The sequence below is a fragment of the Enterococcus sp. DIV2384 genome (assembly GCF_050534975.1).
Lineage (GTDB): Bacteria > Bacillota > Bacilli > Lactobacillales > Enterococcaceae > Enterococcus > Enterococcus faecalis.
Genome location: NZ_CP172905.1, coordinates 2,264,117 through 2,321,354, shown reverse-complemented (window position 1 = coordinate 2,321,354; position 57,238 = coordinate 2,264,117). Strand labels below are relative to the sequence as shown.

64 protein-coding genes, 1 tRNA gene and 2 riboswitches (2 of these 67 cut by a window edge) are annotated in these 57,238 nt (G+C 38.5%); of the genes, 56 read left to right on the top strand and 9 right to left on the bottom strand.

Annotated elements, in window-relative coordinates:
- The 21 genes from IGK54_RS11125 to IGK54_RS11025 all read left to right on the top strand — a co-directional run.
- On the top strand, positions 1-427 hold the 3' end of the coding sequence (locus IGK54_RS11125) for a beta-ketoacyl-ACP synthase III (protein ID WP_016617180.1). It extends 539 nt beyond the left edge of the window; only the last 427 of its 966 coding nucleotides appear in the window; its start codon lies off the left edge, out of view; its stop codon occupies positions 425-427.
- 52 nt (positions 428-479) lie between these two features.
- Positions 480-707, top strand: coding sequence for an acyl carrier protein (locus IGK54_RS11120; RefSeq protein ID WP_002356278.1), 228 nt, complete (start codon positions 480-482; stop codon positions 705-707).
- Positions 708-843: 136 nt separating this feature from the next.
- Positions 844-1,800, top strand: a complete 957-nt coding sequence (gene fabK / locus IGK54_RS11115) for an enoyl-[acyl-carrier-protein] reductase FabK (RefSeq protein WP_002356279.1) — start codon at positions 844-846, stop codon at positions 1,798-1,800.
- Positions 1,801-1,832: 32 nt separating this feature from the next.
- Positions 1,833-2,762: an ACP S-malonyltransferase gene (gene fabD, locus IGK54_RS11110; protein WP_002419393.1), complete on the top strand. Its 930-nt coding sequence runs from the start codon at positions 1,833-1,835 to the stop codon at positions 2,760-2,762.
- A gap of 3 nt (positions 2,763-2,765) precedes the next feature.
- A complete protein-coding gene (gene fabG / locus IGK54_RS11105) occupies positions 2,766-3,503 on the top strand; it encodes a 3-oxoacyl-[acyl-carrier-protein] reductase (RefSeq protein ID WP_104659967.1) in 738 nt (245 codons plus the stop codon).
- A gap of 18 nt (positions 3,504-3,521) precedes the next feature.
- On the top strand, positions 3,522-4,757 hold the full coding sequence (fabF, locus tag IGK54_RS11100; protein WP_002356284.1) for a beta-ketoacyl-ACP synthase II: 1,236 nt from the start codon (positions 3,522-3,524) through the stop codon (positions 4,755-4,757).
- A gap of 1 nt (position 4,758) precedes the next feature.
- Positions 4,759-5,247: an acetyl-CoA carboxylase biotin carboxyl carrier protein gene (accB, locus tag IGK54_RS11095; protein ID WP_085406703.1), complete on the top strand. Its 489-nt coding sequence runs from the start codon at positions 4,759-4,761 to the stop codon at positions 5,245-5,247.
- Positions 5,248-5,250: 3 nt separating this feature from the next.
- On the top strand, positions 5,251-5,676 hold the full coding sequence (gene fabZ / locus IGK54_RS11090; protein ID WP_002356286.1) for a 3-hydroxyacyl-ACP dehydratase FabZ: 426 nt from the start codon (positions 5,251-5,253) through the stop codon (positions 5,674-5,676).
- 7 nt (positions 5,677-5,683) lie between these two features.
- Positions 5,684-7,054, top strand: coding sequence for an acetyl-CoA carboxylase biotin carboxylase subunit (locus tag IGK54_RS11085; RefSeq protein WP_142957345.1), 1,371 nt, complete (start codon positions 5,684-5,686; stop codon positions 7,052-7,054).
- A gap of 55 nt (positions 7,055-7,109) precedes the next feature.
- The gene (gene accD, locus IGK54_RS11080) at positions 7,110-7,976 is read left to right on the top strand and encodes an acetyl-CoA carboxylase, carboxyltransferase subunit beta (RefSeq protein WP_002356293.1); all 867 of its coding nucleotides are present in this window, start codon (positions 7,110-7,112) and stop codon (positions 7,974-7,976) included.
- 1 nt (position 7,977) lies between these two features.
- Positions 7,978-8,766 (top strand): acetyl-CoA carboxylase carboxyl transferase subunit alpha, encoded by a 789-nt coding sequence (locus IGK54_RS11075; protein ID WP_002362363.1) that lies wholly within the window; start codon positions 7,978-7,980, stop codon positions 8,764-8,766.
- A gap of 222 nt (positions 8,767-8,988) precedes the next feature.
- On the top strand, positions 8,989-9,516 hold the full coding sequence (locus IGK54_RS11070) for a YqeG family HAD IIIA-type phosphatase (protein ID WP_002356296.1): 528 nt from the start codon (positions 8,989-8,991) through the stop codon (positions 9,514-9,516).
- Complete coding sequence (gene yqeH, locus IGK54_RS11065) at positions 9,513-10,622, top strand: ribosome biogenesis GTPase YqeH (protein ID WP_002381381.1); 1,110 nt, start codon at positions 9,513-9,515, stop codon at positions 10,620-10,622. The genes IGK54_RS11070 and yqeH overlap by 4 nt, the downstream gene beginning before the upstream one ends.
- A 23-nt stretch (positions 10,623-10,645) precedes the next feature.
- Complete coding sequence (yhbY, locus tag IGK54_RS11060) at positions 10,646-10,957, top strand: ribosome assembly RNA-binding protein YhbY (RefSeq protein ID WP_002356298.1); 312 nt, start codon at positions 10,646-10,648, stop codon at positions 10,955-10,957.
- Positions 10,958-10,974: 17 nt separating this feature from the next.
- A complete protein-coding gene (locus tag IGK54_RS11055; RefSeq protein WP_002407954.1) occupies positions 10,975-11,634 on the top strand; it encodes a nicotinate-nucleotide adenylyltransferase in 660 nt (219 codons plus the stop codon).
- A complete protein-coding gene (yqeK, locus tag IGK54_RS11050) occupies positions 11,612-12,202 on the top strand; it encodes a bis(5'-nucleosyl)-tetraphosphatase (symmetrical) YqeK (protein ID WP_142957347.1) in 591 nt (196 codons plus the stop codon). Before IGK54_RS11055 ends, yqeK begins: the two co-directional genes overlap by 23 nt.
- Before the next feature lie 46 nt (positions 12,203-12,248).
- Positions 12,249-12,587 carry a ribosome silencing factor gene (rsfS, locus tag IGK54_RS11045; RefSeq protein ID WP_033072556.1) on the top strand — a complete coding sequence of 113 codons (339 nt, stop codon included), beginning with the start codon at positions 12,249-12,251 and terminating at the stop codon, positions 12,585-12,587.
- A gap of 1 nt (position 12,588) precedes the next feature.
- Entirely contained in the window at positions 12,589-13,329 is a 741-nt protein-coding gene (locus tag IGK54_RS11040) for a class I SAM-dependent DNA methyltransferase (RefSeq protein ID WP_002356302.1), read from the top strand.
- Between the two features lie 80 nt (positions 13,330-13,409).
- Positions 13,410-14,597 (top strand): nucleotidyltransferase, encoded by a 1,188-nt coding sequence (locus tag IGK54_RS11035; RefSeq protein ID WP_185938107.1) that lies wholly within the window; start codon positions 13,410-13,412, stop codon positions 14,595-14,597.
- An 86-nt stretch (positions 14,598-14,683) separates the two neighbouring features.
- On the top strand, positions 14,684-15,403 hold the full coding sequence (locus IGK54_RS11030) for a YebC/PmpR family DNA-binding transcriptional regulator (RefSeq protein ID WP_002407953.1): 720 nt from the start codon (positions 14,684-14,686) through the stop codon (positions 15,401-15,403).
- A 578-nt stretch (positions 15,404-15,981) separates the two neighbouring features.
- Positions 15,982-16,812, top strand: coding sequence for a DUF6287 domain-containing protein (locus IGK54_RS11025; protein ID WP_173962102.1), 831 nt, complete (start codon positions 15,982-15,984; stop codon positions 16,810-16,812).
- Positions 16,813-17,091: 279 nt separating this feature from the next.
- Here IGK54_RS11025 and IGK54_RS11020 read toward each other — a convergent pair whose 3' ends face one another.
- Together IGK54_RS11020 and IGK54_RS11015 are read right to left on the bottom strand one after the other, a co-directional pair.
- The gene (locus IGK54_RS11020; protein WP_010713118.1) at positions 17,092-18,036 is read right to left on the bottom strand and encodes an endo-beta-N-acetylglucosaminidase; all 945 of its coding nucleotides are present in this window, start codon (positions 18,034-18,036) and stop codon (positions 17,092-17,094) included.
- 157 nt (positions 18,037-18,193) lie between these two features.
- Positions 18,194-18,775, bottom strand: a complete 582-nt coding sequence (locus tag IGK54_RS11015; RefSeq protein ID WP_002359392.1) for a YdcF family protein — start codon at positions 18,773-18,775, stop codon at positions 18,194-18,196.
- Between the two features lie 121 nt (positions 18,776-18,896).
- Between IGK54_RS11015 and IGK54_RS11010 the strand changes: the two genes are divergently transcribed.
- From IGK54_RS11010 to IGK54_RS10970, 9 genes are all read left to right on the top strand, one after another.
- Entirely contained in the window at positions 18,897-19,760 is an 864-nt protein-coding gene (locus tag IGK54_RS11010) for an aminoglycoside 6-adenylyltransferase (protein ID WP_002356309.1), read from the top strand.
- Positions 19,761-19,906: 146 nt separating this feature from the next.
- Positions 19,907-21,352 (top strand): L,D-transpeptidase family protein, encoded by a 1,446-nt coding sequence (locus IGK54_RS11005; protein WP_002370561.1) that lies wholly within the window; start codon positions 19,907-19,909, stop codon positions 21,350-21,352.
- 165 nt (positions 21,353-21,517) lie between these two features.
- Positions 21,518-21,697 carry a 2-hydroxymuconate tautomerase gene (locus IGK54_RS11000; RefSeq protein ID WP_002356318.1) on the top strand — a complete coding sequence of 60 codons (180 nt, stop codon included), beginning with the start codon at positions 21,518-21,520 and terminating at the stop codon, positions 21,695-21,697.
- A gap of 396 nt (positions 21,698-22,093) precedes the next feature.
- Positions 22,094-24,031 (top strand): threonine--tRNA ligase, encoded by a 1,938-nt coding sequence (gene thrS / locus IGK54_RS10995; protein ID WP_002359397.1) that lies wholly within the window; start codon positions 22,094-22,096, stop codon positions 24,029-24,031.
- A gap of 164 nt (positions 24,032-24,195) precedes the next feature.
- A complete protein-coding gene (locus IGK54_RS10990; RefSeq protein WP_002359399.1) occupies positions 24,196-26,331 on the top strand; it encodes a peptidoglycan D,D-transpeptidase FtsI family protein in 2,136 nt (711 codons plus the stop codon).
- Between the two features lie 125 nt (positions 26,332-26,456).
- Complete coding sequence (gene rpmG / locus IGK54_RS10985; RefSeq protein ID WP_002356321.1) at positions 26,457-26,606, top strand: 50S ribosomal protein L33; 150 nt, start codon at positions 26,457-26,459, stop codon at positions 26,604-26,606.
- 95 nt (positions 26,607-26,701) lie between these two features.
- Positions 26,702-26,791 (top strand) — tRNA-Ser (locus tag IGK54_RS10980).
- An 89-nt stretch (positions 26,792-26,880) separates the two neighbouring features.
- Entirely contained in the window at positions 26,881-27,132 is a 252-nt protein-coding gene (locus tag IGK54_RS10975; RefSeq protein ID WP_010713122.1) for a hypothetical protein, read from the top strand.
- Between the two features lie 255 nt (positions 27,133-27,387).
- A complete protein-coding gene (locus IGK54_RS10970; protein ID WP_430602983.1) occupies positions 27,388-28,452 on the top strand; it encodes an FUSC family protein in 1,065 nt (354 codons plus the stop codon).
- A gap of 259 nt (positions 28,453-28,711) precedes the next feature.
- On the opposite strand, the gene IGK54_RS10965 is transcribed toward IGK54_RS10970, so the two are convergent.
- The 3 genes from IGK54_RS10965 to IGK54_RS10955 form a co-directional block, all read right to left on the bottom strand.
- A complete protein-coding gene (locus tag IGK54_RS10965; RefSeq protein WP_375804880.1) occupies positions 28,712-29,845 on the bottom strand; it encodes a DUF4950 domain-containing protein in 1,134 nt (377 codons plus the stop codon).
- The gene (locus tag IGK54_RS10960) at positions 29,797-31,362 is read right to left on the bottom strand and encodes a hypothetical protein (protein WP_430602981.1); all 1,566 of its coding nucleotides are present in this window, start codon (positions 31,360-31,362) and stop codon (positions 29,797-29,799) included. The genes IGK54_RS10965 and IGK54_RS10960 overlap by 49 nt, the downstream gene beginning before the upstream one ends.
- Before the next feature lie 90 nt (positions 31,363-31,452).
- A complete protein-coding gene (locus tag IGK54_RS10955; RefSeq protein WP_002379789.1) occupies positions 31,453-32,028 on the bottom strand; it encodes a DUF805 domain-containing protein in 576 nt (191 codons plus the stop codon).
- 165 nt (positions 32,029-32,193) lie between these two features.
- On the opposite strand from IGK54_RS10955, the gene IGK54_RS10950 reads away from it, so the two are divergent.
- The 8 genes from IGK54_RS10950 (at position 32,194) to IGK54_RS10915 (ending at position 38,261) form a co-directional block, all read left to right on the top strand.
- Positions 32,194-32,964 (top strand): alpha/beta fold hydrolase, encoded by a 771-nt coding sequence (locus IGK54_RS10950; RefSeq protein WP_002356329.1) that lies wholly within the window; start codon positions 32,194-32,196, stop codon positions 32,962-32,964.
- 87 nt (positions 32,965-33,051) lie between these two features.
- Positions 33,052-33,594, top strand: a complete 543-nt coding sequence (locus tag IGK54_RS10945; protein ID WP_002394065.1) for a 5-formyltetrahydrofolate cyclo-ligase — start codon at positions 33,052-33,054, stop codon at positions 33,592-33,594.
- Between the two features lie 10 nt (positions 33,595-33,604).
- Positions 33,605-34,315: a rhomboid family intramembrane serine protease gene (locus tag IGK54_RS10940; protein ID WP_002362481.1), complete on the top strand. Its 711-nt coding sequence runs from the start codon at positions 33,605-33,607 to the stop codon at positions 34,313-34,315.
- A 17-nt stretch (positions 34,316-34,332) separates the two neighbouring features.
- Complete coding sequence (locus IGK54_RS10935; protein WP_002356332.1) at positions 34,333-34,551, top strand: YqgQ family protein; 219 nt, start codon at positions 34,333-34,335, stop codon at positions 34,549-34,551.
- Positions 34,552-35,523, top strand: a complete 972-nt coding sequence (locus IGK54_RS10930; protein ID WP_002356333.1) for an ROK family glucokinase — start codon at positions 34,552-34,554, stop codon at positions 35,521-35,523.
- Between the two features lie 15 nt (positions 35,524-35,538).
- Positions 35,539-35,937: a rhodanese-like domain-containing protein gene (locus IGK54_RS10925; RefSeq protein WP_002356334.1), complete on the top strand. Its 399-nt coding sequence runs from the start codon at positions 35,539-35,541 to the stop codon at positions 35,935-35,937.
- A 121-nt stretch (positions 35,938-36,058) separates the two neighbouring features.
- On the top strand, positions 36,059-36,409 hold the full coding sequence (locus IGK54_RS10920) for a DUF488 domain-containing protein (RefSeq protein WP_002365077.1): 351 nt from the start codon (positions 36,059-36,061) through the stop codon (positions 36,407-36,409).
- 13 nt (positions 36,410-36,422) lie between these two features.
- Entirely contained in the window at positions 36,423-38,261 is a 1,839-nt protein-coding gene (locus IGK54_RS10915) for an FAD/NAD(P)-binding protein (protein ID WP_430602980.1), read from the top strand.
- A 162-nt stretch (positions 38,262-38,423) separates the two neighbouring features.
- Here the strand turns inward: IGK54_RS10915 and IGK54_RS10910 are convergent, their stop codons facing one another.
- Positions 38,424-38,591 (bottom strand): DUF3042 family protein, encoded by a 168-nt coding sequence (locus IGK54_RS10910; protein ID WP_002356337.1) that lies wholly within the window; start codon positions 38,589-38,591, stop codon positions 38,424-38,426.
- 267 nt (positions 38,592-38,858) lie between these two features.
- Between IGK54_RS10910 and galE the strand changes: the two genes are divergently transcribed.
- From galE to thiD, 8 genes are all read left to right on the top strand, one after another.
- Positions 38,859-39,851 carry a UDP-glucose 4-epimerase GalE gene (gene galE, locus IGK54_RS10905; RefSeq protein ID WP_010821078.1) on the top strand — a complete coding sequence of 331 codons (993 nt, stop codon included), beginning with the start codon at positions 38,859-38,861 and terminating at the stop codon, positions 39,849-39,851.
- Positions 39,832-41,082: a UDP-glucose--hexose-1-phosphate uridylyltransferase gene (locus IGK54_RS10900; RefSeq protein WP_430602978.1), complete on the top strand. Its 1,251-nt coding sequence runs from the start codon at positions 39,832-39,834 to the stop codon at positions 41,080-41,082. Before galE ends, IGK54_RS10900 begins: the two co-directional genes overlap by 20 nt.
- A 71-nt stretch (positions 41,083-41,153) precedes the next feature.
- Positions 41,154-42,914 carry a DNA polymerase III subunit gamma/tau gene (dnaX, locus tag IGK54_RS10895; protein ID WP_002395639.1) on the top strand — a complete coding sequence of 587 codons (1,761 nt, stop codon included), beginning with the start codon at positions 41,154-41,156 and terminating at the stop codon, positions 42,912-42,914.
- Positions 42,915-42,934: 20 nt separating this feature from the next.
- Complete coding sequence (locus tag IGK54_RS10890) at positions 42,935-43,249, top strand: YbaB/EbfC family nucleoid-associated protein (RefSeq protein ID WP_002382484.1); 315 nt, start codon at positions 42,935-42,937, stop codon at positions 43,247-43,249.
- 147 nt (positions 43,250-43,396) lie between these two features.
- A riboswitch (TPP riboswitch) is annotated at positions 43,397-43,485 on the top strand.
- A gap of 140 nt (positions 43,486-43,625) precedes the next feature.
- A complete protein-coding gene (thiW, locus tag IGK54_RS10885) occupies positions 43,626-44,114 on the top strand; it encodes an energy coupling factor transporter S component ThiW (RefSeq protein ID WP_002356342.1) in 489 nt (162 codons plus the stop codon).
- Positions 44,098-44,916, top strand: coding sequence for a hydroxyethylthiazole kinase (locus IGK54_RS10880; protein ID WP_002372341.1), 819 nt, complete (start codon positions 44,098-44,100; stop codon positions 44,914-44,916). Before thiW ends, IGK54_RS10880 begins: the two co-directional genes overlap by 17 nt.
- Positions 44,913-45,548, top strand: a complete 636-nt coding sequence (gene thiE / locus IGK54_RS10875; RefSeq protein WP_010824853.1) for a thiamine phosphate synthase — start codon at positions 44,913-44,915, stop codon at positions 45,546-45,548. The genes IGK54_RS10880 and thiE overlap by 4 nt, the downstream gene beginning before the upstream one ends.
- Positions 45,545-46,375: a bifunctional hydroxymethylpyrimidine kinase/phosphomethylpyrimidine kinase gene (gene thiD / locus IGK54_RS10870; RefSeq protein ID WP_002419287.1), complete on the top strand. Its 831-nt coding sequence runs from the start codon at positions 45,545-45,547 to the stop codon at positions 46,373-46,375. Before thiE ends, thiD begins: the two co-directional genes overlap by 4 nt.
- Before the next feature lie 92 nt (positions 46,376-46,467).
- On the opposite strand, the gene IGK54_RS10865 is transcribed toward thiD, so the two are convergent.
- A complete protein-coding gene (locus IGK54_RS10865) occupies positions 46,468-46,824 on the bottom strand; it encodes a winged helix-turn-helix transcriptional regulator (RefSeq protein ID WP_002356348.1) in 357 nt (118 codons plus the stop codon).
- A gap of 144 nt (positions 46,825-46,968) precedes the next feature.
- On the opposite strand from IGK54_RS10865, the gene IGK54_RS10860 reads away from it, so the two are divergent.
- A complete protein-coding gene (locus IGK54_RS10860) occupies positions 46,969-48,159 on the top strand; it encodes an MFS transporter (protein ID WP_002408818.1) in 1,191 nt (396 codons plus the stop codon).
- Positions 48,160-48,209: 50 nt separating this feature from the next.
- On the opposite strand, the gene IGK54_RS10855 is transcribed toward IGK54_RS10860, so the two are convergent.
- Both IGK54_RS10855 and IGK54_RS10850 read right to left on the bottom strand, forming a co-directional pair.
- Positions 48,210-49,571, bottom strand: coding sequence for an MFS transporter (locus IGK54_RS10855; RefSeq protein ID WP_142957365.1), 1,362 nt, complete (start codon positions 49,569-49,571; stop codon positions 48,210-48,212).
- Positions 49,572-49,735: 164 nt separating this feature from the next.
- Positions 49,736-50,521, bottom strand: a complete 786-nt coding sequence (locus tag IGK54_RS10850) for a TraX family protein (RefSeq protein ID WP_002356353.1) — start codon at positions 50,519-50,521, stop codon at positions 49,736-49,738.
- Positions 50,522-50,699: 178 nt separating this feature from the next.
- Positions 50,700-50,790, top strand: a riboswitch (TPP riboswitch).
- 104 nt (positions 50,791-50,894) lie between these two features.
- Here IGK54_RS10850 and IGK54_RS10845 point away from each other — a divergent pair.
- From IGK54_RS10845 to IGK54_RS10805, 9 genes are all read left to right on the top strand, one after another.
- Positions 50,895-51,458: an ECF transporter S component gene (locus tag IGK54_RS10845; RefSeq protein WP_002359429.1), complete on the top strand. Its 564-nt coding sequence runs from the start codon at positions 50,895-50,897 to the stop codon at positions 51,456-51,458.
- Entirely contained in the window at positions 51,455-52,813 is a 1,359-nt protein-coding gene (locus tag IGK54_RS10840; RefSeq protein ID WP_142957367.1) for an ABC transporter ATP-binding protein, read from the top strand. The genes IGK54_RS10845 and IGK54_RS10840 overlap by 4 nt, the downstream gene beginning before the upstream one ends.
- On the top strand, positions 52,804-53,457 hold the full coding sequence (locus tag IGK54_RS10835; protein ID WP_002359432.1) for a CbiQ family ECF transporter T component: 654 nt from the start codon (positions 52,804-52,806) through the stop codon (positions 53,455-53,457). Before IGK54_RS10840 ends, IGK54_RS10835 begins: the two co-directional genes overlap by 10 nt.
- Before the next feature lie 11 nt (positions 53,458-53,468).
- On the top strand, positions 53,469-54,131 hold the full coding sequence (tenA, locus tag IGK54_RS10830; protein WP_002372337.1) for a thiaminase II: 663 nt from the start codon (positions 53,469-53,471) through the stop codon (positions 54,129-54,131).
- 175 nt (positions 54,132-54,306) lie between these two features.
- Entirely contained in the window at positions 54,307-54,903 is a 597-nt protein-coding gene (recR, locus tag IGK54_RS10825; RefSeq protein WP_002356363.1) for a recombination mediator RecR, read from the top strand.
- Between the two features lie 208 nt (positions 54,904-55,111).
- Positions 55,112-55,750: a dTMP kinase gene (gene tmk, locus IGK54_RS10820; RefSeq protein WP_002356366.1), complete on the top strand. Its 639-nt coding sequence runs from the start codon at positions 55,112-55,114 to the stop codon at positions 55,748-55,750.
- 19 nt (positions 55,751-55,769) lie between these two features.
- Complete coding sequence (locus IGK54_RS10815) at positions 55,770-56,099, top strand: cyclic-di-AMP receptor (RefSeq protein WP_002356367.1); 330 nt, start codon at positions 55,770-55,772, stop codon at positions 56,097-56,099.
- A gap of 1 nt (position 56,100) precedes the next feature.
- The gene (gene holB, locus IGK54_RS10810) at positions 56,101-57,051 is read left to right on the top strand and encodes a DNA polymerase III subunit delta' (RefSeq protein WP_002404418.1); all 951 of its coding nucleotides are present in this window, start codon (positions 56,101-56,103) and stop codon (positions 57,049-57,051) included.
- Between the two features lie 116 nt (positions 57,052-57,167).
- On the top strand, positions 57,168-57,238 hold the beginning of the coding sequence (locus IGK54_RS10805) for a PSP1 domain-containing protein (protein WP_002356371.1). Its footprint extends 769 nt past the window's final position; the window shows 71 of its 840 coding nt (coding positions 1-71); it begins with the start codon at positions 57,168-57,170; its stop codon lies beyond the right edge, outside the window.

Genomic DNA, 57,238 nt, shown 5'->3' with positions numbered 1-57,238 from the left:
ACAAGCAGATGGACAACGGTGGGCGGCTTTAACGTCAGGCTACACGATCAACGAAAGTCCTTTTTATCAGGGGCATGAGCAGGCTAGTAAGACGCTACAGATGGAAGGACGTAGTATTTTTGATTTTGCGATTAAAGATGTTTCACAAAATATTTTATCACTCGTGACGGACGAAACCGTGGATTATCTTCTACTACATCAAGCAAATGTGCGCATTATCGATAAAATTGCACGTAAGACGAAGATTTCCCGCGAGAAGTTTTTAACGAATATGGATAAATATGGCAATACCTCAGCTGCTAGCATTCCTATTTTGTTGGATGAAGCAGTTGAAAATGGAACCTTAATTTTAGGTTCCCAACAACGCGTGGTGCTAACAGGATTTGGCGGCGGCTTAACATGGGGCTCACTGCTCCTAACGCTGTAAAAAACTGTTCACATATAAATGAAGAAAATGACTATTTTGGAGGAATATACACATGGTATTTGAAAAAATTCAAGCAATTATCGTAGAAGAATTAGGAAAAGATGCTGAAGAGGTACAATTAACTACAAACATTCAAGAAGAATTAGACGCGGATAGCTTAGATTTATTCCAAATCATTAACGAAATCGAAGATGAATTTGATGTGAAAATCGAAACAGAAGATGGCATCCAAACCGTTCAAGATTTAGTAACATATGTAGAAAAACAACAAGCAAACTAATACATGAAAATAGGGGGCTGGGACATTTAATTGCTAAATGACCCAGTCCCTAAAAAAACAAGTAAATAAGCCGGAAAAATCCTTTTTTACTTGAATGAAGTGTACTTATCTTAGAACTAAAGGACGTATAAAATCAATGAATCAACAGTTATGTGAGTTGCTTGGAATCAATTATCCCATTTTTCAAGGCGGTATGGCTTGGGTAGCCGATGCTTCATTAGCAAGTGCCGTGTCAAACGCTGGTGGATTAGGGATTATTGCTGGTGGCAATGCCCCAAAAGAAGTCGTAAAAAAAGAAATTAAAAAAGTTAAAGAATTAACGGAGCAACCCTTTGGTGTCAATATTATGTTACTTTCACCTTTTGCCGATGAAATTGTCGATTTGGTTTGTGAAGAACAGGTTCCTGTCGTAACGACAGGTGCAGGCAATCCAGCCAAATACATGGCTCGTTTTAAAGAACATAACATTAAAGTAATCCCAGTAGTTCCTTCAGTTGCTTTAGCAAAAAGAATGGAAAAAATTGGTGCCGATGCTGTCATTTTTGAAGGAATGGAAGCTGGTGGACATATTGGCAAGTTAACCACTATGAGTGGCTTACCGCAAATCGTTGACGCTGTGTCAATTCCTGTGATTGCAGCAGGTGGGATTGGTGATGGTCGTGGTATGGCTGCGGCCTTTATGTTAGGTGCTGAAGCAGTCCAGCTAGGCACACGTTTTTTAATTGCCAAAGAATGCAACGTTCATCCAGATTATAAACAGAAAGTTTTAAAGGCACGTGATTTAGATGCAGTAATTACCTGTCAACATTTTGGCCATCCAGTGCGTACTTTAAAAAATAAATTAACTGCTCAATATAATCAATTAGAAAAGCAAGAACTTCAAAAAGAAGTACCTGATTTAGAAATGTTTGAAAAGATTGGTCAAGGCGCTTTGCGCAAAGCTGTCGTTGACGGGGATATGGATTACGGTTCCGTCATGGCGGGACAAATTGCCGGGTTAATAAAAAAAGAAGAAACAGCCCAAGAAATCATTGATTCACTCATGTCTGAATGCAAAGCGATTGTACATAAGATGAATCAGCGTTGGGGCTAAGTGAATAATTTTAACAAAAAATGAGGTGTCGTATGAAAACAGCGATTTTATTTAGTGGACAAGGAGCCCAGTATCAAGGGATGGGTGAAGAATTATATCACCAAGAAGCGATTGTTCGGGAAACCTTCGATGAAGCAAGTCATATCTTAGGTTATGAGATGGCAGAACTTTGTTTTACTGAAAATGAACGTTTAAATGAAACAGAATATACGCAACCTGCTATTTTGACAGTCAGTGTCGCATTTTACCGTCTTTTGCAACAAAAAGGACTAACGCCTGATGTCGTAGCGGGTTTAAGCTTAGGGGAATACAGTGCTTTGGTTGCCAGCGGGGCTTTGCGTTTTTCAGAAGCAGTGGCCTTGGTCCAAAAGCGCGGTCAGTACATGACAGACGCAGCACCACAAGGAACTGGCAAAATGGTTGCTGTCATGAATGCTGAGCGTGAAGTAATTGAAAAAGCCTGTCAAGAAGCCAGTGCTTTCGGAATTGTGGCTCCAGCAAATTATAATACACCACAACAAATCGTGATTGGTGGTGAGGTTGCTGCTGTTGATCAAGCGATGACACTTCTCAAAGAAGCTGGTGTGAAGCGAATGATTCCGTTAAATGTGAGTGGCCCTTTCCATACGGCACTGTTACAACCAGCATCAAAAAAATTGGCTCAGGATTTAGCAAAATTGAACTTTCAAACGATGCAAATTCCTGTCATTAGTAATACGACTGCCGAAATTATGCCCCAAGAGGCAATTCAAGCGTTATTGGAAAAGCAAGTCATGTCTGCGGTACGTTTTGAAGACAGTATCGAAACGATGAAGGCTATGAACGTAGGAACGATGATTGAAGTTGGTCCAGGGAAAACATTAACTGGTTTTGTTAAAAAAATTGACAAAACAATTGAAATGCACCGTGTGGAAGATGTTGCAACATTAACAGAAACGTTAACAGCACTTACTGGGAGGTAAAAAATGGAATTAACAGGGAAAAACGTATTTATTACTGGAAGCACTCGTGGGATTGGCAAAGCAGTTGCATTGGCTTTTGCGAAAGAGGGCGCCAATATTGTTTTAAACGGTCGGAGTGAGATTACGCCAGAACAACGACAAGAAATTGAAGCCTTTGGGGTAAAATGTATTGGCCTTTCTGGAGATATTTCCGATTTTGATGCAGCAGGTGAGATGATTCAAGCAACCGTTGACCAATTAGGCTCGATTGATATTCTGGTGAATAACGCTGGGATTACGAATGATAAATTATTATTACGAATGACAAAAGAGGATTTTAATGCCTGTTTAGATATTAACTTGGTAGGAACTTTTAACATGACCCAACAAGCGGTTAAACGTATGATGAAACAACGAAGTGGTCGGATTATTAATATGGCTAGCGTTTCTGGTTTAATTGGAAATGTTGGTCAAGCAAACTACGCTGCGAGTAAAGCCGGTGTCGTTGGTTTTACTAAATCGGTGGCACGAGAAGTTGCGCCGCGCGGTATTACCTGCAATGCGATTGCACCAGGGTTTATCCAAACAGAAATGACGGATGTTTTATCGGAAAAAGTTAAAACACAAATGAATGCGCAAATTCCCTTACAAACGTTTGGGCAAGTCGAAGATGTCGCAGCTACAGCGATATTCTTAGCTAAAAGTCCCTATATTACTGGGCAAGTCGTGAATGTTGATGGCGGCTTAGTCATGCACGGATAAACGAAAGGAGTCAAAAGGATGAATCGAGTAGTTATTACCGGTTACGGTGTCACCTCGCCGATTGGCAATGAACCTGAGACTTTTTTAGAAAGTTTGAAAACAGGGAAAAATGGTATCGGACCGATTAGTAAATTTGATGTTAGTGAAACAGGTGTCACCTTAGCAGCTGAAGTGAAAGACTTTCCAATGGAAAAATATTTTGTTAAAAAAGATGGCAAACGCATGGATAAGTTTTCGTTATTTGGCATTTATGCGGCCTTAGAAGCAATGGCTATGAGTGGCTTGGATACCAGTCAACTAGATGTGGATCGGTTTGGCGTTATGGTGGGTTCCGGGATTGGTGGTTTGGAAACAATTCAAAATCAAGTAATTCGGATGCACGACAAAGGACCTGAACGTGTGGCACCGTTATTTATTCCAATGGCGATTGGAAACATGGTGGCGGGAAATATTGCTTTACGTGTTGGTGCCAAAGGAATTTGTACGTCAACAGTGACGGCTTGTGCTAGTGCAACCCATTCAATTGGGGAAGCTTTCCGCAATATCAAACATGGCTACTCCGATGTCATTATTGCTGGTGGAGCAGAAGCGCCTATTACAGAAATCGGTATTTCAGGATTTGCTTCCTTGACCGCTTTAACAAAGGCGACTGATCCAGAAAAAGCCTCAATTCCCTTTGATAAAGAACGTAGTGGATTTGTGATGGGAGAAGGAGCGGGTGTCTTTATTTTAGAATCATTAGATCATGCTCTAGAACGAGGTGCAACTATTTTAGGTGAAGTGGTTGGCTATGGTGCTAATTGCGATGCCTATCATATGACATCACCAACACCAGATGGAAGCGGCGCAGCGAAAGCCATGGTACTAGCAATGGAAGAAGCTGGGATTTCTCCAGAAAAAATTGGCTATATTAACGCCCATGGAACAAGCACACAAGCCAATGACAGTGCAGAATCTAAAGCTATTGAATTGGCTTTAGGTGATGCCGCAAAAACGGCGTATGTAAGTAGTACGAAGAGTATGACGGGACATCTCTTAGGCGCCGCTGGTGGAATTGAAGGAATTGCTACCCTAAATGCTTTACAACATCAATTTATTCCACCAACCATTAATGTGGAAAATCAAGATGAAGCAATTACGGTGAACGTTGTTTTAAACGAAAGCAAAGAGCATAAATTTGATTATGCTTTAAGTAACTCGCTAGGCTTTGGTGGCCACAATGCAGTTATTTGCTTAAAACGCTGGGAGGATTAACATGCAGTTAGAAGAAGTAAAAGCATTATTAACACAATTTGATCAATCAACTTTAACCGAATTTGATTTACGAGAAGGCTCGTTTGAATTATATATGAATAAAAATACAGTTTCTGGACGAAGTGCCGTAGAACCAGTAGCGCAACCACAAGAAACATCAGTAGCCGCTAGTGGTGTGTCAGTGCCTGTTGAAACAGTTTCTGTCGTTGAAGAAACGCCAACCAATACACCGACAGCCAATGAAAAGACAGAAGAAATTACGTCACCTATTGTAGGAATCGTTTATTTACAACCAGCACCAGATAAAGAGAACTTTGTCAAAGTAGGAGACACTGTTAAAACGGGTGACGTTGTGTGTATCGTTGAAGCGATGAAATTAATGAATGAAATTACGGCGACAGTTGACGGTGTGATTACTGAAATATTAGTCAACAATGAAGATGTGGTTGAATTTGGTCAGCCGCTATTCCGAGTTGCTAAAGGAGAATAAAACATGAAATTAACAATTACAGAAATTCAAGAAATTTTACCACATCGCTATCCCTTTTTATTATTAGATAGTGTTGAAGAAGTCATTCCCGGGGAACGCGTTGTAGCGAAAAAGAATGTAACGGTTAATGAGCAAGTTTTTCAAGGTCATTTTCCTGGGAATCCTGTTTTACCAGGAGTTTTAATTATTGAATCGTTGGCTCAAGCAGGCGCCGTGGCATTACTTTCAATGCCTGAATTCAAAGGGAAAACGGCATACTTTGGTGGATTAGATAAAGCAAAATTTAGACAAAAGGTAACACCAGGCGACACATTAATTTTAGAGGTTGAACTTTTAAAAGTCCGCGCTTCTGCTGGAATGGGTAAAGGTGTGGCAAAAGTTAATGGAAAAAAAGTTGCCGAGGCTGAATTAACCTTTATGATTGGATAGGTGAAAAATGTTTTCGAAAGTATTAATCGCAAACCGCGGAGAAATCGCTGTTCGTATTATTCGTGCCTGTCGCGAATTAGGCGTTCAAACAGTTGCTGTTTACTCTGAAGCGGATCAAGAAGCGTTACACACACAGTTAGCAGATGAAGCTATTTGTATTGGACCGGCGAAAGCAACTGATTCTTATTTAAATGTTCAAGCTGTTTTAAGTGCAGCGATTGTTACCAATGCTGAAGCGATTCATCCAGGGTTTGGTTTCTTATCTGAAAATAGTCAATTTGCTTCAATGTGCGAAGAATGCAACATTACTTTTATCGGTCCTAAAGCAGAAACGATTGATGCAATGGGCAATAAAATAAACGCACGTCAACTGATGCAAAAAGCCAAGGTGCCTGTTATTCCTGGGAGTAATGGCGTCATTGATTCTGTCGAAGAAGCGTTGACGATTGCTGAAGAAATTGGTTACCCAGTGATGTTAAAGGCAGCTGCTGGTGGTGGCGGAAAAGGAATCCGAAAAGTTCTTTCAAAAGAAGAGTTACCGAAACACTTTACTTCAGCGCAGCAAGAAGCCAAAGCCGCATTTGGTAATGATGATATGTATTTAGAAAAAATTATTTATCCAGCACGTCATATCGAAGTGCAAATTTTAGGTGATCAATATGGGCATGTGATTCACTTAGGGGAACGTGATTGCTCACTACAAAGAAATAATCAAAAAGTGTTAGAAGAATCACCATCGATTGCTATTTCTGAAGAAAAGCGTCAGATGTTAGGCGAAACGGCCGTTCGAGCGGCACAAGCTGTGCATTATGAAAATGCCGGAACCATTGAATTTTTGATGGATCCAGCTGGCGACTTTTATTTCATGGAAATGAATACCCGCATCCAAGTCGAACATCCAGTTACGGAAATGGTAACAGGGATTGATTTAGTCAAAGCACAATTAGAAATTGCTTCAGGTGAACCTTTAGGCTATACCCAAGAGGATGTTATCATGACTGGGCATGCGATTGAGTGCCGAATTAACGCTGAAAATCCTGCCTTTAATTTTGCTCCTTCACCAGGTAAAATTCAAAATCTCTTGTTGCCTAGTGGTGGAATGGGCTTGCGTGTAGACAGCGCTATGTATTCAGGGTATTCAATTCCGCCTTATTATGATTCAATGATTGCAAAAGTCATCGTACATGGTGAAAATCGTTTTGATGCCTTGATGAAAATGCAAAGGGCTTTAAATGAAATTGTAACAGAAGGTATTATTACGAATGCCGAATTCCAATTAGATTTAATTACACATGACAATGTTTTGACAGGTGACTATGACACAAGCTTTTTACAAGAAACATTTCTACCAAATTGGGAGCCAGAAAGCAATCATTAAAGAAAGAACGCCGCAAGAGCTGTGCTCTTGCCGCTAAAATACGAGGAGTAAGCAAATGGCATTATTTAAAAAGAAAAATTACATTCGCATTAATCCAAATCGTGCTGATGCAAATGATGCATCAAAGAAGCCTTCTGTTCCAGATAATATGTGGGCAAAATGCCCTTCTTGTAAGCGAACACTGTATACAAAAGAAATGGGTGCAGAAAAAATCTGTCCGCATTGTGGCTATAGTTTTCGGATTGGTGCATGGGAACGATTAGCGATAACCGTTGATGAAAAAAGTTTCCACAATTGGGACAGTGAATTAGTGACAAAAGATCCACTAAATTTTCCTGGTTATCTTGAAAAAATTGAAAAAATGCAAGAAAAAACTGGGCTAGATGAAGCTGTCTTAACGGGAGAAGCAACAATTGAAGGACAAGCTGTTGCAATTGGAATCATGGACGCTAATTTTATCATGGGCAGTATGGGAACGATTGTTGGTGAAAAAATCACACGCTTGTTTGAGCGGGCGACAGAAAAGCATTTACCAGTAGTGATTTTCACTGCATCTGGTGGTGCCCGTATGCAAGAAGGAATTTTTTCATTGATGCAAATGGCGAAAATTTCGGCCGCTTTGCAACGGCATAACAAAGCAGGCTTGCTGTATCTTACGGTATTGACTGATCCAACGACTGGCGGTGTTACCGCAAGTTTTGCGATGGATGGCGATATTATTTTGGCAGAGCCTCAGAGTTTAATCGGTTTTGCTGGCCGCCGTGTAATTGAACAAACGATTCGTCAAGAGTTGCCAGATGATTTTCAAAAGGCCGAGTTTCTTTTAGAACATGGTTTTGTAGATCAGATTGTGCCAAGAAATCTTTTGCGTCAACGATTGAGCGACTTGTTACGTTTACATTCTTTGGAAGGGTGGCGCTAACATGGAAAAGAAAACAGCCAATGATGTTGTTACCTTGGCAAGAGCCCAAGATCGTTTGACAACTTTAGAATATATAGAAGCAATTTTTGAGGACTTTTTAGAATTTCATGGGGATCGTTACTTTGCCGATGATTTAGCTGTAGTCGGTGGTGTTGCTACTTTGCAAGGGAAACCAGTTACAGTGGTAGGTATCCAAAAAGGTCGAAATCTACCAGAAAATATTGAACGTAATTTTGGTTCACCTAATCCTGAAGGGTATCGCAAAGCGTTACGTTTAATGAAACAAGCGGAAAAATTTAATCGCCCAGTCATTACCTTTGTGAACACTGCTGGTGCCTATTGTGGGATTGGTGCCGAAGAGCGGGGAGAAGGGGAAGCCATTGCGCAAAACCTGTTAGAGATGTCTGATTTGAAAGTGCCAATCATTTCAGTCATCATTGGTGAGGGCGGTAGTGGCGGTGCTTTAGCTTTAGCAGTCGCAGATGAAGTTTGGATGTTGGAACACACGATTTATGCGGTTCTTTCGCCAGAAGGTTTCGCCTCTATTTTGTGGAAAGATGGCAGTCGTGCGAAAGAAGCAGCAGAATTGATGAAAATCACAGCGACAGAGCTGAAGGAATTAGCTATTGTAGATAAAGTAATTCCAGAAGTTATGAACGGTCAGCCTCTGGAACAAGCAAAAATTAATCGCATGTTACAAAAAGCGTTCATTTCAAAATTAACTGAATTAGCTAAATTAGATACGGAAACGTTACTAGAAAAAAGATACCAACGTTTTCGCAAATATTAGAAGTTACTACTCATCAACGAACTTTTCAGGGGTTGATGGGTGGCTTTTTTTTATTTTTTCTTTTATTTTACTTGTTCTTTTACAAGGAACGACCGTCCTTTATAGAAATTTTCAGTAAAATGCAGTATAATACAATAGGTAGAGACTGAAGCATAATTGTTTAGTTATGTTTCAGTCTCTTAAAATCGAAGAAACTACATAGTGTCAGTGAGAGGAGTCACGATGTTTTCAAAATATAAACCGACATGGATGATTGATGCGATTTATAAAATTACCCCCGCACAATTAAAAAAACTAGGGATTAAGGCAGTACTAACTGACTTAGATAATACGTTAATTGCTTGGAATAATCCCGATGGAACAGAAGAATTAAAAACTTGGTTATTAGAAATGAAAAATGCAGGAATTACTGTCCTCGTTGTTTCAAACAACAAAGACAGCCGGATTAAACGCGTTGTTGAAAAGTTTGACTTAGATTATGTAGCACGTGCCTTGAAACCAACCGCACGTGGCTTCAAATTAGCAGAAAAAAAATTAGGCTTGAAGCCATCTGAAATGTTAATGGTCGGCGATCAGATTATGACAGATATTCGGGGAGCTAACGCAGCGGGTATACGCAATGTTTTAGTTCAACCGATTGTCGATACAGATGGCTGGAATACTAGAATCAATCGGTTCTTTGAACGGAAAATTATGAAATACTTATCAAAAAAACATCCAGAAATGACATGGAGAGGCGGATTAGAATGACAGAGGCAATTCATTGTATTGGCTGTGGTGCGATTATCCAAACGGAAAATCCTCATGAATTAGGCTATACACCAAAAACAGCTTTCGAAAAAGGAATGGAAACAGGGGAAGTTTATTGCCAACGTTGTTTTCGCTTAAGACATTATAATGACATTCAAGATGTCCAATTAACAGATGATGACTTTTTACGTTTATTGAATGGTTTAGGAACAGAAGATGCACTGATTGTGAACGTAGTGGATATTTTTGACTTTAATGGCTCTCTTATTCCAGGACTACATCGTTTTATCGGAGATAATCCTGTGTTATTAGTTGGCAATAAAGTGGATATTTTGCCTAAATCATTAAAAAAACCTAAAATGGTTCAATGGATGAGAGAACGGGCCCATGAAGCAGGATTACGCCCTGTTGATGTTTTACTAACAAGTGGCAAGAAACCACAAGAAATGCAAGAGTTATTAGATACGATCGAAAAATATCGTGAAGGCCGAGACGTTTATGTCGTAGGTGTGACCAATGTTGGAAAATCAACATTAATCAATCAAATCATTCAACAAACAGTGGGTGTTCAAGATGTGATTACGACATCACAATTTCCTGGAACAACGCTAGATAAAATTGAAATTCCATTAGACGATGGCCACTTCTTAATCGATACGCCCGGAATTATTCACCGTCATCAAATGGCACATTATCTAGGTAAAAAAGACTTGAAAATTATTGCACCGCAAAAAGAAATCAAACCGAAAGTTTACCAATTAAATGCTGAACAAACCTTGTTTTTAGGTGGCTTGGCTCGCTTTGATTATGTCCAAGGTGCTAAAAGTTCCTTCATTGCCTACGTTTCCAATGACTTAAATTTACACCGAACAAAAACAGCAACCGCCGATGCTTTTTATGAAAAACATGTTGGTGGCTTATTGCAGCCCCCACGTGCCGATGAAGTCGCTGAGTTTCCTGAATTAGTGCGCTTTGAATTTTCCGTGAAAGAAAAAACGGATATTGTGTTTGCTGGTCTAGGTTGGATTACTGTCACAGAACCTGGTGTAGTCGCTGGTTGGGCGCCTAAAGGTGTCGATGTTTTACGTAGAAAAGCATTAATTTAAATTTTAGAGAGAAGGCAAACAATTTGAAACTTAGAGGAAAACAAAAACGTTATTTACGTAGTCAGGCACATCATTTACAACCTATTTTTCAAGTAGGCAAAGGTGGTTTGAATGACGCAATGATTACACAAATTGATGAAGCGTTGGAAAAACGTGAATTGATTAAAATCACGTTATTACAAAATACAGATGAAGTAGCAGAAGAGGTTGCAGAAGAACTAACAGCAGCCATTCATTGCGATGTGGTACAAATTATTGGTCGCGTGTTGGTCTTATTCAAGCCATCAAGTAAAGAAAAATATCAAAAAATTTCAGCAGCAGTCAAAGAGATTTAATATTGGAGGGATGAACAATGGGAGAAAAAAGACAAGCGCGTCAAGGAGCGGACGTTCTCTTGCAAGAGGAACCGTTACGTTTTCAAACAAGAAAGCAAGTCGGCTTGTTAGGTGGTAATTTTAATCCCGTTCATTTAGCACATCTTGTCATGGCCGATCAAGTTCAAAATCAACTAGGTTTGGACAAAGTTTACTTAATGCCTACGTACTTACCACCACATGTAGACGAAAAGAAAACAATTAGCAGTGAACATCGGTTAGCAATGTTAGAACTAGCAGTGGCTGATAATCCCTACTTAGATATTGAGCCAATTGAGTTAATTCGCAAAGGCAAAAGTTACACGTATGATACGATGAAAGCTTTAAAAGAAGCCAATCCAGATACTGATTATTATTTTATAATTGGTGGAGATATGGTGGAATACTTGCCCAAATGGCATCGGATTGATGACTTACTCCATTTAGTTCAATTTGTCGGCATTCGGCGTCCTAATTATCCAACGGAATCTACCTATCCAATTATTTGGGTCGATGTTCCGCAGATGGCGATTAGTTCCACTTTGATTAGACAAAAAGTCAAAAGTGGTTGCTCAACACGCTATCTTCTTCCAGAGAATGTGATAAACTATATTCAAGAGAAGGGACTGTATCAAGATGAGCTGGATAACAAATTATGATGCTGCACAACGTGAATTATTAATGCAAAAAGTTCAAATGCAAATGAGTGAACGTCGCTTTCGCCATGTGTTAGGAGTCGAGGAAACAGCTGTGGCCTTGGCAGCGAAATATGGTGCCGATGAAGCGAAAGCCAGTATTGCTGCTTTGACGCATGATTACGCCAAAGAACGTCCAAACGATGAATTCGAGTTGATTATTCGCCGAGATAGTTTTGATTTGGCTTTATTAAACTATGGCAATGAAATTTGGCATGGCTTAGTTGGGGCGGATATTGTTCAACGGGAATTAGCCATTGATGACGAAGAAATCTTGCAGGCAATTCGTGTGCATACAACTGGGGCTGCTAAGATGAGCTTGCTAGATAAAATTATTTATGTCGCAGATTACATTGAACCAGGACGTGATTTTCCAGGTGTGAAAGAAGCCCGTGAAATTGCCCTTGTTGACTTAGATGCAGCGGTTGCTTATGAAACGAAACATACCTTGTTACATTTGATTGAACAAGAACATAAAATTTATCCAAAAACGTTAGAGACCTACAATCAATGGGTCGTTAATCAAAAATAAAAGAAGAAAGAATTACTAGGAGGGAACTATCATAGATAGCCAGAAAATTTTAGAAATTGCTGTCAAAGCAGCAGATTCAAAACGAGCAGAAGAAATTGTCGCATTAGACGTAAGAGAGATTTCATTATTAGCAGATTATTTTTTAATTTGCCAAGCCAATAGTGAACGTCAAATCAATGCGATTGTTGATGAAATTAACGAACAAGAAGCCAAAAATCAAGTAGAAGTCAAACGTGTGGAAGGTAAAGAAGGCGGAAAATGGATTTTAATCGATTTAGGCGATGTTATTGTCCACGTATTCCAATCTTCAGAACGTGCCTTTTACAACTTAGAAAAATTATGGTCAGATGCCCCAATGGTTGATCTAAGCGCTTGGGTCGACTAAAATGGCCTATGAAACATTTGCTTTCGTCTATGACGAAGTGATGGACGAAAGCCTATACCAAAAATGGTTGGATTTTTCCAATCGTCATCTCCCACAAGGAACCCAACAAATTCTTGAAATGGCTTGTGGTACAGGCGCTTTAGCAGTTGATTTTGCGAAAAGTGGTTATGATGTGACGGCCTTAGACTTATCAGAAGAAATGTTGATGATTGCTAGTGAACGAGCCTTTGAAGAAGAAGTGCCAGTTCAATTTGTTCAGGGAAATATGCTAGATTTATCTGAAGTGGGACAATACCAAGCCATCACTTGTTTTTCTGATTCACTGTGCTATATGGCTAATCGCCAAGAAGTACAACAAGTGTTCGATGAAGTTTATCAAGCGTTAGAAGAGGAAGGAACATTCATTTTTGATGTTCATTCTACTTACAAAATTGATTCAGTTTTTCCAGAATATAGCTATCATTATCAAACAGAAGAGTTTGCTTTTCTATGGGATAGTTACGCTGGTGAAAAAGAACACAGCATCGAACATTTCTTAACATTTTTTGTGAAAGAACAGGAAACAGATGAGCACTTTGTTCGGTATGATGAATTGCATCAAGAACGAACCTATTCGTTAGATAACTATTTACGAATGTTAGAAAGTGCTGGTTTCATGAACGTCAAAGTTTATGCAGACTTTACAGATGAAGCACCAACTGAAACAAGTGAACGCTGGTTCTTTGTTTGTCAAAGAGATTAATAAGATTTGGCTTATGAGCTTGGGACAGCGCTTAAAAACGTTTGTCTCTTTGCTGATAAGTCCATTTTTTTATAACGGAGGTGGCTAGAGTGAAAGCCTGTGGCATTATCGTGGAATATAATCCCTTTCATAATGGACATCGCTATCATGCCCAACAAGCTCGCCAACAAAGCGGAGCTGAAGTAGTGATTGCTATAATGAGTGGAAATTTTTTACAAAGAGGAGAACCAGCCTTACTAGATAAGTGGGCCAGAGCAGAAGAAGCTTTGCAAAATGGTGTGGATTTAGTCATTGAATTGCCGACAGCTTGGTCGGTACAGTCTGCGGATTACTTTGCCAAAGGCGGTATAAAGTTATTGCAGGCGTTGCAATGTGAGAGCTTATGTTTTGGAACAGATAGTACAAGCGCAATTGATTATGCGGCTTTCGGCCAATTTGTCCAAGAAAACCAATCCTTAATTGATCAAACGTTCCACACATTGACAGACAAACAATTGAGTTATCCACAAAAAATGACTACTGTTTTTCGTCAAGTATATCCTGAAAGCAGGTTTGATTTTTCTTCGCCTAATCATATTTTGGGGATGAGTTATGCAAAAGAAAATGCCACGTATCCAACCCCGATGACGCTCTACCCAATTGCTAGAAAACAAGCGGGCTTTCATGATGCAACGATTTCTGGGAAAGTTGCTAGCGCCACGGCGATTAGGCAAAGTGTTTTTCAACAAGAAATAACGCAAGTGCTGCCAACGGTTCCTTCTATAACCGCACAACATTTACAAACACAGACAATGATTTCATGGGAAAATTATTGGCCCTTCCTAAAGTATAAAATTGTTCAATCCTCGTTAGAAGAATTACAAGCCATTTACCAAATGACGGAAGGACTTGAATATCGACTAAAAGATCAAATCCAAGCAGCAGGTTCTTTTCACGAATTAATGGAACGTATGAAGACGAAGCGTTATACTTGGACAAGATTGCAACGATTAGCAACCTATATATTGTTAAATATGACTAAAGAAGAAGTTGAAACTGTTTGGCAAGACAGCTATCTCCATGTGCTAGGATTTACGCCAAAGGGACAAGCTTATCTAAAAGAAACCAAAGCACAAATTCAATTGCCGGTAATTTCCAAGGTATCTAAAGAAAACCGCGCAATGCTTTCGTTAGATATTCGCGCCAATCAACTATATCAGATGGGAGATTCTTCTTTAAAAGAACAAAATTTTGGTCGGTTTCCCTTACGATTTTCGCCAGATACCTAAAAAATACTTAACAAAAATCAGTTTCCCCAGTATAATAAACAAGGGATAAGATACTAACAACAAATCAGAGAAAGCGAAGTGAGAATATGGGCCGTAAATGGGCAAATATTAAAGAGAAAAAAGCTGCCAAAGACGCAAACAATAGCCGTGTTTATGCAAAATTCGGGATTGAAATTTACGTAGCAGCGAAGTCAGGAGACCCTGATCCTCATGCAAACCAAAAATTACGGTTTGTAATCGAACGCGCCAAAACATACAATGTACCAAAACATATTATTGATCGCGCTATTGAAAAAGCAAAAGGTTCAGCAGATGAACAATATTCTGAATTACGCTATGAAGGATTTGGGCCAAATGGTTCAATGGTCATTGTTGATGCTTTAACAAACAACGTGAACCGAACAGCAGCAGATGTGCGGGCCGCATTTGGTAAAAACGGCGGAAACATGGGTGTCAGCGGTGCTGTTTCCTACATGTTTGATAATACAGGTATCATTGGCTTTGCTGGTGACGATGCGGATGAAATTTTAGAATACTTAATGGAAAAAGATATTGATGTTCGCGATGTTGTTGAAGAAGACGGTCAAATTATCGTTTACACAGAACCAGAAGATTTCCACCATGCACAAGAAGCGTTAAAAGAAAAAGGCATTGAAGAATTCACGGTTACTGAGTTAGAAATGGTTCCACAAAACGAAGTAACATTAGAAGGCGAAGATTTGGCGAACTTTGAAAAAATGTTAGACGTTTTAGAAGATTTAGAAGATGTTCAAAAAGTCCATCATAATGTAGATTTACCTGAATAATCCATTTGTTCGTTTATTTGAAGATTTAGAAAGAGGTCGGGACAGAAGTGTTTAACTCCGAGAAATAAGAAGGAATTTCCGAAAATTGTTCTTTAATTTTTGGAGACCAAGTAGGTATTGTTCATCATCGAATCACTACGTTCTTCGTGATTCTCAACAATTTCGGCTTATTTCCGAAGGACCTTCACCAAGTAGGTACGATGATTTCATCTGTTCATGCTTCACAGTGAAACATCGCAACTCTTAGAGCTGTAGCTCTTTTGAAGGCTGTACTGTGACGAGACGCATGTCGAGAAAACACCTTAGAAGTTGTTGAGATCGGAGCAACGCGTAGTGTTGCTTCTGTTCCCGCCGTTTATTAGTTTTTGAGCGTGGAGCAAAAATCCAAAGTGATTTTTGTCCCACGCTCTTTTTTTCATATAATACATAGAAAAAAGAAAGTTGATTGATAGGTCCATGTGACACAAAGCATTCAATGACAGGTTCAACTTTTGTCTGTTCCATAAATATTTGTCTAAACAGTTGAATTAATAGTACAATAGTCTAGTAAGATAGATCATTGAACGGGGTGAATAGGCGTGAAAAAGGGAATGCTAGCGTTTTTTGTCGGGCTAGCGGTTTTATCATTAACTGCTTGTCGGGAACCAAAAGAAAAGAAAGTAACCGCTTCAACGGAGGCATCCTCTAAAGTTGAAGAGACGAATGAAAAAACCAGTGAAACAATTGATAAGACAAACGAACAAGCGAGTAGCAGTATCGAGTCTAACGAATCAGTGAAAAGTGAAGAGTCTGCAGCTGATGAAAACAACAGTCAGCTAACCACAGCTGATTTAGATACTACAGCGATTGATGCTGGCGATTTTACTACTTTAGTTGGAACATGGAAAAATGGTAAAGGAGAGAGTTTGACCATTCATCCTGATGGTAGTACAAATACCGGAGGAATGATTACGAAGGATTTACCTACTGATGAGTCGCGACCAATTACAAGCTTAAGTATTAGGTGGGGGCCTACTGGTGCTGCGTTATTATTATATAAAATTGGTGTTGAAAATCCTAACGGCGACCAATCGGATAAGACGAAACCACGATTGTTAATTACTCAAGATAGTGGAAATTATCCTGCGGAAGAGTATTACTATCGTTCTTCTGAAGAGGAAAATCAAGACCAAAATGAAGAGGCAAAAATCATCGATACACAAGAAAAAGCAGAGACATATATTAGAAAGACACTGACTGATGCAGAAAATAATGATACGAACCTTGGATTTTTGGGTATGAATGGAAATGACTTCTTTTTTAGAGCCCAATCGAAACAGATGGTTGCAAATGGAGGGACAGGAACTGTCGGTTTTTACAGAGTATCACCACAAGGAGCAGTCAGAATAACGGATGCACGAGGCAACTAAAGATAGTCTCGTGGCAATCTATTTAATTCCTATAAAAGTAGCAAAATAAGAATGAAATGATCACAAAATCTTCACATTTAGTTTGTAAGATATAAGCATATCAACAAACAACCTTAACAACACAAAACACTTTTTCATTTTTAACTCCTTTCCCGTCCTTACCCAAAGGGCGGGTCTTTTTTTGTGTAAAACTATTCGCTCAAGATACCAAAAAACCAGCTTGTAGTAAGCTGGCTTTTAACTCTTTACATGTTGGCGCTTGTAGACACGAGATAATAATTAAGGTGTTGGAACAGTTGGTGAATAGTTCGTTTTTCGACCATAAAGTTCTTGTGTCGCCGCCGAGATATACGCAGATGAATCTTTTCCTGGGAGGTTATACATTAGATAGATACCATATTGCTCCGCTTTTGTACGTTTAGCATATTGCGCAGCTAGATTTTGATTGACACCAACTTCAACGGCAGAAGCACCTAAACGAGAAGCAGGCATCCCCGTAATTTGTGGCGGATTCCAGGTACTATAATAAGGGTTCCAAGCATAATCAATTAAAGAACTCATTTGAGGATTAGCTGAAGAGTTCGCAGCCGCTGGTCCAATATTATAAAAAGTAATTAATTTATCATTACCTAAGCGATTTCTTAAGGCTTGAAGTAACCAAATGAACGAAGAATTATTTGGTTGAGGCGTCCCATTTTTTCCGTATTCAGCATACTCATCATCAAAATCAATACCATCTAAATGATACGTATTAACGACTTGTTCTAATTGAGCTGCAAAGGCATCCGCACTTTCGTAAGTTGGGAAGTTAGCAAAGCCAGCACCTTCATGGTTGCCTAAAATAGACAATAGGACTTTAGTGCCGCGTGCTTGAACTGGACGAATTTGTGTTTCAGCTTCGTTTAAAGTTTGTTGGACCCGTTCATTTAGATATAAGTAAGGTTTTTTATTGACCGTGTCATAATTAATATTGGCTGCAAAAATAATCCCCATATCAAAAGCAGGTTGATTGGTTCCAGCTAAAGTATATTTTCCCACATTGTTAAAATCGTGGTTATTTACTTCTACATACATGACTGTTTTAGGTGTAACAGTTGATGCTGCTTGTACTTCAAATGCAGGTAGTGCAAACAGTAAACCACCGACTAAAAGGATCAAACTTAAAAAAGTTGAAATAATCCCTGTTTTCTTGTTAAAAAAATGAGTGCTCAATTGATGCCCCATAACTTTCTCCTCCTATAAAATAAATATTATTTGTAAGCGCTAACAAAGATATGTTATCATTTTTATAATTTAAACACAAGAAGAAGAGAACAAAAGTGAGCAAATCCACAGAATATAAAAGCGTCCTTCGCAAAATGGTCTTGCGAAGGACGCTCTTTTACCAATCAAAGAGTAAGGCATAGCCTAAAGAAAGCAGCTCTCGACCAAAATTTTTGATATCTTTTGGAAAAGAAGAAGCCGCAGTGATGCCTGAAACATTTGAGATGCCTGCTCGCTTGGCTAAAAGTTGCGAGCGGTACATGTGAAAGTCACTAGTAACAATCACTAGCCGTTTAAAAGAAAGGAGTTTTTGTGAATTGACAATATTTTCTTTGGTGCGTGTGGCACGATTTTCTAAGAGAATCTGTTTTTCTGGAACACCTTTATTTAGCAAGTATTGTTTCATAACCGCGGCTTCCGTAGCCGGCTCATCTGCTCCTTGCCCTCCGCTAACAATAACGGGTGTCTCGGGGTGTTGTTTAATATAGGGGATAGCCACATCTAACCGAGCTTGCAAAACACGGCTGGGCAGTGCGGTTTCTTTAGACGTCCCTAAAACACGGGCCCCTAAAATTAAAATAGCATCTGGTTTATCGGTGGGTTGCGTATTTTTGCCAGTAAAAATAAGTAGACCTAAAATCAAAAGAATACAAAAGCCAAAACTGACAATGGATAAACTTGTTATTTTTAACCAATGCATGAAACATCCCTCCTTGTAATGTTAGTGTATACGAAGTACCATAGAAAAAGCGATAGAAAACAAAAGACTTATAAAAAAATCTATGTTTTAATAGAAACTTTTGAAGAGAGGGAGCGAATGCATGCGTACAGAAGAAGAAATGTTTCAACTTATTATGGATGTAGCAAAACAAGAAGAACACATTCGAGCTGTGGGAATGGTGGGGTCTCGCACGAATGTGAAAGCGCCAAAAGATAGTTTTCAAGATTTCGACATTGTTTATATTGTAGAACCATGTGCTGAGTTTTTTGAAACAGCAACGTGGATAGCAAAATTTGGACAACCATTAATTATGCAACGTCCCAAGGAAATGACCTTATTTCCCACAGAACCGAAGACGCGGGAAACATTTTTAATGTTATTTGAAGATGGTCAACGTATCGATTTAACGTTGTGTCCTCTCGCAGAAAAAGACAATTGGCATGAAGGCGATTCTTTAGCAATTATCTTGTTAGACAAAGATGAAAATTTGCCGCCTTTACCTGTAGCATCTGATAAAAATTATACAGTAACAGTTCCGAATCAGCAGCAGTTTAACGATTGTTGCAATGAATTTTGGTGGGTTAGTACGTATGTAGTTAAGGGGCTTTGTCGGAATGAACTATTTTACGCTGTCACACATCTCTATGAATATTGTCAGCAGGAACTGTTGCGCTTGCTTTCTTGGCAAGCGGCTTGGCAGGAACCGGAGCCAATTTCTGTTGGGAAACAATTTAAGTATCTGAAAAATTATGTCACTCCTGACACGATGGATCAATTAGCATCGTTGCTGGATTTTTCTAGTAAAGAAGCTTGTTGGAACAGCTTAATAAAGACACAAGCCTTTTTTGACGTCGTCGCTCAGGATTTTGCTAAAATGGCCCAGTTTACGTATCATTTACAAGAAGCAAAAAAAGTCACAGAGTATACAAATTCTTTAAGATTAAAGGATTTACAAGGAAAATAAGCTGAAAACAACGTAAAAATAGTGTATAATTGAAAAAATTAATCTGCGAGAGAAAGGGACCCTTTTTTGATTGTAGATCACCGCAGTTGTTTGTTGCCTAGACTCTAAGAAATAAAGCTAAAATTATTGATATAAAGGATGAACAAATGAAAAAAGAAGAAATGCAAATGCGTAATACACGTCGTCAAAAATCAGGAAAAAATAATAAAAAGAAAGTAATTATTACTTCTTTGGTTGGACTGGCTCTGGTTGCTGGGGGCAGCTATGTTTATTTTCAAAGTCACTTTTTACCAACCACAAAAGTAAATGGAGTTTCTGTAGGCTGGTTAAATGTAAATGCCGCAGAAGAAAAATTAGCGCAAGTGAATCAAACCGAAGAAGTTGTGGTTCAAACGGGGACAAAAGAAGAAAAAATTCAACTTCCTAAAAAATACCAATTGGATCAAAAATTTTTAAAAGACCATTTACACAGTAGCAAGGTGAAGCTACCGTTAAACGAGGCATTCAAAAAAGAACTAGAAGCTAAATTAGCGACTTTAAGTTTTCCAGAGGGGAAACCAAGCAAAAATGCGAGTATCCGTCGAGGCAATGGCACTTTTGAAATTGTTCCTGAAGAACAAGGCACAGTAGTGGACACACAGCGCTTAAATCAGCAGATTATTGCGGATGTTGAAGCGGGAAAAGGCAACTATCAATATAATGCCAAAGATTTTTATAAAGCCCCTGAAATTACAAAAGAGGATCAAACGTTAAAGGCAACATTGACAACGCTCAATAACAAGTTAAATAAAACAATTACAGTTGATATTAATGGTGAAAAAGTAGCCTTTGATAAAACACAAATTCAAAACGTGCTGAATGATGATGGTACAATCAACAAAGAAAAACTAACTACTTGGGTGACACAATTAGAAACAACATATGGTTCTGCTAATCAACCAGTTTTATTTACAGATGTTCACGGCACGACACGTCGTTTTAAAAACAACGGAAGTTATGGCTGGTCGATTGATGGGGCCAAAACACAAGAACTACTAGTAAACGCGCTGAATAGCCAAGAACAAACGAATGCAATCACTGCTCCGTTGGTTGGCGATACCAAAGAAAATAGTAAAATAGCCAATAATTATATTGAAATTGATTTAAAAGATCAAAAAATGTATTGTTTCATTGATGGCAAAAAAATAGTCACCACAGATGTCATTACTGGCAGATATAACAAAGGAACCGCAACAGTACCAGGATTCCATACAATTTTATATCGGACAACCGATGTGAATTTAGAAGGTCAAATGCTTGATGGTTCTCGATACAGTGTGCCAGTAAAATATTGGATGCCGTTATTAAGTCAAGGGGGCGTTGTCACACAAATCGGGATTCATGACTCCGACCATAAATTGGATAAGTATGGCGATAAAGAAGCCTTTAAAACCGATGCTGGTAGTAATGGCTGTATCAATACGCCAGGAACAGAAGTTTCAAAAATCTTTGATGTATCCTATGACGGAATGCCGGTAATTATTTACGGACATATCTATGATGATGCACCAGGTGAATTTGATAAACCTGTAGATTACGGCGAAGAAGTATAAAAAGAGATATTAGGCAAGACCGCACTTTGGTCCAACTATGTATCTGAAAAATAAAAATTGGAGACGTCAACCGTAACGACTGACGTCTCCAATTTTTTATTGACAAGCGTCATAACCCGCTCTATGATACAAACAGAACAAGCAATTTAAATTGGGGGAACGAAGATGCCATTTGTACATGTAGAATTAATTGAAGGCCGCACAGAAGAACAGTTAACTAATATGGTCAAAGATATTACAGAAGCTGTGTCAAAAAACGCTGGTGCACCAAAAGAGAATATCCATGTGATTGTCAATGAATTGAAAAAAGACCGCTATGCACAAGGCGGCGAATGGAAAAAATAAGTTTTCAGAGAATTTCTGTTGAATCACTTGCTTTTTCTGAAAATAAGTGGTTAAATAAGTGCATAAATGATTGATGAGAAAGACAACTGAACTTGCCCGCGATCTATTAGAGAGGAAAATCTTGGCTGAAAATTTTCCAGATTGGCACAAGGGATGACCACTTTCGAAACCTTTGTTGAAACAAAGGCGGTCGCACCGTTAACACGCTAGAGGAACACAGATTATTTGTGTTCAAAATTAGGTGGAACCACGATATTTTCGTCCTAGTATTCGTTAGAATACTAGGACTTTTTGTTTTTTAACAAGGGGAACAGGTGGCTGTTTCGTTTCATTGTGAAAAACAGGAACACAATGAAACGCTTCAAATCAAAAAAATTAAAAGGAGAGAATTTTATTATGTCTATTCACATTACTTTTCCAGATGGCGCTGTCAAACCGTTTGATTCTGGGGTTACAACATTTGATGTTGCTAAAAGTATTAGCAACAGTTTAGCCAAAAAAGCTTTAGCTGGTAAATTCAATGGTGTTTTAATCGATTTAGATCGTCCTATCGTAGAAGATGGTTCGCTTGAAATCGTGACGCCTGATCATGAAGATGCTTTAGGAATTTTACGTCATTCGTCAGCTCATTTAATGGCTAATGCCTTACGTCGTCTTTTCCCTAACATTAAATTTGGCGTAGGTCCTGCGATTGATTCTGGGTTCTACTATGATACAGATAATGGGGAATCCCCTGTGACAGCGGAAGATTTACCTGCAATTGAAGCCGAAATGATGAAAATTGTGAAGGAAAATAACCCAATCGTTCGTAAAGAAATCTCACGTGCAGAAGCGTTAGAATTATTTGCTGATGATCCTTACAAAGTTGAATTAATTACAGATTTACCAGAAGATGAAATCATCACTGTCTATGATCAAGGCGATTTTGTTGATTTATGTCGTGGTGTTCACGTCCCTTCAACAGGACGGATTCAAGTCTTTAAATTACTTTCAGTAGCTGGTGCTTATTGGCGCGGAAACTCTGACAATCACATGATGCAACGGATTTACGGCACTGCCTTTTTCGATAAAAAAGATTTAAAAGAGTTTATCAAAATGCGCGAGGAAGCCAAAGAACGTGACCACCGTAAATTAGGAAAAGAATTAGATTTATTTATGGTTTCACAAGAAGTTGGTTCAGGGTTACCTTTCTGGTTACCAAAAGGCGCAACCATTCGTCGTACAATTGAACGTTATATTGTGGACAAAGAAATTAGCTTAGGTTACCAACATGTGTATACACCAATTATGGCAGATGTGGAATTATACAAAACATCTGGTCACTGGGATCATTACCATGAAGATATGTTCCCACCAATGGATATGGGCGATGGCGAAATGCTGGTATTACGTCCAATGAACTGTCCACACCATATGATGGTTTATAAAAATGACATTCATAGTTACCGCGAATTACCAATTCGAATCGCTGAATTAGGGATGATGCACCGCTATGAAAAATCTGGCGCATTATCAGGGTTACAACGTGTTCGTGAAATGACTTTAAACGATGGCCATACTTTTGTTCGTCCTGACCAAATTAAAGACGAATTTAAACGTACTTTGGAGTTAATGGTGGCAGTCTATGCTGACTTTAACATTACGGATTATCGTTTCCGCTTAAGCTATCGTGATCCAAATAATACAGACAAATATTTTGATGATGATGCGATGTGGGAAAAAGCGCAAGCGATGTTAAAAGCTGCCATGGATGAATTAGAATTAGATTACTTTGAAGCAGAAGGCGAAGCTGCCTTTTACGGTCCGAAGTTAGATGTTCAAGTAAAAACAGCTTTAGGAATGGAAGAAACATTATCAACCATCCAATTAGACTTCTTATTACCAGAACGTTTTGACTTAACTTATGTTGGCGAAGATGGTGAAAATACACATCGCCCAGTTGTTATCCACCGTGGTATTGTCTCAACAATGGAACGATTTGTGGCTTACTTAACAGAAGTTTACAAAGGCGCTTTCCCTACTTGGTTAGCACCAATTCAAGCAACTATTATCCCAGTTTCTGTAGAAGCGCATTCTGAGTATGCTTATGAAATCAAAGAACGTTTACAAGCACAAGGCTTACGTGTTGAAGTCGATGATCGTAACGAAAAAATGGGCTACAAAATTCGGGCCTCTCAAACACAAAAAGTACCTTATCAATTAGTGGTCGGGGACAAAGAAATGGAAGACGCAACGGTGAACGTCCGTCGTTATGGAAGCAAAGAAACGTCTGTCGAAGATTTATCAATTTTCATTGACAGCATGGCTGCTGAAGTTCACAATTACAGCCGTTAAAAAAAGAGAAAAAGTCAAAAGGACTTCTGAATTCAGAAGTCCTTTTGACTTTTTTCAACAACAAAATAATTAAATATTTCCTTAGAGCTAGGAATAATCCTGATTTTTTGACTAATTTTTGTTACAATGAGAATGCGAAACTTTTTAGTGAAGGGACTAGAGGTATGAAGAAAAACTCATTTATAGATAAAATAAAAAAAACAGATGCCGCAGCAAAGAGTCAACGAGGTAGAAAGCCACATATTCCTTTTCGATTGAACTTATTATTTTTTGTGATATTCACTTTATTTGTTTCATTAATTGTCCGGTTAGGGTATTTACAGATTGTTGAAGGAGAAGAGTTTAACAAAAAAATTACTGCCAATTCTTCACTACAAATCACGACACCATCCCCTCGAGGACAAATTTATGATTCACAAGGAAAAGTCTTGGTTTCTAACAAAGCCAATTTAGCAATCACTTACACACGAGGAAAAAATATTGAAGGAAAAGATATTTTACCGATTGCGAATAAAGTTAATGAACTTATTAACGTTCCAGTTGATCCAAACTTAACGGATCGTGACAAAAAAGATTATTGGTTAGCGAATCCTGAAAATTTAAAAGCAGCCCAAGCCCGTTTAACCGATCAAGATAAAGAAGATGAAAAAGGCAACAAAATTACGGACGAAGGCACATTATATGCCAAAGCAGTTGAAAAAGTCACCCCTGAAGAAATTGCGTTTGATGACCGAACCTTACAAGCAGTAACGATTTTTAAACGAATGAATGCAGCGTCACAAATGAACACGGTCTTCATCAAGAATGAAGGGGTAACAGAAGGTGAAATTGCGACAATTGGTGAACACACAGCGGAAATATCTGGTGTTTCAACAGGGACTGATTGGACGCGTGATTATTCTCAAAGTGGTGCATTACGTAGCCTGTTGGGCACCGTTTCAACTGAAAAACAAGGATTGCCAGCCGAAGAAGTCGATGAATATTTGAAAAAAGGCTATGCACGAAATGACCGTGTTGGAACTAGCTATTTAGAAAAACAATATGAAGACGTTCTACAAGGTAAAAAAGCAAAATCAGAAGTCGTTTTAGACAATAACGGAAAGATTGTTTCACAAACCCCAATTTCCAAAGGGGAAAAAGGCTCCAACTTAAAATTAACGATTGATTCAAATTTCCAAAACAAAGTTGATGAAATTTTACAACGAAACTATTCACAAATAGTCAAAACCATTGGACCATACTCAGAAAATGCATATGTCGTTGCTATGAACCCTCAAACAGGTGCTATTTTAGCGATGTCCGGATTTCATCATGATTTAGCAACTGGGGAAGTCACACCTAATCCTTTAGCACCTATTTTGAATTCTGAAGTTCCTGGATCAGTTGTGAAAGCAGGTACTTTAACAGCTGGTTATGAAACAGGCGTCATTAAAGGCAATGACGTTTTAACAGATGAAGCTATTTTACTAGCAGGTAGTAATCCAAAAGCTTCTTGGTGGAATGCTTCTGGCGGAACAACCATGCAATTAACTGCGGAGCAAGCGTTAGAATATTCTTCGAATGCCTATATGATGAAATTAGTCTTTAAAATGATGGGTGTGAATTATTATCCCAATATGATTTTCCCTTATGAAGTAGGAGATGACACTGTCTTTAAAGAATTAAGAAAAGCTTTTGCAGAATATGGTATGGGAACGAAAACTGGAATTGATATACCAGGAGAAACAACAGGAATTCAAAACAAGGACTTTAAGGATTCGTCTTCTGCGCCACAAGGCGGTAATCTTCTTGACCTATCTTTTGGACAATATGATACCTATAGCGCGTTACAATTAGCACAGTACGTTTCCACTGTCGCAAATAATGGTATCCGCGTGCAACCCCATGTGGTAGAAGGAATCTATGGCAATGATGAAAATGGAGCTTTAGGAAAAATTTTAAAAGAAATTGAACCAAAAGTTTTGAATAAGGTGAATATTTCTGAAGACCAGATAGGAATTCTTCAACAAGGTTTCTATAATGTAGTAAATGGAACTAGTCCTTTTACAACTGCACGTGGTTTAAAATCAGACAAGTTTTCGATTGCTGCTAAAACAGGGACCGCCGAAACGCAAGCAACAGATGCTAATGGAGTAAACCATACAACGGTTAATAGTAACTTGGTGGCTTATGCGCCGTACGAAAATCCTGAAATTGCAATTAGCGTTGTTTTACCACACTTAAATGATGAATCTTCCAAACCAAATCAAACGATTGCCAAAGAAGTTTTAGAAGCGTATATGGAAATGTACAAAAAATAAAATTTGTAAAGTAGAACTACTTTACAAATTTGCCCAAAAGGGTAGTCAAATGACAAAAAAAATGGTATGATATTCAAGTCTAAGAAATCTCTTGGAAAGATCAATTATTAGTAGGAGGGGAAAACATGCGCGTAAACATCACTTTAGAGTGTACTTCTTGTAAAGAACGTAACTACTTAACAAATAAAAATAAACGTAACAATCCTGATCGTTTAGAAAAACAAAAATATTGCCCACGTGAAAGAAAAGTTACTTTACACCGTGAAACTAAATAATTTAGTTAGATAGAGCCTAGAATCCTTGTTGTGTAAGGGTCTAGGCTTTTTATCTATTGATTCATTACATGTTCATTTGTAGATGGAATGTAGAGGGAGGATTACCCAAGTTTGGCTGAAGGGGACGGTCTCGAAAACCGTTAGGCGAGTAACATCGTGCAAGGGTTCGAATCCCTTATCCTCCGTACCGAGAAGCAGTTGAGTTATTAGTTGCAAATAAAACGACAGAGACGTACACTTAAAGTAGAAAAATACTTAAGAAGAGGTGTCTATTATGTCAAACTATGAAGAAAAAGAAGCGCAAGCATTAGCAAAAATTGCAGACATTTTGAATAAATTGGATGCAAGTTTAGAAGAGTTGGACTCGCTAGATGAGGATACAAAAAAACATAGTATGAAGAAATGGATTGTTGAAAAAAAAGCCATTCATGAGATTAAAAAAATTGCACACGAAGCTGGTAAGTATGACAAGTATGATGAAAAAGAATTAGAAAAAGAAATGGATCTGTTGGAAAAGTTTATGTAAAAAAGCGCTAGCTTTTGTTCAACAGTTATTTAATTTTGAGTCTAGAATTAATCATTTTGATTTTTTCTAGGCTTATTTTTTATGAAGTAAGCAAATCGTATCGGGAGAGGTATTGAATTAAGAAATAAAGCATGTATTGATTCAGAAAAAAAGTTGTAGTAAAATGTTCGTCACAACTACTTTTCTTATGATTTCATAGAAGGAAAAGTTGGAATAATGAATTGAGAAGAGTCGATTTTTAGGAGATGATTTTAGGTGACTTTTTATCAATTAATGCAGTTAGATCCATTTATTTTAAAACAAAAAATTCATCAAGCGGACACTAAAAAACAGCGGAGATATTTTTGGCGCGCCTTGTTAATAAGAGATATTTTATTAGTTTCGTTTGCGATTTTATGGGTGTCGACAATTACTTTTTTCTTTGGAAAAGCTGTAGCGCCTTTTTCAATTGTATTATTTTGTTTGCTGTTGAGTATCCGTTTCGTCTCATATGGCTACAGGGAAAAACAGGCCTTGCTTAGTTTAGGAATCGTGTTAACAATTCTAGGTGTTAGTCCATTAATTTCACTGATTTCTGTATCATTTTTACAATTGGGCCTTCATTTTATCTGCTTGCTGGCATTGTTTTTCTTAACTGGTAGAAACCCTAAAATGGGTAATCCTGGCTTGTATACGTTCTCCTACTTATATTTAGTTGGCACGGTTCACTATCAATCGTTTCAGCAATTAGAACAAACTTTCTTTGTATTAGTGTTTGCTTATCTACTTTTAGCTTTTGTTTATCATGTGAAACATAAAAAGTTGGATCAAGAGATTACTTTTATACAGATGGTTACAGAAAATGGTTTTTTTAATCAAAGAAATATTTGGTTTGGTTATTACGCTTTAGGCATTAGCTTATTACTTTTTATAGGAACGCACCTTCAGATTGACCGCTTTATGTGGGCAACATTTGCTAGTTCATCATTATTTTCTGGGTATGATACGTTTAAATTGTCTGAACGAGCCAAAGAACGAATAATAGGGGTCGTTATTGGTTCTCTAGTATCGGCTATCTTGTTATTTTATATACCAACGAACCTACTTGGTATTTTAGGAGGACTTTGTTTAGGCTTATGCACATCTTATAAAAGTAAAACGATTTTTAATTGTGTTGGTGCTATCATGGCAGCTTCTATGATATTTGGGCTAGAAACAAGTCTTTACTTAAGAATTTTGTTAAATATGTTGGGGCTAGCTTACGGTTTGCTTTATCATTTTGTCTTTGTAAAAACTATGTCCTATTGCAATCGCAAAGAGTGGCTGAAATTGTCTGAATAAAAGGAGCCTAACATTCTTTCTTGAAAGAATGTTAGGCTCCTTAGACATTTTTGTTTATATTCCATATTATCAAATTATATGCATGCTGTTAATCAATGCCCAACTGCTATATCAAATGTCGCAATTTTTGCTGAGTCAGTCGGTACAAGGTCTAGTTCCACTTCGTCAAACTGATTGCCATCAACTGGTATCCCAAAGTAAATGGTAGATGGTCCAGTTCTACTTTTATAGACTATTATCTATTAGTATACCTAAATTTCTATTTAATTCGTAATGACTGACCAGGATAAAAAACAGAAGTTTCAATGCCTGGATTTAACGCTAATAATTCTTCTAAGGTTAAACCATTTCTTTCGGCTAACTGTCGCCCACCTTCACCACTTCGTACCGTATCGTATATAGGTTGGTCTGATTTAGAATTTTGTATTTGTTCACGAGAATCAGAGTTTTGTGGTGGTTGCTGTTCAGATTGTTCAAAAATTTGTTGAGTTTGATTATTTCTTTCAATTAATTGTTCCAACGTAATATTACCTAGATAAGTGTATATTTGTCCATTAACAGTTAAAGTACCATCATTATTTTTCGTTACTGTTCGGGGCGTATTATTCAAAAGAAACGTCATTATTTGATTACCATTCTCATCCACAGAAAAACTTACATTTTGAAGAGGAACATTCGATTGAGTTATGCTAGTGAGTGTTCCGTCAGCATTTATAAAAAATAAGTTATCACTTTGAGGAATACCCCACCCGCCTATAAAATCAGCTAAGCTAACTTGTGGTAGCGGTTCTTTAGTAGTAGATGAAGAGGTAGATTGGTTTGTTTCAGATGAGACGTTTTGATAATTAGAGCTGGTTTCTTCCGTTTTATCTTTTTGAGTGGAAGAATCAATACTTTTCTTTGTGTAAGGTTTCAAAACTAGTTTTGTTTGGTTATCAGAATTGTTTGTCTTAGTAGGAGTGAAAAGTAGATTTTGCTTTTCTTTTTTTATCTTGTAAGCTACTTCTTTTCCTTCATTTTCCCAACGAATTTGATTGTTTTTTAGATGGTATTTGACTTTGTATTCTATTTTATTTGCAATTTGTTTACCTAATTCTTCGCCTGCTTTTTCCAACTCATTTTTTGCAGTTGATGTGTGTTCATCTGTATTGATTTTGAAAGTAGCGGTATCTTCGCTGAATGATACAATCATTACTACTTCATCAACGTTGGAGTTTACGGCCCACTCGTTTGCCATTAGCTCTTTTGTGGTCACTTTATTTCTGCAGGAAGTAAGGGTCAGTAAGGATAAAAAAACAATCAACCCCAGCAAACTTTTTTTCATTTTTAACTCAATCCTCTTTTCTATTTTACTATTTTTTTGTATCTTCGAATCTCTCTCAACCCCAGCCAACCACTCGCTGATAACAAGTACCAAAACGGCATAAACTGGATTAGATAGCGAGAGCGGCTGCCTTCAAAGAGCAATAAATACAGAATAGCTCCAATGAAAGCTAATTTTAAAATCGCGTAGTTATTTTTTGAATCTTTTAGAGGGATACTGAACAATAGACCTAGTAATGTGAGTAAATAGAAAAAATGCATATAAATTCGTAGATAGTTACTTTTGGGATTTTGTGGATAATACAGTGACCGCAAGTGTTCTTGCCAACGATTTTTAGAAGGTGTTTCTGGAATTAAATCACCGCCATCCCAACCCCAGTCAAAATCACCATTGGCAGTATTATGACGATTTTTTTGAGCCAGAAAACGGAGATAACCGAAGAATCCTTTATTTTTTAAACGGTCTTGAATCATTTTTATGGTATAAGCTTTTTTGGCTTCTTGTGTAGGCAACTGATTTACTGCTTGTGTATCTGCATCATTGTAACCGCCAGTTCCCGTCAAACCCATCATTACAAAAAGTGTCCAAGGCTTGGCTTGTTCTTTATCGATTTCCGTAATCGTTTGTTTTTCCACAAAAAATTGAAAACTATAATATGCGCTGACGAAACCAGTCAGTAAAAAGAGGGCAACCACGGTTAATTTTACGATAGACTGTTTGTTCCGATTTACTAAAAGAAGTTGCAGCACTTTGATACAACTAAATGCAATAAAAAAGATAATAGACGAAGGTTTCATTAAAAAACACCAAGCTAAGCCAATTCCAATAAACAGTAATAAACAATATTTTACGAAGGGATGGGAAACTTGCTCAAAAAGGCTATATGCAAAAAAGACTAGGTTGATGAACAATAAGACGGCCGTATCTGTATAAGGCGTGAGTAACCATGGAGACAATCCGAAAGAAAGAAAAAATAAACTGTAAGCAACGAAGGCCGTTAATGGATTAAAGACACGTTTAGAGGCATGATAAAAGAGAAATAAACTGCTATTAATAAACAAGCAATTAACCACTTGCCAACTAAACCAAGTATTGCTCCAGCTCACTGTTACATCAATGAAACGCAAAAATTTATTCAGGTAATACATCATGAAAAAGAAAAATTCGTTATTGGGGTTTAAAGAAAGTACGATTTTTGAATAATCCTTATTTTCAGTGGTAATACTATGAAAGTTGTCAAAAACATCCCAGCCAATCGGCACAGTAATCTGCGTCAGGAGTAAAAGTTGCAGTAAAAATAAACTGACCAAACTACCAATAATAACCACACGATCATGGGTTTTTATTAAGTGCCAGAGCGCTTGAATCTTAGTGTAAAGAAATTTTTTGTTTTTATAAATAATCAACAATAGAATAATTAATAGAGGAAGTAAAACAAGCAAGTGCTTAGGCTTTTCCCAAAGAATTTTTACCAGAGAATAGGGAGAGTTAATTGCGCCGTAAAAGACAAATAAAATAAAAAAAGTAAAAATATAATTTTCTAGATTCAGAATCCGTTTAAAAGTAGACATATTTTCTCCTTCCATTTTTTTAGCTAGACTAGTTCTTATTTTATCATAAAGATTTTAAAATAAGAAAAAAGCCCTTCTTTTAAAAGAAAGGCTTAAAACTTTTCCTTACTTCACTTCTTTGTAACGGAAGAAGAAGCGTAAGACGCTATTTTGGCTAGTTGTTGTTAGTTTATCTGTCGGTAAGACTGTTAGTAAGAAGAAAAACAGACTAATCACAAGAGTGAAAAATAAGAAGACGGGACTGCCACCTGTTATCACAGTATCTGTTTGAACGTCATATTTAAAAGTTGACATAACAGAGAAAACTTGTGTATAGCTACAGGCAATAGAAAGTAGATATAAAACAAGCACGCCCCAACCTGTCATCCCAGCATCACGATAACGACGTACACACATTGCCCACGTTGGTAATAATAAAGCTAACCATAAAACAAGTGCAAAAAGCATCAACGGTAATAAGTTTCCAAAATCATAGGTTTCAAAATATTCAGCTGCTAAAATTGCTGACACGGCTTTGCCGACAATGGCAATATAAAAAATAAGTGCTAAAATGCTTAATACCAATGTCATCCACCAATAACCAGCACGTGTGGTCCGACCTTTAAAATCAACATATCCACGAAAATAATCTTTAAAAGCTTGTCCAAATGTTACTTTACCTTTTTCCTCAATTTTAACCATAAAAACACCCCTTTGTATTTAATAAAATGATTATAACGGAAAGTAATAAAATAGGAAAATGCGAATTCGCATATTTTGTGGTTTTTTTGATAAATCATATAAAGAGCAGGTTTTATCAAAAAACGGTAAAATAAGAGAAGATATTTTATAATGGAGGAATCATGAATGAAAATCAGTATTAGACATCGCTACATAGCAAAAATTCCAGCATTAGAAGTGACAACAGAAGAGCAAAAAAACGAAGCATTACCTTTAATTGTTTACTATCATGGTTGGCAATCAGCTAAAGAATTATCTTTAACACAAGCAAGAAAATTAGCACACGAGGGGTTTCGGGTCATTTTACCAGATGCCATGAACCATGGAGAAAGAAAAACAGGACCTATTTCCACGATTCCATCGATTACATTTTGGAGTAGCATTCAATATAATTTGATTGAATTTCCAGTAATTATCCATCATTTTCATAAATTAGGGTTGATTAAAGAAAATTGGATTGGCGTGGGTGGTGTATCCATGGGCGGTATTACTACCAGCGCTCTTATGACCCAACATCCTGAGATTCAAGCTGCCGCTTGCTTAATGGGAACACCCTATCCGGCGCGCTATATTCAGCGAGTGATTCAACGGGCGAAAGAATTTGCTATTTTTGTACCTAAAGACTTGCCACTGTTGCTAAGTTGGGTACATCAATACGATTTATCACAAACGCCAGAAAGACTACAAGAACGACCGATGCTGTTTTGGCATGGAACGGAAGATGAAAAAATTCCCTATGAAGACATGGCTGATTTTGAACAATTAGTGTCTGGGAAAACGTATGCGAGAAATACGCAATTTATAACGGAAATCGGTGAGCGGCATTTAGTGAAAGGAGAAACAATGGATTTGGTTGTTGACTTTTTTAAAGAAGCGTCAAAAACGTTAGAAAAATAACGGGATTTTTCAAAGAGAAAAGGGGAATCAGCTTGTTTTTTAAGAACACTTTCTATAAACTTAACAGAAAAGGGGTTGAAGGTGTACATGGAGAAAAATAAGTTGAGAAAAGTGGGCTTAACTGCCCTGGAATGGCTAAAACAACATCCAGAAATTAAACAACATAAAGAATCAAGTCTCTATGAACAGTTGTTTGCTAGTCAGCAATGGCAACAAGCACAAACAATCGGAATGATTCGGTCGTTACCGCTAGAATTATCAACACAGCCAATTTTCGAACGGGCCATGCAAGAGGGCAAGCAAGTGGCGGTGCCGCGAACATTTAAAGGAGGCAAAATGCACTTTTATCAAGTCTTTCCAGAGACGGTTTATGACACCAGTGCATTTGGCGTGGAAGAACCTCCGTTAACAGCGGCAGAAATAACAGCTACAGCGATTGATTTATTGATTGTGCCAGGGATTGTTTTCAATCGTGCTGGCTATCGAATAGGCTTCGGCGGTGGTTTTTATGATCGTTATTTGGAACATTTTTCGGGCCATTCATGTAGTTTAGTTTTTAGTGAACAACTCCATGAGCAATGGCAACCAGAAGCGTTTGATCAGCCAATCGAACAATTATTTATACAATAGGAGGAATGGAATGAATTATCAAACAGAAATGAAATTGAAACGGCTAAAAAATCAGCCGTTCATTACGTATGCCCTTTTAGGTATTTCAATCATTGTTTTCCTTGGATTGGAATTAACTGGAGGATCAGAAAATATTTTAAACTTAGTTAATTGGGGAGCAATGGTTCGTCCACTGGTAGCTCAAAATCATGAATACTGGCGGTTTATCACGCCAATGTTTCTTCACATTGGGTTTATGCATATTATTTTGAATATGGTTACTCTTTATTATATCGGCGCACAGGTTGAGGCAATTTATGGGCATTGGCGCTATTTGGGAATTTATTTATTGAGTGGGATTGCTGGAAATATCGCCAGTTTTGCCTTTGGGACACCCAACAGTGTCTCAGCGGGTGCTAGTACAGCGCTTTTTGGTTTGTTTGGCGCATTTGTTATTTTAGGACGCCATTTTAGAGACAATCCAGCGATTATGTATATGGTGCAACGCTATTCAATGTTTATTGTGATTAATTTGTTATTTAACTTGTTTAGTAGCTCTGTAGATATGATGGGTCATGTTGGCGGTCTAATTGGTGGACTATTAGTCGCGACGGCTTTTGCTGTTCCAAATCGTGAAGAAGCATTTAATAAGCACGAGCGAATTATGGCCACGTTAATTTTTATTTTTCTTGTCGTAATTTGTCTGTTATTGGGTTTTAAAAAATACGGTTTACCTGTATAATAAGGAAGTGTTTTCGTATGGAAACGTTATATGATGTACAACAACTTTTTAAACAGTTTGGGATGTATATTTATGTCGGTGCACGGATTTATGATATTGAGTTAATGATGATTGAATTAAAAAAATTGTATGAAGGTCAATTGGTAGACCGAGATACGTATTTACAGGCCCGGCATATTTTGCAAAGAGAGCATCGAATAGAAGAATCTAGAGGGAAGCAGAAAGGAATCGACTAAATGGATAAGAAGATTATTGGGATTGATTTAGGTGGAACGACCATCAAATTTGCTATTTTAACAACCGATGGCGTTGTTCAACAAAAATGGAGTATTGAAACGAATATTTTAGAAGATGGCAAGCACATTGTGCCATCAATTATTGAAAGTATTCGTCACCGTATAGATCTTTATAATATGAAAAAAGAAGATTTTGTGGGAATTGGTATGGGAACACCAGGGAGTGTCGACATTGAAAAAGGAACTGTTGTAGGTGCCTATAATTTAAACTGGACGACTGTACAGCCTGTCAAAGAACAAATCGAATCTGCTTTAGGAATTCCGTTTGCCTTAGATAATGATGCCAATGTTGCCGCTTTAGGTGAGCGTTGGAAGGGCGCGGGGGAAAATAATCCCGACGTGATTTTTATTACTTTAGGAACAGGTGTCGGCGGAGGCATTGTTGCAGCAGGAGAATTGCTCCACGGTGTTGCTGGCTGTGCTGGTGAAGTTGGGCATGTGACGGTTGATCCTAACGGCTTTGACTGTACCTGTGGGAAACGTGGCTGTTTAGAAACCGTTTCTAGTGCCACTGGTGTCGTTCGTGTTGCACGTCATTTATCAGAAGAGTTTGCAGGTGACTCTGAACTGAAACAAGCGATTGATGATGGACAGGATGTTTCAAGTAAAGACGTTTTTGAATTTGCCGAAAAAGGCGATCATTTTGCTTTAATGGTTGTGGATCGTGTTTGCTTCTATTTAGGCTTAGCCACAGGAAACTTAGGTAACACGTTAAATCCAGATAGCGTGGTTATCGGTGGAGGTGTTTCTGCAGCAGGAGAATTTTTACGTAGTCGTGTCGAAAAATATTTCCAAGAATTTACTTTCCCACAAGTTCGAAATAGTACAAAAATCAAATTAGCAGAGCTAGGTAATGAGGCCGGCGTCATTGGTGCCGCTTCACTAGCATTACAATTTTCAAAAGAGAAATAGAAAGGGCTTTTTAGAATGAGTATTTTATGGGTAATCAATGGCATTTTGCTAGTTATTGTACTAGCGATGGTATTCAATGAATTATATTTGAAAATTATGGTGAAACGTTCAGCAAAAATGCTGACGGAAGAAGAATTTAAAGAAACAATGCGTAAAGCACAAGTGATTGACGTTCGTGAGAAAGATACATTTGATGCTGGGCATATTTTAGGGGCGCGCAGCATGCCATACAGCATGTTAAAAACAACAATTGGTTCTCTTCGTAAGGATCAACCTGTTTATCTTTATGATCAGAAGAAAGCTTTAAGTATCCGAGCAGCTAATTTATTACGCAAAAATGGCTATACTGATATTTATATTTTAAAAGGCGGCTATGATGGCTGGACTGGGAAAGTGAAGAAGAGAAATAGTTAATAACAAAAAGAGTTGGTCTTCATTGAGACCAACTCTTTTTGTATAGGAAAGCTTAATAGAGATGTTGCTTTTTGTCAGTCCTCACTTTTTGAGCTACAATAAAGAGAAGAGGTGAAGGCAGATGATTCAAATCAAGCGAGCATATGAAGCACCGACAGAGCAAGATGGCTACCGTGTTTTAGTTGACCGTATTTGGCCACGAGGAAAATCCAAGGAATCTGAAAAGTTAGATGAATGGCTCAAAGAAGTGGCCCCAAGTACAGAGTTACGGAAATGGTTTAATCATGAAGTAAATAAATATCCCGAGTTTAAACAAAAATACCAAGAAGAATTGAAACACGAGCCAACTGCCACAGCATTTAAGCAGTTACAGACGATTGTAAAAAATCAGCCAGTAGTCACGCTGGTCTATGGGGCGAAAGATACAGTGCATAATCAAGCGGTTGTCTTAAAAGAATTATTAGAAAAATAGAGTAGGTGATTGGATGAAAATTGCAATTGTAGGTGCTGGACCCAGAGGCTTATCAGCTGCAGAACGAGTCATTGAATGGGCTCGTAAAACGGAAATAAATGTTCAGCTCACATTGTTTGATCCATACGGTCCAGGTGGGAAAATTTGGCGAGCAGAGCAACCTAATTATTTATTAATGAACACCGTGATTAGTCAAGTCACTTTATTTACAGATGAATCTTTTAGTGGCGAAGGACCAATTGTCAAGGGCCCCACTCTCTATGAATGGACCCAAACAGAAGCTGCGCAGTACATTCAACAGCAACAACCCTATAATTATCTTGAGTTGTTGAAAGAATGTCATCGCCTTGGACCGAATGATCACTGCTCGAGGGCTTTTTATGGCATGTACCAAAAATGGTTTTATACGTATTTAGCCACGCGGTGTAACGAACAAACATCGCTGACGTTTTTTAAAGAGCCAGTAACTGCTGTGCGAGCAGGAGAGGATAACTATTATGTGTATACCCAATCCATTGAGTTTACGGCAGACAAAGTAATTTTAGCTTTGGGTCACCAAGAAAATGAATTAACGACTGTTGAACAAGAGCTTGCGGACTACGCCAAGGAGCATCGTTTGTTTTATTCTTCTCCTAAAAATGCGGCGGATGCTTTATTGGCACTTGCCAATATACCCGCAAAACAACCCGTTGTGTTAAAAGGCTTAGGTTTGGCATTTTTTGACTATTTATCTGCCTTGACGATTGGCCGCGGGGGTGTTTTTTCTCGTCAAAATGGCCGCTTACGTTATGAACCTTCTGGAAGAGAGCCTATTATTATTGCTGGTTCTGGTCGCGGTTTTCCTTCTCATCCTCGAGGGATTAATCAAAAAGGTTACGGGGAAACCTATCAGCCTGTTTTTTTAACCGAAACGTATTTAGCTGAATGTCGTAAAAAAGGACAGGTTACAGGTGCAGAGTTTTTTTGGTATTTAAAAAAAGAAGTGGAATATGTGTATTACACTTGCTTAATCGAAGAAAAATATCCGCATCTTTCTAAAGAGGCCTTTCAACAGCTGTTTATTCAAACCAAGGGAGCGTCGGAAAGCTTAGACCACTTTGAAAAACAAGATTGGTTTGATTGGCAAGCGTTAGAACATCCTGAAACAAAGAAAACCACTCATGAAAGTTTTCGGTCGTTTTTACTAGAGTATTTAAAATGGGATATTCAAGAAGCAGAGAAAGGCAATCTTAGCGGTCCTTTGACCACTGCTTTAGACAGTTTAAAAGATTTAAGAGATCAGATTCGCTTTGTTTTGGATGAAGGGTTATTAACGAATGACGAGAGTCAAAAGTGGTTGTGGCATTGGTTTACCCCGTTGAATACCTTTTTGTCAGTGGGACCTTCTGTTGAAAGAACAGAAGAGCTACAGGCGTTAGTTGAACTGGGATTAGTCACGATTCTGGGGCCAGAAATGCGTGTCGAAATGAAAGCGGGTCAATTTATTACTTATGCTAATTTATTTCCGGAAAATCGGTATAATAGTCACTTTTTAATTGAAGCACGCATTCCCAAAGTTAATAATGAAAAAAGTTTGAATCCTTTAACGAGGCAGTTGTTAGCCGATAAGCTAGCTACGCTTCATCAACTGGCATTAGCTGATGGTCAAATAGTCAAAACAGGCGCACTCTTGATTGTGCCTGCCACGAATCAAGTCATCACAAAAGGTGGACAGGTGGCGACAGGCCTTTTTAGTTGTGGTATTCCAACAGAAGGTATTCATTGGTTAACAGCCGCTGCAGCTCGTCCTGGTGTGGATCCTTGGAATATGCGTGATATGGATCGGATTACTGCTACTATTTTTAATAGTTAAGAAAAATAGTCAGCTCCTTTGGTAAAAAAGAAAGCATAACAAGTGGTCATCCATCGCTTTGATGGATGACCACTTGTTATGCTTAAGAGAATCAACAGAGCCAGAAGCGCTTCTGTTGATTTCTTGGCGTTAGATTTTTTATCTCAACGTCACAGCTATTTTTTAACGTGCAATACGTTTACGCATCGCTTTTTTACGGTTTTCTTCAATCATATCTTCTTTTTCTTCAATTGGATCAATGACTGTTTTTTTAATAGTTGTAGCCACACCGGCTAAAGCAGCAACTGTGATAGCAGTACCGACTAACATACCTGATACAAATTTTTTCATCGTTCATTCCTTCTTTCAAATTGTATTTGTTTCTATTATGACGGAAAAAAGCAAAAAAATCCAATAGTTACAATGATTTTTCATAAACTCTACGACTAATTTAGAGATTTGTTAAAATTTACCAAGTCTTTTCTGTATTTTTATAGGAAAAATGAATAAGGAGAAATGGCCAAATTAAATCCTGTTTACAAAATGAAATAATTCAGAAGTAAACCTTATTTAATGGTACAATAGAAAAAGAAATTAGGGAGTAAAAGGAGCGTATTTATGTCTATTTTAGTATTAGGTGGCGCAGGCTACATCGGCTCACATGCCGTTGATCAATTAATTTCAAAAGGATATGCCGTTGTTGTTGTTGATAATTTATTAACGGGGCATCGTTCAGCCGTTCATGAACAAGCGACTTTCTATGAAGGCGATATTCGTGATAAAGCTTTTTTACGTAGCGTCTTTGAAAAAGAATCAATTGAAGGGGTGTTGCACTTTGCGGCCAATTCTTTAGTAGGAGAATCCGTGGAGAAACCGTTAATGTATTTCAATAACAATGTTCACGGCACTCAAATTGCCTTGGAAGTCATGCAAGAATTTGGAGTGAAACATATTGTTTTTTCTTCCACAGCGGCCACTTATGGCGAACCAAAAGCAATGCCTATTACAGAAGAAACACCAACGAATCCTAAAAACCCGTATGGGGAAAGTAAATTAATGATGGAAAAAATCATGAAATGGTGCGACAACGCTTATGGAATGAAATATGTTGCTTTGCGTTATTTTAATGTTGCAGGAGCAAAAAAAGATGCCTCAATTGGTGAGGATCACACGCCAGAAACGCATATTGTGCCAATTATTTTACAAGTGGCATTAAGCCAACGAGCAGAGCTAAGTATTTTTGGGGATGATTATGATACACCAGATGGCACGTGCATTCGAGATTATGTTTACATTGAAGACTTGATTGCAGCACATATTTTGGCTTTAGAATACTTGAAAAATGGCGGCGAAAGTGACGTCTTTAACTTGGGAAGCAACAACGGCTATTCTGTTAAAGAAATGTTAGATGCTGCTCGCGAAGTGACAGGTCAAGAAATTCCTGCGACAATCGCGCCACGCCGAGCAGGGGATCCTAGTACGTTAATTGCTTCTAGTGAAAAAGCCAAACGAGTTTTAGGCTGGCAACCAGAAGTAACTGAGGTCAAGGACATTATCGCCACCGCTTGGCAATGGCACCAAGCTCATCCACATGGATATCAAGAAAAGTAATAGGAGGAATGAATCGATGACCACGAGTCAAAGGATTGCCGATTTTACCACACTTGCTATTCAAGCAGGTGGTTGGATGGAATTGGATCGCTTATATCTTCAGAACCGTTTATTATCAATGATTGGTGAACAAGAATTAGGCGAAGTAGACATACGGCCTGTGGCAACACCCGCCGCTGATTTGGCGGAACAATTGTGTCAAGTTGCGAGTGCCAACCAACTTGTAAAAACAGAGCAACAAAAAGAACAGTTCATGGTGCAATTGATGGATTTGTTAACACCGCCACCTTCTGTGGTTAATGCTTTTTTTGCACAACATTATGCTAAAGAGCCACAAGAGGCTACCGAGTATTTTTACCAACTTTGTCAAAAAAACGGTACGGTCATTGAACAGGAAGAACCTGTTGTTTTTTCAACAGTCTATGGTGATTTTTTAGCAAATAAGGTCCACAGTGAGGCGTCAAAAGCAACGCTCTCTGCACAAAGCTATCCCCGCTGTGAATGGTGCATGGCAACAGAAGGCTACCAGGGAAGTCAGCAATTTCCTGCGACTACGAACCATCGAGTGATTCGAATGAACTTAGATGGCGAAAGCTGGGGGTTTTCCTTTGTAAAACAGGCACAATATCAGCAACAAGGTGTGATTGCGTTTGAAAAACATCAGGCAGCGAAACGTTCAGTTAAGACTTTTCAGCAATTGTTGAAAATTGTTGAGGTCTTTCCTCATTATTTTGCTGGGATTGATGCTGACTTTGAACAAAATGAGCATGTCTATTATCAAACGGGTTTGCAACAATTTCCATTAGCCGAAGCGAGCATTTCAGAATATGTTGAGTTAGCTAACTATCCTTTAATCAACGCAGGAATGGTGAATTGGCCAGTTGCGACATTTCGCTTAGAGGGACCGAATGCGTCAGAAGTTGCCCAAGCCGCAAATGATATTTTTGAGCAATGGCAAATGCTGAAACTGCCCACGGATGAGATACAAATCGTTGCACGACGAAAAGAACTTTTATATGTCATGGACTTAATTTTTAGTCGACCTCAAGCAAAGCCTTCGTTAACGTTAGCGGAAGTCCAAGGTTTAACGACTTGGAGCAATCAGAAAACGCAGGCGCTTGAAACTGTCGCTTCAGCGTATCAACAGCGACTAAAAGAAGCCAGTGCGTTTGCAGAAACAAGTGAAGGAAAAGCGGCTTTTTTAGCAATGGTTGCACCAGTGACTTGTTAAAAGAAAAAAGATGCCGAATGATTAAAAATCACGTATAATAGATAAGAATGAAAAATAAGGGAGGGTAAAAAATGGCTTATCAAGCACTTTATCGGGTCTGGCGTTCACAACGTTTCGATGACGTAGTAGGACAAAAAGCAATTACTCAGACACTGAAAAATGCGATAGTGCAAAAGAAAACATCTCATGCCTATTTATTTACTGGCCCTCGTGGTACAGGTAAAACCAGTGCCGCAAAAATTTTCGCTAAAGCGATTAACTGTAAACATAGTCAAGATGGTGAACCTTGTAATGTTTGTGAAACCTGTGTAGCCATTACGGAAGGTCGTTTAAATGATGTCATTGAAATTGATGCGGCGAGTAATAATGGCGTGGAAGAAATCCGTGATATTCGTGATAAAGCAAAGTATGCACCGACACAAGCCGAGTACAAAGTTTATATTATTGATGAAGTTCATATGCTATCAACAGGCGCGTTCAATGCACTTTTAAAAACCTTGGAAGAACCGCCACAAAATGTTATTTTTATCTTAGCAACGACTGAACCACACAAGATTCCGTTAACGATTATCTCACGGACGCAACGCTTTGATTTTAAGCGAATTAGTACGCAAGATATCGTCGATCATATGGCCCATATCATGCAGGAAATGGCTCTCGATTATGAGGAACAAGCCCTTTATGTGATTGGGCGTGCTGCGGAAGGTGGGATGCGAGATGCCTTGAGTATCTTGGATCAAACGATTTCATTTAGTGATGAAAAAGTAACACTGGAAGATGCAATGCAAGTGACAGGCAGCCTAACCTATGAAATGATGGATCATTATATTCAGTGTTGTGTCGCTGGTGATGTTGAACGAGCATTAGAAGGTTTGGAAAGTATTTTAGGCGAAGGCAAAGAAGCGCGCCGTTTCTTAGAAGATTTGTTATTATATTGTCGAGATTTACTGATGTATCAGCAAGCACCGAAGTTATTAGCAGAAAAAGCAGGCACTTTGACAGAAGCATTTAAGGAACTAGCTACACAAACGCCTGCTGAAAAAATCTACCAACTAATCCAAATTTTAAGTGACACACAAAATGAGATCCGCTTTACCAACAATGCGAATATCTATCTGGAAGTAGCCACTGTCAAATTAGCTAAAACGGTGCAACCCAATAAACACAACACGCCAGAAACAACTAATCAAGGTGGTAGTGCAGAGGGAAATCCAGAATTAGCAGATTTACAAAATCAAATCGGGCAACTGAAGAAAGAACTGGCTGAATTAAAGAAACACGGTGTAGCTGCCAAAGAAGCAGATGCGCCACGTCAACAAGCACGACCACAAGCGCCAAAAAGTTCGTTCCGCGTACCCACAGAACGGGTATATCAAGTCTTAAATGAAGCGACAAGAACACATTTAATGAATGTGAAAAATGTCTGGGAAGACTTACTGCAAACATTATCTGTGACTCAACGAGCGATGCTAAAGGCTAGTGAACCTGTCGCGGCGAGTCCTAAGGGCATCGTGGTGGCATTTGACTATGAGATTGTTTGTGCTCGTGCAACAGACGATGAAGAGATGCAGTTAGCTTTCAATAATAATTTAAGCCGTTTGATGGACTATACACCAGAGATGGTCTGCATTACTAGAGAAAGCTGGCCAAAACTAAGACAAAGTTTTATTAACCAAAATCAGGGCAGTTTGAATCATTCTGAACCTGAAAATGAAATGGCTCGTCTAGCGGACGAACCGCCTGTAACAAATGAACATTCACAAGAAAATCCAGTAGTAGATGAAGCAATCGCTATGTTTGGTGAAGAGCTTGTCGAAGTACTAGATGATTAATACGAAGGAGTAGAGGAATTATGATGCGAGGAATGGGCAACATGCAAGGCATGATGAAACAAGTACAAAAAATGCAAAAAGAAATGGCCAAAGCGCAAGAAGCGCTAAATGAAAAAGAATTTATCGGTGAAGCAACCAATCAACTTGTGACAGCGACCTTTACTGGTGATCGCACAATGAAAGATTTGACCATTAAAGAAGACGTGGTTGATCCTGAAGACGTTGATATGTTACAAGATTTAGTCATTATGGCTGTCAACGATGCGTTAGTAAAAATTGAAAAAGAAACCGAAGCAACTTTAGGTAAATACACCAAAGGAATGCCAGGATTCTAAAAAATAAGACAAACGAAAGTATGAAAAACGTCATGCCCAAAAAATCGAACTTTTTGGGCATGACGTTTTTTCTATTTTTGTGGGAAAACTCTTTGGCAATTTTAGTAGTCGCTTCCAAAAAACTATGCTATACTAAAGCCAATTGAAGAGAAACATTTGGGGTGCTATTAGCTGAGATTATACCCATGGAACCTGAAACAGTTAGGACTGGCGCAGGGAAATGTCTTGAAATTTTGACCGATTATTGCACCCAACTACGTTTATTTGTGGTTGGGTTTTTCTGTCTTTTTCAGTCGCGCCTCCTTTTGCTTCTCGCAGAAAGGAGTTTTTTTACGTGGAAAAAAATCGAATCCACAGAGTTACGTTACTAGCTTTAATGATTGCGATGGACGTCGTATTATCGCCGTTAATGCGAATTGAGGGAATGGCCCCTATGTCCAGTGTCATGAACATTATTGCCGGAGTTTTATTAGGTCCTCTTTACGGAACGCTCATGGCACTTGTCTGCGGCTTAATCCGTATGACGTTCTTAGGTATTCCGCCATTAGCGTTAACAGGTGCCGTCTTTGGCGCGTTTTTTGCTGGTTTATTTTATCAATGGGGACAAAAATTAGGCTGGTCGATGCTAGGAGAAATTTTTGGTACAGGCATCATTGGCTCGTTATTGTCCTATCCTGTAATGGTTTGGTTTACTGGCAGTAAGCAGAATTTTTATTGGTTCATTTATACACCACGATTTATTGGTGCCACACTGATTGGTTCAGTGATTGCTTGGCTTGTCTTAGTAAAACTGAAAGAAACTCGGGTATTTAAACAAACACAGGAATTATTTTTAGGAGGGTACTTTTATGAAAACAAGCGTTAAGTTTGAAACGATTTTTCCACTGACAACGGCACCATTAATTCAGTGCATTACGAATGAAATTACGTGTGAGTCTATGGCGAATGCATTACTTTATATTGATGCTAAGCCCATTATGGCAGATGATCCCCGGGAATTTCCGCAGTTGTTTCAGCAAACCAGTGCTTTGGTTTTGAATTTAGGCCATTTATCACAAGAACGAGAGCAGAGCTTGTTAGCAGCTAGTGATTATGCTCGGCAAGTGACTAAACCGACCGTAGTCGATTTAGTCGGTTATGGCGCCAGTGATATTCGAAATGAAGTCGGGGAAAAGCTGGTGCACAATCAGCCAACCGTTGTGAAAGGGAATCTTTCAGAAATGCGGACTTTTTGCCAGTTGGTGAGTCATGGTCGAGGAGTAGATGGCAGCCCTTTGGATCAAAGTGAAGAAGCAATTGAGGAACTGATTCAGGCTTTACGTCAACAAACGCAAAAGTTTCCCCAGACGGTATTTTTAGCAACAGGGATTCAAGATGTTTTGGTTAACCAAGAGCAAGTGATTGTCTTACAAAATGGCGTGCCTGAGTTGGATTGTTTCACTGGCACGGGCGATTTAGTCGGCGCATTAGTTGCCGCTTTATTAGGTGAAGGCAACGCGCCAATGACTGCGGCAGTAGCCGCAGTGAGCTATTTTAATCTTTGCGGAGAAAAAGCCAAGACTAAGAGCCAAGGGCTGGCCGATTTTCGCCAAAATACGTTAAATCAGTTATCTCTTTTAATGAAGGAGAAGGATTGGTTTGAGGCGGTGAAAGGACGAGTGCTATGAGAGAGCAATTGAAAGTTTATTTGGTGACAGGTCGGTATGATTTTAGTGATACTGAATTTTTAAACCGAATTGAAACTGCTTGTCGCAGTGGAGTGACATTGGTCCAACTGCGTGAAAAGGAAGTGTCAACACGGCGCTTTTACGAATTAGCAGTGAAAGTTAAAGCGGTAACAGATGCGTATCAGATTCCGTTGATTATTAATGACCGTGTCGATATTTGCTTGGCAGTGGATGCGGCAGGTGTGCATATAGGGGATGATGAATTACCGGTTGCTCTTGTGCGAAAACTGGTTGGGTCCACAAAAATCGTAGGTGTTTCAGCCAAAACGGTGGCACGAGGAGTTGAAGCGGAAAACGAGGGCGCCGATTATTTAGGCGTGGGCGCAATTTTCCCCACAACGACTAAGGACAGTCCGTTAACTTCTTTGCAGACACTTTCTGAAATTGCTGCAGCAGTCACGATTCCTGTTGTGGCGATTGGTGGGATCAAAGAAGAAAATATAGAACAACTTATGGGAACGGGAGTGGCTGGTGTTTCACTGGTCAGTGAAATTATGCTGGCTGAACAGATAGCCGAGAAAGTTCAAGGGTTGATGCGTGTAACGGAGCGAATGTTGGAGGCGAGAAAATGACCGAATATAATTTGACCCCACAAGTAGTCACGATTGCTGGTTCTGATTCTGGTGGGGGAGCTGGCATGCAAGCAGATTTAAAAACATTTCAAGCACGGCAGGCATTTGGCTTAAATATTGTCATTGCATTGACGGCACAAAATACGTATGGCGTGCAAGAAAGTTTGCCGATTCCTAGTTCATTTATTGATGCACAATTCCAATCTTTGGCGGCTGATTTTAAAATTGGGGCAGCGAAAACGGGGATGTTAGCAGATAGTGAGCGTGTCGAAGCTGTTGTTCGCAATTTGCAAAAAGTTGATTTTGGTCCGTTGATTGTCGATCCTGTAATGGTGGCTAAAGGTGGACATCATTTGTTAGAAGCTGAGGCAGTTCAAACGATTAAAGAGCAACTGTTGCCATTAGCAACGGTCGTGACACCTAATTTACCAGAAGCGGAAGTTTTACTAGAGACGACCATCAAGACAGAACAAGAAATGCAGACCGCAGCAAAAAAATTACAGCAATTGGGCACAAAAAATATTATTATGAAAGGCGGACATAGCACAAATCAACAAGCGGCTGATTATGTATTAATGGAAGACGGTTCGAGCTTTTGGCTAAGTGCACCGCGAGTTGTAACAAAAAATACTCATGGAACAGGAGATACTTTTTCAGCGTGTATCGCAGCCGAATTAGCAAAAGGCACGCCGTTAGAAGCGGCGATTGTGATTGGCAAACAGTTTATACAAGGGGCCATTAGCCAAGCAATTTCTGTTGGACATGGCCACGGACCCACTAATCATTGGGCCCAATTAACGCAAGATATTCAAGTTATTAAAGCATAAGAAGAGCCTGGGGAAAAATCTAAAATGATTTTTCCCCAGGCTCTAAATAGCTTAAAGCTCCCTCTTAATATAGTTTATAAACGTTTTGTTCACTAATCTTCACATTTTAAATAAATTTCTTGGCCTTGTTCTTGCAAATGAGCCACGTGGGATTCTCCCCAATTACATAAGTTATCTAAGACAGCAGAGAGGCTTTGACCATAATCGCTTAAATAATATTCGACTTTTGGTGGAACTTGGTTGTATACTTTTCGCTCGATAATGTTGTCTTCTTCGAGTTCCCGTAATTGTTGTGTCAGCATTTTTTGACTAATGCCAGTAATACCGCGTTTTAAATCGCTGGGGCGCATGGCGCCGTGCCGTAAATTACACAGAATAATTGGTTTCCATTTACCGCCAATAACATCCATCGTTGCTTCGACACCAATCGCATATGTACGAGTTTCCAAAAAACATTCCTCCTTAATAGGTTGATAATAAACAAAAGTTACTAAAAGGTACCTATGATACAAAAAAGTAGGTACTTATCAAAAATTCAATCTTAGTATATAGTAATTTTTGTTGAAATTCAAATGTTTTTTAGGAGGAAGAGAATGGAAAAGAAAATTTCACCAAATTTAACGCTCTTTGCATTAGCTATCAATGCTTTCGCAATCGGTTCAACAGAATTTATTAGTGTGGGTTTATTACCAATGATTGTTAAAAGTTTTCATATTAGTCTTTCCCAAGCAGGTTTGACTGTTTCTTTGTACGCTTTAGGTGTGACGATTGGGGCGCCGTTATTAACAATTTTGACAGGAAAATGGAATCGTCGCTCATTAATGCTGGGGATTATGCTTCTTTTCATTAGTGGGAATTTAATTGCTGCGTTTGCGCCAACGTTTATTATTTTATTGGTAGGGCGGATACTTTCTGCATTGGCGCATGGCATTTTCATGTCTGTTTCGACTGTCATCGCCGCAGATGTTGTGCCGCCATCACGTCGTGCCAGCGCCATTGCTATTATGTTTACGGGCTTAACGGTTGCAACAGTGACTGGTGTACCTTTAGGGACGTTTATTGGGCAACAAACAGCTTGGCATATGTCCTTTCTTTTTATAGCCAGTATTGGCTTGGTGGGACTGATTGCTAGTTATTTTTTAGTTCCCAAAAATTTACCGATACCAGGGAAGGTTGACTTAAAAGGAATCACGCGGATTTTTACGAACAAACCCCTCGTTTTATCTTTTCTAATTACTGCTTTTGGTTATGGTGGAACGTTTGCTGCATATACGTACTTGTCACCGTTATTGGAAAATTTAGGCTTTTCAGCCAACGCGGTAGTGATTATTTTAGTTGTTTATGGCGTAATGGTCGCAATTGGCAATACAGTAGGTGGTCACTGGGCAAATAAAAAACCTTTAGATTCGTTAGTAAAAATGTTTAGCTTATTAATTCTGTCCTTAGTCTTTTTATTCATTACTGTTTTAATGGATAACAGTCTTCTAGGCTTATTAGCAAGTTTGATGTTGGGTCTATTTGCCTTTATGAATGTACCTGGTTTACAACTATATGTTGTAGAATTAGCGGAAAAGTATGTTCCAGAAGATATCACTTTGGCCTCAGCTTTTAATATTGCAGCCTTTAATATTGGGATTACCGTCGGCTCAATGACAGGTGGGGTGGTCACAGATCATTTATCAGTAACATATACACCGATTTTTGGTGGTTTTATCGTGCTAATTGCTGTCTTGTTCGTACTTTATATTCGGAAGCAAGAAGAACAAAAAAACAACTATCTTTAGAAAACTAAAAAAAGCAGCTGGTCACTACGGAACTGACCAGCTGCTTTTTTTTAAGCTTTTTTGCGGAAATAATTCCAGCAAGCAATTAAAACAATTACTAATAAGGTTAACAAGAAAATCAGAGAAATGAGGGAGCCCATCGTTGTCCCCTGAGCAAAATTATCTGCGTGGTCTTGAGTGATATTAATAATCGTCGCTACAATGGCCGTCGCAATAGCGCCAGAAAATTGTTGAAGTGTATTAAATAACGTATTGCCGTCGCCAAAATCTTTCTCCTCTAACAAGCTCATACCAGTCGTCATCATATTACTGTATGCAAAACCTAGACCAATCATATAGGTAACATGTCCAGCGACGAATCCTAATAAAACAGGCATCTCTAGTAAAATTGTTAAAGCTAGCCAACCGATTGTCGCCAAACTTAAGCCAAATAATATAGGTTTTTTAGCGCCGTATTGATCCAACACTCGTCCAGAAAGTGGTGCCAAAATGGCCCCAACTGTAGCACCTGGCAGCATGACTAGCCCAGCTACAAACGCATTTTTTCCAAGGACGATTTGAACAAAGTTTGGTAAGACAAAGGAAATACCTAACAATAAGAATTGACAAACTAAAAAGCCACATAAAAATAAAACAAAGGCGGGATTTTTTAAAATTGTCAAACGTACTAGTGGCTGTTCAGCGGTCGTTGCTCGTTTATAAAAAATAACAAAGCCAATAACGGCTGCTAGGAGTGAAAGCCAGCCAAACAATGTGCCAATTTTACTTAAAAACATCAACAAACCACTAAATAACAGGGCAATACCAATTAAACTAACCAAATCAAGAGTGGTGGTTTTTTTAACAGGTATTTCTGGAATAGCAGATAATCCCATAAACAAAGAAAGCAGTAAAACAGGAATTAAGAATAAAAAGATGGCGTGCCAAGATAGGGAAGATGTTAAAATTCCACCATACGTTGGACCAATGGCTGGAGCAATTGAAGTGGTCAATGTGCCTACCCCCATCATCGTTCCTCGTTTTTCTAGCGGGGTAAAGTTCAAAATAATATGAAACATCAGTGGCAAAGCAATCCCAGTGCTAGCCCCTTGGAAGAGTCGGCCTAATAACAAGATACTGAAAGATGGCGAATAGACATCAATCGCTAAACCAATCAAAAAGAAAAGATTCGCAACAATAAATAAGCGTCTTAACGAATAGGTTTTTAATAAATAATTGGATAAGGGCACCATGATAGAAATAACTAATAAATAAATCGTTGTCACCCACTGCACGGTACCGGTGGAAACACCAAATTCCTTTGTTAATGTCGGAAAGGTTACATTCATTGCTGTTTCAATTAATACGCCAGCAAAAGACATAATTCCTGTCGCTAAAACGGCAGGGAATAATCGTACGTTTTTTTGTTCCATTTAATCACCTCTATAGTTTTCATTTTTTCGTAAAAAAATAGAAGCAGTTTCTATTAAGAATAGAAACCGCCTCTCTCTCGACACGCAACTTGCGTGTTATCTGTACGATTTGTTTACATGTTGCATTGTAAACAGTTTTTAGGCAATCGTCAAGCAGAAAATAATTAACGTTGCATGAAGAAACTAATAATTGCAAAAATAGCAATGTGAGCTGGATAGAAAATATAAAAGAAATTCCGCATGCCACGGCCTTTTTCACCATTATAAAGAACAATTGGAATCGCTGCTAAAATCATCATCCATTGGTGGTTCACCCCGAATAGTTCTTGGAAATTATAGCTGGCTGCTGAAATCAACGCAACAACGCCAATTGCTGAAATTTGTAACCACTTTTTGCCATGGAATAAATAAAAAGCTACGGCCAAGAGAACAAATAAAAACCCACCTTCTGTCATCATTAGTGATGGCACAATCAGATTGAAAATTTGGAAACCAATTAAGATAGCAGGGTTGCTTAATATGTCTGGAGAACTAAAAACAACGAGAGGTAGGGCACTGATTAATAAAGGCACAATAAACCAAAGAAGCCCTTTACCAATTTGTTTTTGTTTAAAATAGTCCATAGACTGCATGTAGACCGTACCTAAAAATAACGTCCCAAAAATATTATTGATAATTAAGCCACCTGTTGAAAAATACGCATTTAAAATGCCGTTCAGAATCCCCATAATCCAGAAGCCTAACAATAACCGGAACATGTATTTTCGCCGATTGCTTGTGTGAATGAAGCCTTCAGAACTTTCAAATAAGAAAATAGGTGCAGCAATTCGTCCAATCCATCCGAACCAACCAGGCACGCCTAAAAAACTAAAAAATTGCAATAGATGGTCAAAGACCATTGAAATAACCCCAATGACTTTCAAATGAAAGCCAGTTAATGTTTTACCCATAGTATAAACGCCTCTCTTTCATAAAGAACAATATAACAAAGTCCAGAAAAACCAACCATTTATTTGCCTAACAGTTATCTTACAAAATTGTTTGATTTCTTCAGCTTTTGATGAAAGAAAAAAGTGCCAAGACTAGTTTTTATAATTATTCTATGCTATAGTAAAAGTACATTTTAATAAAAAACATTTGGGGTGCTGTTATGGCTGAGATGATACCCATTGAACCTGATGCAGTTAGTACTGTCGCAGGGAAATGCCGATTTACTTTGATTTTTCACGCACTCATTCTGTCCTAGGATGAGTGTGTTTTCTTTTATCAGGGTTTATTTAAGTCACTCCTTTTGCTTTTTGTTAAGAGAAAGGAGTTTTTTTATTGAAAAAATGGTCATTGCAACAAGTCGTCTTACTCGCTTTTTTAGCCTTTTTGTTTGGCGGTGTTTTTATGGGGGCAGGGTTCCTCTATGCGTTATTGAATGCTGCGCTGTTACCATTAGGCTTGAGTCCATTTGCCAATGAGCTTTTATTTGGAATGTGGACCATGGTGGCACCAATTGCAGCGATGCTGATTCCACGAGCGGGAAGTGCTGTTTTGGCGGAAGTTTTAGCCGCTTTGGCAGAAATGCTTTATGGTTCGTATTTCGGACCTAGTGTATTAATTTCTGGTGTGATTCAAGGCCTAGGTAGTGAAAGTGGCTTTTTTGTGACACGCTACAAACGGTACGATACACTAACGTTATTTTATAGTGCGATTGGGACGACTATTTTTAGTTATGTGTATGAATACTTTAAGTTTGGTTATGGCAATTACGGTCTGGGGATGAACATTGCTTTAATTAGCGTTCGATTCGTTTCTATTTGTTTCTTTGGTATTTTCTTAACGAAGGTTATTTTACGAATGTATCAGTCTGCGCAAGGGTTAGCTGTGAAGGCAAAATGAATAGTATCCAATTAAAAGCTGTGTCCTTTTCACGAGAACAACCCTTGTTTGAAAAGACAAATTTAGCAATTCCTCAAGGAACGTTTTCCTTATTAATTGGCGATAGTGGTAGTGGAAAATCAACGCTCTTACGATTGATTGCCGGATTTGCTCCGCTTGATTACCAAGGAGAAATTTTGATTGAAGGAATGGAACGCCGACAATTATCAACTCGTGAAAAGGCGCAAAAAATTGGCATGCTGTTTCAAAACCCCAGTCAACAATTTACAATGAAAACCTTGGAACGAGAACTGATTTTTGCTTTAGAAAATCTAGGAATCCCGCCTGAAGAAATGAACCGGAAAATCCAAACAGCGCTTCAACTTGTTCAGACTCAAACCTTATTCACACGAGAATTAGCGACGTTATCTGGTGGTGAAAAACAAAAAGCGGCGTTGACAGTTCTGCTAGCAATGAACCCAGATATTCTTTTATTAGATGAACCTTTTGCAAGTATTGATCCAACCTCTCGAAAACAATTTATTCAAATATTAGCAAGACTCCATCAAGCAGGCAAAACGATTTTGGTGTGCGACCACGATTTCAGCGATTACGCTGATGTTGTGGACCAAGTCGTCACGTTGAAAAATGGCCAGTTTGAAAAGCAACCGTTGACGTTTATCAAAACAAAACCACAGACATTTCAGCTTACAACTTCTGTGGTAAAACAACCAATGCTCCAATTGAAAAATTTTCGTTTGTCTCAGGGAAAACGAGTGCTACTTGAAGAAAAAGAAGCGCTTTTGTTTAAAGGAATTACCACGTTGACGGGGCCAAATGGGGCGGGAAAATCCACCTTATTAAAAGCCATCGTTCAGAGACAAAAATATCAAGGGAAAATGTTCTTGGCAGGCCGCCGCTTGCGGGCTTCAAAAAAATTGTATCAACACATGACATTAGCGGTGCAACAAGCCAATCGTCAGTTTGTCACGTTGACTTTACGAGAAGAGCTTTTGTTTGGTCAGAACATGACAGCAGAAAAAAGAAGAAAACAAGAGGAAGCCTTAACTTTTTTAGGTTTAAAAGAAAAACTAGAGCACAGTGTTTTTCAACTAAGTGAAGGGCAAAAAAAGATGGTGCAATTAATTAGTTTGCTGAGCTTAGATTTGGACTGTTTACTTTTAGATGAACCTTTTGCTGGATTAGATGAGCGAGCATGCAATTATTTTGTTGAATGGATCAAAGAAAAAAGTGCGCAACAAGATTTTCTAATCGTCACGCATCGGCTAGAACCTCTCTCTGGCGTGAGCAATTACCGAATAGAATTGCTGCATCAACAACTGATTATCTGGCAGGAGGGAACCACATGCAAATAAAGCAAACAAATGCAGCAATTTATGCTTCTTTGATTCTTATTTTGACCTTTGAATTATCTTTTTCTCAGTCAATTTTGGCAAATTTGGCGGTTTTTATGGGTTGTATCATTTTTTTAATAGGCCAGCGAAAATCCCGCTTACTGCTTTGGTTATTTTTCTTGCCACTTTTACCAGCAATCGGGACGTTTTGGTCTATTTATTTGCATGGTACGAGTAGTCAACAAGCCTGGCTTTTGTTTAGCCGAACGTATGCCTTTGCCGGTTTAGGACTAGCTTTTGCTGTAGGCGTTGATTTTGAAGAATTATTGTTGTTATTGGAACAAAAGGGGCTAGCACCAAACTTTGTTTATGGAATTTTAGTGGTGGTTCACGCCTTACCGGAAGTGAAAAGAGAAATTAATGATTTAAAAGAAGCAAGCCTACTCCGTGGCAAAACGTTTCATTTTTGGTCGCCGATGCTTTATGTTAAAACACTGCTCGTTGCTGTTTCTTGGCGAGATAAATATACGGAAGCAATGTCTGCCCATGGCTATGAAGAAGGAGCCACCAGAAGTCGAAAAGAGCATTTTGTGTCAGCAAAAGTCAGTCTTGGGCTTGCTATTTTGATCATCATTTTTACAAATTTGTTTATTTTTCTAACGTAAAGGAGAAACCTATGACATTTACAGAACAAGCCAAAGAACAAGCGCAAGCTTCTTGGCAAGGGAGTTTTCAGCATCCTTTTATCACAGAGTTACATGAAGGAACCTTGAGTCCAATGATTTTTCGCTACTATTTAATTCAAGATCATTACTATTTAAAACATTTTAGTCAGCTTTATCGCTTGATTGCGGCACAAACGCAACAACCTCGATTGAAAAAATTACTCTTAACAAATGCGGAAAATCTTGCGTTGGGCGAATTAGCTATTCGTGAAACTTTTTTTGAAGAACTAGCGATTACGGAAGAAGAAGTTGCAGCGACACCGATTGCACCAACCGCTTATCACTATGTTTCTCATATGTATCGCCAACTTATTGAAGGAACGCCTAAGACGGCCGCAGCAAGTATGTTGCCTTGTTCTTGGCTCTATCAAGAAATTGGTGCACAGTTAGTCAAACAACACTCACCAGAGCCACTGTACCAACGTTGGATTGAAACCTATGCTGGGGAGGAAGCGTACCAACACGTCCAAGAGGAACGCCAACTGTTAGACCAATTATATGAAGAAAGTTCACCACAAGAACAAGCAGCTATGATCACCGCTTTTGTTATCAGCAGTGAGATGGAATACGCTTTTTGGGAAATGGCCTATACACACGAAACCTGGATTGGTTAATACAAAAGCAAGTCGTTTAGTGCTCGTAACTAACGACTTGTTTTTGTATTAGAAAGCAGTAATTGTCAGTTGCTTTTTTGACAGGGCGTGATAAGATATTCAGTGACGCAAAATCTGTTGTAACTCGCTCAGTAATAACAGAAACGCCTTGCTAAGAAAGGACTGTAGAAGCCTCATGAATTATCCAGAACCGATTGCAAAATTGATTGAAAGTTATATGAAATTACCAGGAATTGGTCAAAAAACAGCGACACGGCTTGCTTTTTATACAATTGATATGAAAGAAGAAGATGCTAATGCTTTTGCAAAAGCGCTAATTAGTGTCAAGAGAGATCTCCATTTCTGTAGTATTTGCGGAAATATTACTGAAGAAGATCCTTGTGAAATTTGCCAAGATAAAAATCGTGACCGTAGTATTATTTTAGTAGTGGAAGAACCAAAAGACGTTATGGCAATGGAAAAAATGCGTGAATATCAAGGCTTGTATCACGTACTTCACGGGGTGCTTTCACCGATGGAAGGAACAGGACCAGAAGATATTAATATTGCCTCTTTGATCAAACGATTGCACGATGATGAAGTGAAAGAGGTCATTATAGCAACAAACGCTACCACTGAAGGAGAAGCGACGGCGATGTATTTATCACGGCTCATTAAACCAGCTGGAATCACCGTTACTCGTTTGGCACACGGCTTGTCTGTCGGCAGCGATATTGAATATGCAGACGAAATAACCTTGCTAAAAGCAGTCGAAGGACGTCGAGAAATTTAAAAGAAACATCGTTGGAAAAAGAAGTTGAAATCGAAGTAGGTCGTTTCTGTGAGAAAATGTCGCAGTTCAAGCTTTTCCGTACTTCTTTTTCAGTTTCTTTTTTTCAGCGGATGCATCACTTTAAATTGGACATAAGGATTTCAATTAGACTGATAGAGCAAGATGAAGTATAATAGATACAAGTAAAAATTGATTGGAGTTTTCGCACGTGCAGGGTATTTTTATCACATTTGAAGGTCCAGATGGCGCTGGCAAAACCAGTGTTTTGAAGGAAGTTTCTGAAAGATTAGCTAAAGAGTCAAAACGAAAAATTGTCACTACAAGAGAACCAGGCGGCATACCGATTGCCGAAAAGATTCGAACAGTTATTTTAGATCCAAGAAATGACAGAATGGATGAGCGAACAGAAGCTTTACTTTACGCAGCTGCTCGTCGTCAACATTTAGTGGAAAAAATCTTGCCAGCTTTGGAAGCGGGTCATTTAGTCCTATGTGATCGTTTTGTTGACAGCTCATTAGCCTACCAAGGCGCTGGGCGTAGAATTGGGATTGCCCCCATTGCTTCAATTAATGCGTTTGCGACAGAAGGTGTCTCACCAGATTTTACAATTTATTTAGACGTTGACTCAGATACTGGCTTACGGCGGATTCAAGAAAATCGAACACAGCAAATTGATCGCTTAGATTCAGAAGGATTAGAATTTCATCAACGTGTTCGTCATGAATATTTGAAATTAGCAGAAGAAAATCCACAACGTATCAAAAAGATTGATGCACGGATGAGTTTAGAACTTGTCGTAGAAGCAACGTATCAGGCGATTATTGAACGTTATCCAGAAAACTTTTAATTATAGGAAGGTGTAGACCATGAAGATTATTTTAGCCATTGTACAAGACAAAGATAGTAACCGATTAGCCAACGAATTTATTGATGCCAATATTCGTGCTACAAAATTATCCTCAACAGGTGGATTCTTAAAAGCGGGAAACAGCACATTTATTATTGGGATTGATGATGAACGTGTCGACGAAACATTAGCTTTAATTAAAGAAACATGTCAATCAAGAAAACAATATGTTTCAACACCTGTGACTTTAGATATCACAATGGATGGCCAAATTCCTTATCCTGTGGAAGTTGAAGTAGGCGGTGCTACTTGCTTCGTCTTACCAGTTGAAGGATTCCATCAATATTAAGATGAATGAAGCACAACAGCTACAGCAAATGCAACCTTTGCTGTACAAGCAACTCCAAAAAAGTTTTGAGCATGGTCGTCTTGCCCATGCTTATCTTTTTGAAGGAGATACAGGAACTGGAAAACAAGAATTTGGCTTATGGATGGCGAAACATGTCTTTTGTACGAATTTAGTAAATCAACAGCCTTGTAACGAATGCCATAATTGTGTGCGGATTAATGAAAATGAACATCCAGATGTTTTAAGAATTGCGCCAGATGGGCAAACCATCAAAGTGAACCAAATCCGTGAATTAAAAGCGGAGTTTTCTAAAAGTGGGGTCGAGACTGCTAAAAAAGTTTTCTTAATTCAAGAAGCAGATAAAATGAGTACCGGCGCAGCCAATAGTCTCTTAAAATTTTTAGAAGAACCAGAAGGGCAAATTTTAGCTATTTTAGAAACCACTTCGCTTTCTCGAATTTTACCAACGATTCAATCACGATGCCAAACCTTACATTTTCAACCATTAGTCAAAAAAACATTAATTGATCGCTTAATCAAACAGGGGATTGGTGAAAAGACTGCAATCCTTTTAGCTGAGCTGACAAATAGTTTTGAGAAAGCAGTTGAAATCTCTCAAGATGAATGGTTTAATGAAGCTAGGGAAATCATTTTGCAATGGTTTAATTATCTAAAAAGTAATGATTTACAGGCATTTATCTACGTTCAGAAGAAAATGGTCAAAGTATTTAAGGAAAAAGAACAACAAGCGCTTAGCTTTGACTTGCTCATGGTTTATTACCGTCAATTATTGGAAGAAAGTGTTGCGACACAGCAAGCCAAAAAAGTAACGGAAGAGCAGGCGGAACGGTTGGCGCTAATTTTGAAAGCACGCCAAAAATGGACTGCCAATGTTAGTTGGCAAAATGTTTGTGAACAATTAGTTATCCAAATGATTCACCCTAAATCATAAAGGAAAAAAGTGCCAAGTGGCATTCAGTTTCATAATATAGTAGGAACTTAGTTGTTTCAGCAAGTTCCTTAACCGATTGAAGCGACGTTCACTTGAACTAGATTAGGAGGAATAAAATGGTAGAAGTAGTAGGAGTTCGCTTCCGTGAAGCCGGTCATATCTATTATTTTGCTCCTGGAAAATCTGA

Bases quoted from the DNA above. Each gene is read 5' to 3' on its own strand.
- galE (WP_010821078.1), top strand. From the start codon at position 38,859: ATGTCTATTTTAGTATTAGGTGGCGCAGGCTACATCGGCTCACATGCC.
- IGK54_RS11040 (WP_002356302.1), top strand. From the start codon at position 12,589: ATGGCCTATGAAACATTTGCTTTCGTCTATGACGAAGTGATGGACGAA.
- holB (WP_002404418.1), top strand. From the start codon at position 56,101: ATGAATGAAGCACAACAGCTACAGCAAATGCAACCTTTGCTGTACAAG.
- IGK54_RS11085 (WP_142957345.1), top strand. From the start codon at position 5,684: ATGTTTTCGAAAGTATTAATCGCAAACCGCGGAGAAATCGCTGTTCGT.
- IGK54_RS10840 (WP_142957367.1), top strand. From the start codon at position 51,455: ATGAATAGTATCCAATTAAAAGCTGTGTCCTTTTCACGAGAACAACCC.
- yqeH (WP_002381381.1), top strand. From the start codon at position 9,513: ATGACAGAGGCAATTCATTGTATTGGCTGTGGTGCGATTATCCAAACG.
- IGK54_RS10930 (WP_002356333.1), top strand. From the start codon at position 34,552: ATGGATAAGAAGATTATTGGGATTGATTTAGGTGGAACGACCATCAAA.
- tenA (WP_002372337.1), top strand. From the start codon at position 53,469: ATGACATTTACAGAACAAGCCAAAGAACAAGCGCAAGCTTCTTGGCAA.
- IGK54_RS10900 (WP_430602978.1), top strand. From the start codon at position 39,832: ATGGATATCAAGAAAAGTAATAGGAGGAATGAATCGATGACCACGAGT.
- IGK54_RS11010 (WP_002356309.1), top strand. From the start codon at position 18,897: ATGCGTACAGAAGAAGAAATGTTTCAACTTATTATGGATGTAGCAAAA.
- IGK54_RS10815 (WP_002356367.1), top strand. From the start codon at position 55,770: ATGAAGATTATTTTAGCCATTGTACAAGACAAAGATAGTAACCGATTA.
- accB (WP_085406703.1), top strand. From the start codon at position 4,759: ATGCAGTTAGAAGAAGTAAAAGCATTATTAACACAATTTGATCAATCA.
- IGK54_RS11030 (WP_002407953.1), top strand. From the start codon at position 14,684: ATGGGCCGTAAATGGGCAAATATTAAAGAGAAAAAAGCTGCCAAAGAC.
- fabK (WP_002356279.1), top strand. From the start codon at position 844: ATGAATCAACAGTTATGTGAGTTGCTTGGAATCAATTATCCCATTTTT.
- IGK54_RS10835 (WP_002359432.1), top strand. From the start codon at position 52,804: ATGCAAATAAAGCAAACAAATGCAGCAATTTATGCTTCTTTGATTCTT.
- IGK54_RS10920 (WP_002365077.1), top strand. From the start codon at position 36,059: ATGATTCAAATCAAGCGAGCATATGAAGCACCGACAGAGCAAGATGGC.
- IGK54_RS11005 (WP_002370561.1), top strand. From the start codon at position 19,907: ATGAAAAAAGAAGAAATGCAAATGCGTAATACACGTCGTCAAAAATCA.
- IGK54_RS10975 (WP_010713122.1), top strand. From the start codon at position 26,881: ATGTCAAACTATGAAGAAAAAGAAGCGCAAGCATTAGCAAAAATTGCA.
- thrS (WP_002359397.1), top strand. From the start codon at position 22,094: ATGTCTATTCACATTACTTTTCCAGATGGCGCTGTCAAACCGTTTGAT.
- thiD (WP_002419287.1), top strand. From the start codon at position 45,545: ATGACCGAATATAATTTGACCCCACAAGTAGTCACGATTGCTGGTTCT.
- IGK54_RS11000 (WP_002356318.1), top strand. From the start codon at position 21,518: ATGCCATTTGTACATGTAGAATTAATTGAAGGCCGCACAGAAGAACAG.
- IGK54_RS11020 (WP_010713118.1), bottom strand. From the start codon at position 18,036: ATGGGGCATCAATTGAGCACTCATTTTTTTAACAAGAAAACAGGGATT.
- IGK54_RS10860 (WP_002408818.1), top strand. From the start codon at position 46,969: ATGGAAAAGAAAATTTCACCAAATTTAACGCTCTTTGCATTAGCTATC.
- fabZ (WP_002356286.1), top strand. From the start codon at position 5,251: ATGAAATTAACAATTACAGAAATTCAAGAAATTTTACCACATCGCTAT.
- IGK54_RS10910 (WP_002356337.1), bottom strand. From the start codon at position 38,591: ATGAAAAAATTTGTATCAGGTATGTTAGTCGGTACTGCTATCACAGTT.
- IGK54_RS10955 (WP_002379789.1), bottom strand. From the start codon at position 32,028: ATGGTTAAAATTGAGGAAAAAGGTAAAGTAACATTTGGACAAGCTTTT.
- fabD (WP_002419393.1), top strand. From the start codon at position 1,833: ATGAAAACAGCGATTTTATTTAGTGGACAAGGAGCCCAGTATCAAGGG.
- fabG (WP_104659967.1), top strand. From the start codon at position 2,766: ATGGAATTAACAGGGAAAAACGTATTTATTACTGGAAGCACTCGTGGG.
- IGK54_RS10960 (WP_430602981.1), bottom strand. From the start codon at position 31,362: ATGGAAGGAGAAAATATGTCTACTTTTAAACGGATTCTGAATCTAGAA.
- IGK54_RS10850 (WP_002356353.1), bottom strand. From the start codon at position 50,521: ATGGGTAAAACATTAACTGGCTTTCATTTGAAAGTCATTGGGGTTATT.
- IGK54_RS10915 (WP_430602980.1), top strand. From the start codon at position 36,423: ATGAAAATTGCAATTGTAGGTGCTGGACCCAGAGGCTTATCAGCTGCA.
- rpmG (WP_002356321.1), top strand. From the start codon at position 26,457: ATGCGCGTAAACATCACTTTAGAGTGTACTTCTTGTAAAGAACGTAAC.
- IGK54_RS11070 (WP_002356296.1), top strand. From the start codon at position 8,989: ATGTTTTCAAAATATAAACCGACATGGATGATTGATGCGATTTATAAA.
- IGK54_RS11075 (WP_002362363.1), top strand. From the start codon at position 7,978: ATGGAAAAGAAAACAGCCAATGATGTTGTTACCTTGGCAAGAGCCCAA.
- IGK54_RS10935 (WP_002356332.1), top strand. From the start codon at position 34,333: ATGGAAACGTTATATGATGTACAACAACTTTTTAAACAGTTTGGGATG.
- IGK54_RS10855 (WP_142957365.1), bottom strand. From the start codon at position 49,571: ATGGAACAAAAAAACGTACGATTATTCCCTGCCGTTTTAGCGACAGGA.
- IGK54_RS11055 (WP_002407954.1), top strand. From the start codon at position 10,975: ATGGGAGAAAAAAGACAAGCGCGTCAAGGAGCGGACGTTCTCTTGCAA.
- IGK54_RS11120 (WP_002356278.1), top strand. From the start codon at position 480: ATGGTATTTGAAAAAATTCAAGCAATTATCGTAGAAGAATTAGGAAAA.
- dnaX (WP_002395639.1), top strand. From the start codon at position 41,154: ATGGCTTATCAAGCACTTTATCGGGTCTGGCGTTCACAACGTTTCGAT.
- IGK54_RS10890 (WP_002382484.1), top strand. From the start codon at position 42,935: ATGATGCGAGGAATGGGCAACATGCAAGGCATGATGAAACAAGTACAA.
- IGK54_RS10880 (WP_002372341.1), top strand. From the start codon at position 44,098: ATGAAAACAAGCGTTAAGTTTGAAACGATTTTTCCACTGACAACGGCA.
- IGK54_RS10925 (WP_002356334.1), top strand. From the start codon at position 35,539: ATGAGTATTTTATGGGTAATCAATGGCATTTTGCTAGTTATTGTACTA.
- IGK54_RS10945 (WP_002394065.1), top strand. From the start codon at position 33,052: ATGGAGAAAAATAAGTTGAGAAAAGTGGGCTTAACTGCCCTGGAATGG.
- IGK54_RS10990 (WP_002359399.1), top strand. From the start codon at position 24,196: ATGAAGAAAAACTCATTTATAGATAAAATAAAAAAAACAGATGCCGCA.
- accD (WP_002356293.1), top strand. From the start codon at position 7,110: ATGGCATTATTTAAAAAGAAAAATTACATTCGCATTAATCCAAATCGT.
- IGK54_RS10950 (WP_002356329.1), top strand. From the start codon at position 32,194: ATGAAAATCAGTATTAGACATCGCTACATAGCAAAAATTCCAGCATTA.
- IGK54_RS10940 (WP_002362481.1), top strand. From the start codon at position 33,605: ATGAATTATCAAACAGAAATGAAATTGAAACGGCTAAAAAATCAGCCG.
- fabF (WP_002356284.1), top strand. From the start codon at position 3,522: ATGAATCGAGTAGTTATTACCGGTTACGGTGTCACCTCGCCGATTGGC.
- thiE (WP_010824853.1), top strand. From the start codon at position 44,913: ATGAGAGAGCAATTGAAAGTTTATTTGGTGACAGGTCGGTATGATTTT.
- yqeK (WP_142957347.1), top strand. From the start codon at position 11,612: ATGAGCTGGATAACAAATTATGATGCTGCACAACGTGAATTATTAATG.
- thiW (WP_002356342.1), top strand. From the start codon at position 43,626: ATGATTGCGATGGACGTCGTATTATCGCCGTTAATGCGAATTGAGGGA.
- recR (WP_002356363.1), top strand. From the start codon at position 54,307: ATGAATTATCCAGAACCGATTGCAAAATTGATTGAAAGTTATATGAAA.
- IGK54_RS11015 (WP_002359392.1), bottom strand. From the start codon at position 18,775: ATGCATTGGTTAAAAATAACAAGTTTATCCATTGTCAGTTTTGGCTTT.